General features: G+C 61.0%; 51 protein-coding genes and 2 pseudogenes. 15 read left to right on the top strand and 38 right to left on the bottom strand.

Annotated elements, in window-relative coordinates:
- Positions 1–131: 131 nt before the first annotated feature.
- From ALA01S_RS31850 to ALA01S_RS34790, 16 genes are all read right to left on the bottom strand, one after another.
- On the bottom strand, positions 132–788 hold the full coding sequence (locus tag ALA01S_RS31850) for a class I SAM-dependent methyltransferase (protein WP_084267566.1): 657 nt from the start codon (positions 786–788) through the stop codon (positions 132–134).
- An 87-nt stretch (positions 789–875) separates the two neighbouring features.
- Entirely contained in the window at positions 876–1,769 is an 894-nt protein-coding gene (locus ALA01S_RS31845; protein ID WP_084267565.1) for a glycosyltransferase family 2 protein, read from the bottom strand.
- A 79-nt stretch (positions 1,770–1,848) separates the two neighbouring features.
- Entirely contained in the window at positions 1,849–3,159 is a 1,311-nt protein-coding gene (locus ALA01S_RS31840; RefSeq protein ID WP_084267564.1) for a nucleotide sugar dehydrogenase, read from the bottom strand.
- Between the two features lie 47 nt (positions 3,160–3,206).
- Positions 3,207–4,004, bottom strand: coding sequence for a glycosyltransferase (locus ALA01S_RS31835; RefSeq protein ID WP_157119010.1), 798 nt, complete (start codon positions 4,002–4,004; stop codon positions 3,207–3,209).
- Between the two features lie 57 nt (positions 4,005–4,061).
- Complete coding sequence (locus ALA01S_RS14375) at positions 4,062–5,297, bottom strand: glycosyltransferase family 4 protein (protein ID WP_066337520.1); 1,236 nt, start codon at positions 5,295–5,297, stop codon at positions 4,062–4,064.
- Between the two features lie 30 nt (positions 5,298–5,327).
- Entirely contained in the window at positions 5,328–6,935 is a 1,608-nt protein-coding gene (locus ALA01S_RS33015; RefSeq protein WP_157119009.1) for a hypothetical protein, read from the bottom strand.
- Positions 6,932–8,230 (bottom strand): hypothetical protein, encoded by a 1,299-nt coding sequence (locus ALA01S_RS33010; protein ID WP_157119008.1) that lies wholly within the window; start codon positions 8,228–8,230, stop codon positions 6,932–6,934. Before ALA01S_RS33010 ends, ALA01S_RS33015 begins: the two co-directional genes overlap by 4 nt.
- A 37-nt stretch (positions 8,231–8,267) precedes the next feature.
- A complete protein-coding gene (locus ALA01S_RS31830) occupies positions 8,268–9,212 on the bottom strand; it encodes a glycosyltransferase family 2 protein (RefSeq protein ID WP_084267562.1) in 945 nt (314 codons plus the stop codon).
- Between the two features lie 9 nt (positions 9,213–9,221).
- Positions 9,222–10,196 carry a glycosyltransferase family 2 protein gene (locus tag ALA01S_RS31825; RefSeq protein ID WP_169805925.1) on the bottom strand — a complete coding sequence of 325 codons (975 nt, stop codon included), beginning with the start codon at positions 10,194–10,196 and terminating at the stop codon, positions 9,222–9,224.
- Positions 10,189–11,274 (bottom strand): glycosyltransferase family 2 protein, encoded by a 1,086-nt coding sequence (locus ALA01S_RS31820; protein ID WP_084267560.1) that lies wholly within the window; start codon positions 11,272–11,274, stop codon positions 10,189–10,191. The genes ALA01S_RS31825 and ALA01S_RS31820 overlap by 8 nt, the downstream gene beginning before the upstream one ends.
- A complete protein-coding gene (locus ALA01S_RS31815; RefSeq protein WP_084267559.1) occupies positions 11,256–12,197 on the bottom strand; it encodes a glycosyltransferase family 8 protein in 942 nt (313 codons plus the stop codon). The genes ALA01S_RS31820 and ALA01S_RS31815 overlap by 19 nt, the downstream gene beginning before the upstream one ends.
- A gap of 82 nt (positions 12,198–12,279) precedes the next feature.
- Positions 12,280–13,290 (bottom strand): glycosyltransferase, encoded by a 1,011-nt coding sequence (locus ALA01S_RS31810; RefSeq protein WP_084267558.1) that lies wholly within the window; start codon positions 13,288–13,290, stop codon positions 12,280–12,282.
- Positions 13,287–14,852 carry an O-antigen translocase gene (locus ALA01S_RS31805; RefSeq protein ID WP_157119007.1) on the bottom strand — a complete coding sequence of 522 codons (1,566 nt, stop codon included), beginning with the start codon at positions 14,850–14,852 and terminating at the stop codon, positions 13,287–13,289. The genes ALA01S_RS31810 and ALA01S_RS31805 overlap by 4 nt, the downstream gene beginning before the upstream one ends.
- Positions 14,845–16,038: a DegT/DnrJ/EryC1/StrS family aminotransferase gene (locus ALA01S_RS14370; RefSeq protein WP_066337518.1), complete on the bottom strand. Its 1,194-nt coding sequence runs from the start codon at positions 16,036–16,038 to the stop codon at positions 14,845–14,847. Before ALA01S_RS14370 ends, ALA01S_RS31805 begins: the two co-directional genes overlap by 8 nt.
- Entirely contained in the window at positions 16,035–17,018 is a 984-nt protein-coding gene (locus tag ALA01S_RS14365) for an NAD-dependent epimerase/dehydratase family protein (RefSeq protein WP_238455803.1), read from the bottom strand. The genes ALA01S_RS14370 and ALA01S_RS14365 overlap by 4 nt, the downstream gene beginning before the upstream one ends.
- A gap of 14 nt (positions 17,019–17,032) precedes the next feature.
- Complete coding sequence (locus tag ALA01S_RS34790) at positions 17,033–18,253, bottom strand: sugar transferase (RefSeq protein ID WP_238455802.1); 1,221 nt, start codon at positions 18,251–18,253, stop codon at positions 17,033–17,035.
- A gap of 416 nt (positions 18,254–18,669) precedes the next feature.
- Between ALA01S_RS34790 and ALA01S_RS31800 the strand changes: the two genes are divergently transcribed.
- A complete protein-coding gene (locus ALA01S_RS31800) occupies positions 18,670–20,229 on the top strand; it encodes an XrtA system polysaccharide chain length determinant (protein WP_084267556.1) in 1,560 nt (519 codons plus the stop codon).
- An 18-nt stretch (positions 20,230–20,247) separates the two neighbouring features.
- On the top strand, positions 20,248–21,219 hold the full coding sequence (locus ALA01S_RS31795; RefSeq protein WP_084267555.1) for an XrtA-associated tyrosine autokinase: 972 nt from the start codon (positions 20,248–20,250) through the stop codon (positions 21,217–21,219).
- A gap of 121 nt (positions 21,220–21,340) precedes the next feature.
- Here the strand turns inward: ALA01S_RS31795 and ALA01S_RS14350 are convergent, their stop codons facing one another.
- The gene (locus ALA01S_RS14350; protein WP_066337515.1) at positions 21,341–21,754 is read right to left on the bottom strand and encodes a hypothetical protein; all 414 of its coding nucleotides are present in this window, start codon (positions 21,752–21,754) and stop codon (positions 21,341–21,343) included.
- A 183-nt stretch (positions 21,755–21,937) separates the two neighbouring features.
- On the opposite strand from ALA01S_RS14350, the gene ALA01S_RS14345 reads away from it, so the two are divergent.
- From ALA01S_RS14345 to ALA01S_RS14335, 3 genes are read left to right on the top strand one after another with little or no spacing between them, the layout of a single operon-like run.
- Positions 21,938–23,332 (top strand): AAA family ATPase, encoded by a 1,395-nt coding sequence (locus tag ALA01S_RS14345; RefSeq protein WP_238455801.1) that lies wholly within the window; start codon positions 21,938–21,940, stop codon positions 23,330–23,332.
- A complete protein-coding gene (locus ALA01S_RS14340; protein ID WP_066337512.1) occupies positions 23,325–24,842 on the top strand; it encodes a VWA domain-containing protein in 1,518 nt (505 codons plus the stop codon). Before ALA01S_RS14345 ends, ALA01S_RS14340 begins: the two co-directional genes overlap by 8 nt.
- On the top strand, positions 24,839–25,678 hold the full coding sequence (locus ALA01S_RS14335; protein ID WP_066337511.1) for a DUF364 domain-containing protein: 840 nt from the start codon (positions 24,839–24,841) through the stop codon (positions 25,676–25,678). The genes ALA01S_RS14340 and ALA01S_RS14335 overlap by 4 nt, the downstream gene beginning before the upstream one ends.
- Before the next feature lie 49 nt (positions 25,679–25,727).
- Here ALA01S_RS14335 and ALA01S_RS14330 read toward each other — a convergent pair whose 3' ends face one another.
- Positions 25,728–26,033 carry a hypothetical protein gene (locus tag ALA01S_RS14330; RefSeq protein WP_157119006.1) on the bottom strand — a complete coding sequence of 102 codons (306 nt, stop codon included), beginning with the start codon at positions 26,031–26,033 and terminating at the stop codon, positions 25,728–25,730.
- A gap of 610 nt (positions 26,034–26,643) precedes the next feature.
- Here ALA01S_RS14330 and ALA01S_RS33005 point away from each other — a divergent pair.
- Together ALA01S_RS33005 and argD are read left to right on the top strand one after the other, a co-directional pair.
- The gene (locus tag ALA01S_RS33005) at positions 26,644–27,003 is read left to right on the top strand and encodes a hypothetical protein (protein ID WP_157119005.1); all 360 of its coding nucleotides are present in this window, start codon (positions 26,644–26,646) and stop codon (positions 27,001–27,003) included.
- A gap of 403 nt (positions 27,004–27,406) precedes the next feature.
- A pseudogene (argD, locus tag ALA01S_RS33000) lies at positions 27,407–27,523 on the top strand (acetylornithine transaminase); the annotation flags it as partial.
- 22 nt (positions 27,524–27,545) lie between these two features.
- On the opposite strand, the gene tssH reads toward argD, so the two are convergent.
- The 8 genes from tssH to ALA01S_RS14290 form a co-directional block, all read right to left on the bottom strand.
- Positions 27,546–30,203: a type VI secretion system ATPase TssH gene (gene tssH / locus ALA01S_RS14325; protein WP_066337506.1), complete on the bottom strand. Its 2,658-nt coding sequence runs from the start codon at positions 30,201–30,203 to the stop codon at positions 27,546–27,548.
- A 36-nt stretch (positions 30,204–30,239) separates the two neighbouring features.
- Positions 30,240–31,337 (bottom strand): type VI secretion system baseplate subunit TssG, encoded by a 1,098-nt coding sequence (tssG, locus tag ALA01S_RS14320; protein WP_066337504.1) that lies wholly within the window; start codon positions 31,335–31,337, stop codon positions 30,240–30,242.
- Positions 31,334–33,268: a type VI secretion system baseplate subunit TssF gene (gene tssF / locus ALA01S_RS14315; RefSeq protein WP_066337503.1), complete on the bottom strand. Its 1,935-nt coding sequence runs from the start codon at positions 33,266–33,268 to the stop codon at positions 31,334–31,336. The genes tssG and tssF overlap by 4 nt, the downstream gene beginning before the upstream one ends.
- A 12-nt stretch (positions 33,269–33,280) precedes the next feature.
- Complete coding sequence (gene tssE, locus ALA01S_RS14310; protein ID WP_066337502.1) at positions 33,281–33,766, bottom strand: type VI secretion system baseplate subunit TssE; 486 nt, start codon at positions 33,764–33,766, stop codon at positions 33,281–33,283.
- 130 nt (positions 33,767–33,896) lie between these two features.
- Positions 33,897–34,415 carry an Hcp family type VI secretion system effector gene (locus tag ALA01S_RS14305; protein ID WP_066337501.1) on the bottom strand — a complete coding sequence of 173 codons (519 nt, stop codon included), beginning with the start codon at positions 34,413–34,415 and terminating at the stop codon, positions 33,897–33,899.
- A gap of 24 nt (positions 34,416–34,439) precedes the next feature.
- Complete coding sequence (gene tssC / locus ALA01S_RS14300; protein ID WP_066337499.1) at positions 34,440–35,933, bottom strand: type VI secretion system contractile sheath large subunit; 1,494 nt, start codon at positions 35,931–35,933, stop codon at positions 34,440–34,442.
- A 5-nt stretch (positions 35,934–35,938) separates the two neighbouring features.
- A complete protein-coding gene (tssB, locus tag ALA01S_RS14295; RefSeq protein WP_066337497.1) occupies positions 35,939–36,454 on the bottom strand; it encodes a type VI secretion system contractile sheath small subunit in 516 nt (171 codons plus the stop codon).
- Positions 36,455–36,494: 40 nt separating this feature from the next.
- Positions 36,495–37,418: a tetratricopeptide repeat protein gene (locus ALA01S_RS14290; protein ID WP_169805924.1), complete on the bottom strand. Its 924-nt coding sequence runs from the start codon at positions 37,416–37,418 to the stop codon at positions 36,495–36,497.
- A 141-nt stretch (positions 37,419–37,559) separates the two neighbouring features.
- Between ALA01S_RS14290 and tssJ the strand changes: the two genes are divergently transcribed.
- The 3 genes from tssJ (at position 37,560) to icmH (ending at position 40,598) form a co-directional block, all read left to right on the top strand.
- A complete protein-coding gene (tssJ, locus tag ALA01S_RS31790) occupies positions 37,560–38,315 on the top strand; it encodes a type VI secretion system lipoprotein TssJ (protein WP_169805923.1) in 756 nt (251 codons plus the stop codon).
- A gap of 103 nt (positions 38,316–38,418) precedes the next feature.
- Entirely contained in the window at positions 38,419–39,774 is a 1,356-nt protein-coding gene (tssK, locus tag ALA01S_RS14285) for a type VI secretion system baseplate subunit TssK (protein ID WP_066337530.1), read from the top strand.
- 47 nt (positions 39,775–39,821) lie between these two features.
- Complete coding sequence (gene icmH, locus ALA01S_RS14280) at positions 39,822–40,598, top strand: type IVB secretion system protein IcmH/DotU (protein ID WP_066337494.1); 777 nt, start codon at positions 39,822–39,824, stop codon at positions 40,596–40,598.
- 181 nt (positions 40,599–40,779) lie between these two features.
- Here the strand turns inward: icmH and ALA01S_RS14275 are convergent, their stop codons facing one another.
- From ALA01S_RS14275 to ALA01S_RS35335, 4 genes are all read right to left on the bottom strand, one after another.
- A complete protein-coding gene (locus ALA01S_RS14275; protein WP_066337529.1) occupies positions 40,780–41,433 on the bottom strand; it encodes a NeuD/PglB/VioB family sugar acetyltransferase in 654 nt (217 codons plus the stop codon).
- Positions 41,434–41,448: 15 nt separating this feature from the next.
- Positions 41,449–42,588, bottom strand: a complete 1,140-nt coding sequence (locus ALA01S_RS14270; RefSeq protein ID WP_066337490.1) for a DegT/DnrJ/EryC1/StrS family aminotransferase — start codon at positions 42,586–42,588, stop codon at positions 41,449–41,451.
- A 5-nt stretch (positions 42,589–42,593) separates the two neighbouring features.
- Positions 42,594–43,610 carry a Gfo/Idh/MocA family protein gene (locus ALA01S_RS14265; RefSeq protein ID WP_066337488.1) on the bottom strand — a complete coding sequence of 339 codons (1,017 nt, stop codon included), beginning with the start codon at positions 43,608–43,610 and terminating at the stop codon, positions 42,594–42,596.
- Positions 43,611–43,736: 126 nt separating this feature from the next.
- Positions 43,737–44,222 (bottom strand): acyltransferase, encoded by a 486-nt coding sequence (locus ALA01S_RS35335; protein WP_066337487.1) that lies wholly within the window; start codon positions 44,220–44,222, stop codon positions 43,737–43,739.
- Between the two features lie 562 nt (positions 44,223–44,784).
- Between ALA01S_RS35335 and ALA01S_RS14255 the strand changes: the two genes are divergently transcribed.
- The 3 genes from ALA01S_RS14255 to ALA01S_RS14245 are packed head-to-tail and all read left to right on the top strand — an operon-like array spanning position 44,785 to position 47,838.
- Positions 44,785–45,609, top strand: coding sequence for a (Fe-S)-binding protein (locus ALA01S_RS14255; protein ID WP_066337486.1), 825 nt, complete (start codon positions 44,785–44,787; stop codon positions 45,607–45,609).
- A gap of 19 nt (positions 45,610–45,628) precedes the next feature.
- Positions 45,629–46,348, top strand: coding sequence for a LutC/YkgG family protein (locus tag ALA01S_RS14250; RefSeq protein WP_066337484.1), 720 nt, complete (start codon positions 45,629–45,631; stop codon positions 46,346–46,348).
- Entirely contained in the window at positions 46,345–47,838 is a 1,494-nt protein-coding gene (locus ALA01S_RS14245) for a LutB/LldF family L-lactate oxidation iron-sulfur protein (protein ID WP_157119003.1), read from the top strand. Before ALA01S_RS14250 ends, ALA01S_RS14245 begins: the two co-directional genes overlap by 4 nt.
- 110 nt (positions 47,839–47,948) lie before the next feature.
- Here the strand turns inward: ALA01S_RS14245 and ALA01S_RS14240 are convergent, their stop codons facing one another.
- Positions 47,949–48,266 (bottom strand): HPF/RaiA family ribosome-associated protein, encoded by a 318-nt coding sequence (locus tag ALA01S_RS14240; RefSeq protein ID WP_157119002.1) that lies wholly within the window; start codon positions 48,264–48,266, stop codon positions 47,949–47,951.
- Between the two features lie 114 nt (positions 48,267–48,380).
- Here ALA01S_RS14240 and nhaR point away from each other — a divergent pair, with 114 nt between their 5' ends.
- Complete coding sequence (gene nhaR, locus ALA01S_RS14235) at positions 48,381–49,322, top strand: transcriptional activator NhaR (RefSeq protein ID WP_066337482.1); 942 nt, start codon at positions 48,381–48,383, stop codon at positions 49,320–49,322.
- Positions 49,323–49,357: 35 nt separating this feature from the next.
- Here the strand turns inward: nhaR and ALA01S_RS14230 are convergent, their stop codons facing one another.
- The 7 genes from ALA01S_RS14230 to ALA01S_RS14200 all read right to left on the bottom strand — a co-directional run bounded on the left by ALA01S_RS14230 (position 49,358) and on the right by ALA01S_RS14200 (position 55,897).
- Positions 49,358–49,702 (bottom strand): Na+/H+ antiporter subunit G, encoded by a 345-nt coding sequence (locus ALA01S_RS14230; protein ID WP_066337481.1) that lies wholly within the window; start codon positions 49,700–49,702, stop codon positions 49,358–49,360.
- 5 nt (positions 49,703–49,707) lie between these two features.
- Positions 49,708–49,989 (bottom strand): K+/H+ antiporter subunit F, encoded by a 282-nt coding sequence (locus tag ALA01S_RS14225; protein WP_169805922.1) that lies wholly within the window; start codon positions 49,987–49,989, stop codon positions 49,708–49,710.
- Positions 49,986–50,471, bottom strand: coding sequence for a Na+/H+ antiporter subunit E (locus ALA01S_RS14220; protein WP_066337480.1), 486 nt, complete (start codon positions 50,469–50,471; stop codon positions 49,986–49,988). Before ALA01S_RS14220 ends, ALA01S_RS14225 begins: the two co-directional genes overlap by 4 nt.
- Positions 50,468–52,081 carry a monovalent cation/H+ antiporter subunit D gene (locus tag ALA01S_RS14215; protein ID WP_066337478.1) on the bottom strand — a complete coding sequence of 538 codons (1,614 nt, stop codon included), beginning with the start codon at positions 52,079–52,081 and terminating at the stop codon, positions 50,468–50,470. The genes ALA01S_RS14220 and ALA01S_RS14215 overlap by 4 nt, the downstream gene beginning before the upstream one ends.
- A complete protein-coding gene (locus ALA01S_RS14210) occupies positions 52,078–52,431 on the bottom strand; it encodes a Na+/H+ antiporter subunit C (RefSeq protein WP_218011473.1) in 354 nt (117 codons plus the stop codon). The genes ALA01S_RS14215 and ALA01S_RS14210 overlap by 4 nt, the downstream gene beginning before the upstream one ends.
- A gap of 8 nt (positions 52,432–52,439) precedes the next feature.
- Complete coding sequence (locus ALA01S_RS14205) at positions 52,440–55,247, bottom strand: monovalent cation/H+ antiporter subunit A (RefSeq protein WP_066337475.1); 2,808 nt, start codon at positions 55,245–55,247, stop codon at positions 52,440–52,442.
- Between the two features lie 161 nt (positions 55,248–55,408).
- Positions 55,409–55,897 carry a tellurite resistance TerB family protein gene (locus ALA01S_RS14200; RefSeq protein ID WP_066337473.1) on the bottom strand — a complete coding sequence of 163 codons (489 nt, stop codon included), beginning with the start codon at positions 55,895–55,897 and terminating at the stop codon, positions 55,409–55,411.
- 346 nt (positions 55,898–56,243) lie between these two features.
- Here ALA01S_RS14200 and ALA01S_RS14195 point away from each other — a divergent pair.
- Positions 56,244–56,471 (top strand): annotated as a pseudogene (locus ALA01S_RS14195) (BAX inhibitor (BI)-1/YccA family protein); the annotation flags it as partial.

Raw genomic sequence — 56,471 nt, 5'->3', positions numbered from 1 at the left:
GAAGACCTGCTGCCATAGCGCCTTCTCCTGGGAAGGTCAGCACCGCGACTTCCCAGGATCAAACACCTAAAAGGTGTTCGGAGAACAGGGGAAAACCCAACTTGAGGCCCCTATAGGCCAATCGTTCAGTTTCAGTGGCCGGGCGTGATGTTATGGACCATGAACGATTTGGTGAAGCCGCAGACGCGTTCATTTACCACGATAGCGCCGGGAAAAAGCCGAGCCAGCTCGCCACGCCGAATATTGCGTATGCGCGTGGCCCACTCGACGGCCTGCGCATGATCTGCGGCTTTGGCGTAGGAGCCCACACCGAAGCGCTCAAAACACCAAGCTTGGGCTGGTGCCGGCAGCCAGTGGAAATAAGGAATGCGCGTGCGCCAATCCAGCGGAAATCCATGGTTGGGCGTTTGCAGGAAAAATGACTTACCAACGCGTTGCATTTCTCTGGCCATACGCATTTGATCGCCAAATGCCCCAACGTGGCCAATAACGGAGTTTGAAAACACCAAATCAAACTGCTGATCCCGGTACTTGGAAAGGTCGCGTGCATCACCCGTGACAGATTCGAAAACATCGACAGCCGGCTGTTCAAACATATTCAACAATACGATACGCGACGCAAGCTTATGGGACACGCCAAGTGTCTTCCAATAATCCATCGTACCGCCAATATCTAGGATAGTTGGTGGTGACTTGAACGCTTTTAGAAGAGAAGCAAATACTTGGTACCGCCGTTGCCTGGCGTTGAGTTCCACTTTTCCCCAAAAATCAGCAGCTTGTGCTTGCATTCCATGTACCTTGCATGTTTGAGGACGAAGCGATGTTGCGGGCTAGCGGTTTCCTATAGGCCACCTGCTGCCAGCTATGCCGCACCGTCAAGACAGCACAGAACGAAATGGTCTATTGAGTTTGAAAACTTCTCTGGCACTTTTTCCACCATTTTCGGCCGGTGTTGTGTTCTTGCCTTTATCCACAGAATGAACCAATTTGTACTTGCTGGCAACCAATTCCAGTGCAGGCAGCGGCAGTCCACGCCACTCCATGCACAGCGGTCCATCCGGTGCAGCGAAATGCCCCAATTTGAAGCCAGCCGCAACAGCCACCATGGAGAAATAAACATCCTCCTGCATACGGCTGTGCCAGTCCCAAGGTACATCCAGCGCACCAATGGCCTGCATGCTCAACAAGCACGAACGAGTGACAAAATAGGCACCGCCGAAAACATTGTCACCAGGTCTGTAATTCCGAGCCATCGCTGCATCGAAATAGGGTGCCCATGACGGAACCATACCTGCAAGCCGCCTGGGCCAACTCAGCTCTGTTTTGATGAGTTGCCTGTGCGACTCAAAACTACGAGGGCGGTTAAAATCGACTCGGTAAACCCCAAAAAGTCCGACGTCTCGATGACTCTCCATGAACTGCAAAGCATCGGCAATCAGCCCAGGCTTGATAAGTAAGGCGTCTTGGTCCAAGCGAAGTACTAAATCACAATCCGTTTCGTGCAAGACGGCCTTGAAGCCTGTACAAAGGGTATGAGTAAGGCGGTCGATTCCCTGATTGCACTTGTTTCGTAACACATGCCAATGGGGCTTGCGGGTATCAAGTATGGCCTCGTAAGTGCCATCGGTCGTGCAGTCGTCGACCACATAGACTACATGGCTGCCTTCGCAAAAGGCTTCGACACTGTCCAACGTATCCAGCGCAGTTTGAATGCCCGGCCCAACCGGAACAACTACCGCAACCTTGGGCGATTTTTGATGGCGACTCATAACATCCAGCGCAGTAAATCAAGTTAATTTCTAACACAAAGTATGACCTAGCCCCCCAACGGAAAGGACTGGCCGCCGTTTACCAACAAATACCGTCGTAATTTTCGCCGGCGTGCTTATCCCCTATGCGCACCAAATCCACCAGATTTTGGCCCTGACGCAAGCAATTACCTACATCGCGAAATTCTTCCGCACTATTACCTACGACCAGGGTTTCACCATGGTCCATAATCTCCTGAAGGGTCGACACCATCAGACGACATATGTGAGGAATACGATGAAGAATAAATTCACGATTCGTGCCTGTCAGCGCAGCGAGACTGACATTACGGTCGTAAATACGGAGGTCATACCCTTTACCGATGAGGTGCTCAATGACCTCAACCATGGGCGATTCACGCAAATCATCCGTACCAGCCTTGAATGCAAAACCCAATATTCCAACTCTTCGCTGACCCTTGCGAACGATCATGTCAATAGCCTTGCGGATCTGCCGCTCGTTGGACGGCAGGATGGCATTCAGCATGGGAGCGTCCAAATCCAGACTTCTGGCTTTGTAGGCCAACGCTCTAACGTCTTTGGGTAGACAGGAGCCGCCGAAGGCAAAACCTGGTTTCAGGTAATATGCAGATAAATTGAGCTTAGTATCACGACAGAAGATGTCCATAACCTCCTGTCCATCAATCCCAGTCAACTTGCAAATATTGCCAATTTCATTAGCAAATACAACTTTTATCGCATGCCACGTATTGTCGGCATATTTAACCATCTCCGACGTTTCCACAGAGGTCCGGACAAGAGGTGCTTCAATGCCTGCATAGAGCTTGACGAGCACATCACCGGCGCGCATGTCGGTTTCACCGATAACCGTTTTAGGCGGATGACGATAGTCGTAAACGGCAGTCCCTTCACGCAAAAACTCTGGATTTACGCACACACCAAAATCCTTGCCGGGCATTTTTCCTGACGCTACAGCCAAGGTCGGTAGTACCACACTGCGCGCAGATCCTGGAAGCATTGTTGAACGTAAGGCAACCACATGGTAGGCATCCTTGTCTCGCAACGCCGTACCTATTTCCTCGCATACTTTCCGAACGAACGACAGGTCGAGATTGCCATTCGTCTGTGACGGCGTTCCTACGCAGACCAACGATACGTCAGTATTTTGAATGGCCTCTTGGACATCTGTGGTTGCTCGCAGGCGTGAGAGGCGGACGTTTTCCAACGTCATTTCCGCAATATCTTTCTCAACAATGGGAGCAATACCCTGATTCACAAAATCCACTTTGTCTTGGCTCGAATCAACACCTATCACTTGGTGCCCATCCTGTGCCAGACAAGCTGCGGAAACCGCACCAACGTAGCCAAGGCCAAAAATACTGATCCTCATCTTTCCCTCCGTACAGCCGCGAGGCCAATTTCAAATTTAAATAGTTTTTATGTATTTGCAAAATCACCTGCCACGGGAATAGCCGTGCGCGGATCGTCAATTCTGAGTGCCGGCGTGCCTTGCAGCTTTAATCCTCTTAAAACCGCAGCCTGCAACCGACGCTTGACCATATCGACATCAAAGCGAGATATTTCTATGCAGGAAGTATAAATGGGCAATTGACCTTTCCATTTTCTTTTCACATAGGAATAACACTTATAGAAATCTGTCGGCAACTCAAGCAACTGATTGGTATTGTGAACACAAAAAGCAGGTATCACAAAGTTTTGTAAACCACGTGCTCTCGCGATGAGACACAAATCTGTGCCGTACAGATGAAAGCTTGGCAACGAAGAGTCAAAAGTTAAGCCATTACTGGCCCTTGTGATCAGGACTATTTCATCCAGCGTTTGTACCGGTTCGGGATCCGAAATTGGCTTGCCTTGCAATCCCCATCCGGTTGAATAAACCTGCCCCAGACCCATGCTGCCTTCGCTCTGCCTACGCACGCCATAACAACCCAGAACACCCCACCGTATACCGCGGCAATCCAACTGCGCGATCGCCGCCAACATATTAGCCAACCAGTCTTGTGGCAGATAAACATCCTGGTGAATGAACACTAGAATATCTCCCGTGGCTTCCTTGACCGCTTCGTTATATGCCATTGATGCCGAAGAAAAACCTTCCTTAATCAGAATTTCGTGCTGATGGCCTGCCGCCAGGGCAGGGGAGCGGAGCAAATTGCGCTCAAGCACAAGACGATTATTGACGGCTGCGATGAACGAAATTTTTTCAACGTTCATGGGTTCCTCCTTGCCATGCCCCAACTTCACCGGCCAGATGCTGTTATCGCTTATTCATTACTGCAAATTGCCGGCAGTTCTCTTTCCCGCCTCCAGGCTCAGACCTTGAACATAAGCCTGCACCAAACGAGGGGCGGAATGGTCCCAGGCCAGTGAGCTCATAACACGCATCCGCCCAATTTCACCCATGCGTTCCCTTTCGCCAGGGTTTTCCATCAACCACATCACCTTCTTGGCAAATTCAAGAACGTCGTTGGGTGGTGCATAGATGGCAGCTTCTTGAGCCGAGCGCTTAGTTTCACAAAGATCGAAAGCTACGATGGGTTTGCTCAAAGCCATGTACTCCATCACCTTGTTCATGGTGGACTTGTCATTGAGCGGATTCAGTGGATCCGGTTGCACGCAAACTTGAACAGTGCTCAAGTAGGAAAGCACTTGCTGATCCGTTACTCGCCCGGTAAACCATATATAAGGCTCCAGCGCTAATTCTTTAGCCAATGCACGCAGCTGTGGCATAGCGTCGCCATCACCAATCACTACGGCAAGCACATCTTTACGCTTTAGGGTGAAAACCAACTCGTGCAAAGCACGCAACCAGTAATCGACGCCGTCCTGCGGGCCCATGGTGCCTATATAGCCAACCAAATTAGGCGCCCGCGCCGCCAGCTCGGGATCCGGGCTGCACGGCTTGAAGGCCAAGGGCGGACCGTTGCGCACAACGTAAACCTGATCGGCGCGCTTGCGACCCCGCGACATGGCGACAACCTTGTAGGACTCGTTGGTAGCGATCACTAGGTCAGCCAATGCAAACGTACAGCGCTCAAGCAGACGCAAAGCCCAATAGACCGCGTTGCGCTTGGGCCGCTGGAAGCGGGACAAATAGGTTTCAGGTGCCAGATCATGGTGGTCAAAGACAAACCTCACACCAAAGGGCTTGAACACCGCCGCCACGATGAAAAGCGTATCCGGCGGATTAGCTGCGTGAATAACGTCAAAGCCATGTTTAAAAAAAACCTTCAAAGCTACGACGAGCATGGCAAGCGTGGCATAGAGAAATTCGGCCGCGTAGCTCAACAGTCCTGCTCCTCCTGGTGGCGCCGGAAAGCGATGCACCTTGACGCCATTGATGGTCTCGGTCCATGGCTGGCCTGTTGCGCGGGGGGCAATGACGGCAACGTCATAGCCTGCCTCCTGTAGGGCAGTGGCCTCACGCCGGACACGTACATCGAACGGATAGGCGTTGTTCTCAACCAGCATCAAGATGCGCACAGGTTGCTTCATGGTGGCGTTCATGGTTGTTGAAGATGGAGGCGCAGTTGAGCGTCATGCAGGTAAAAATCTGTCGCGACCTTCAGTCAATAGGCGGCGCACGATCAAAGAGGCAGGTGTGCGGGCCGCTCTTAACGGCTTGACGGGTGTAGTGGCTGTTTCGTGCACAACCTGGATTCGCCTACCTTCGCGACCAACCAGCGACCAGCTCTCGCCGGCACAAACTCGCACACTGCCGCCGGCAAAATTGATTCGGCAACTACCGTCCCTCGCCCATGGAGGGGGTGTTATGACCAAGTGCTGAGCTGTTGCGGGGACTTCAAAATCCACCCGTGGAGCCAGCGGCGTGAGGTAACAAATCTGTCCCTCGTGCCGTTGCGTGAAGCTCATTCGCATCAATGAGGACAGCTTGGTCCAGTTGACGGGGCCTAATCCGTTGACAAACCCGGCCAGCTCGTCAAGCAGCTCAATACCATTTTTCAAATCGTCCTGATGGCCTCTGAGAACAATGGGACGGCCAAGATAGGCACAAATCAGCGCCGCATTGCGCGCCCGGCCGGTAAACGCGGCACGTGGCAGTACCGTGCAGCCTTCGATGTTTTCGGCGGGGAGGAAACCTAGCGTCGATATCCAAGATGCCTGCGGGTTATGCGCCATCAAAGAACCAGCCGAAATGCACGCACCCTCAAACCCGCCTTGGGCCAATGCACCAAGCATATCCGCAGAGCAGCCTCCGTGCGGGGGCACCATGACGCGACAAACTCCCAGCCCCGTGGACTGCTCAAGCTTCACGATGCGCTCCAGCGCCTGCGATACCAGTGCTGTACGGTCTGACGCCAAATGCTGACGTGCCAACTCATTTTTTGAGTGGTTATTGCCATGCACAAGCAACGATATGGCATCGGGATTTTGCTTGAATATCTCTGCGGTAGATCGATGGGTATACCAAGTATCCAAAGGAATCGTCGCAAACGAAACGTGATAATTATTTTTTCGTGAGCGAGTCACTACTTCCCGGTAATCAACGCGGCCATAGGTTGGCCAGTGGAGATTAGGATCGTCAAACATAAAAGCTGCGCGCAGCGGCGGCACGTCGCCAATGGCTGCGGATCCAATCCGTCGCAGCAAATGCAGCAATGGCAGATTTTGAACGAAGAATTGATCTGAAAATGCCAACGAAAAGCTGCCTCCTTCCGCAATGTCCAACAATGGAAAAGCGGAACGGAAAATAGCCATTCCATGACGATTCGCCATGGTCCATATAGGCTGCCCATCACACCTTGCGAGCACAATCTCGTCGGAATCAAGCTTCAATTGGACTGGCAAAACTGAAACTTCGGACTCCAGTTCGCGGCCTCGAAAAGGCCACGGAACTTGATCCAAATCCGAAAACTCAATCTTCAGAGGACCACGCAAAATGTTATCTGAAGCCGTTGATGGCAAAACCAGCGTATCGGTCGACAGCAGCGCGCTATTTTTACAAACTGACCGATCACTTGTCAGTACACCGGACATCCCGGTCGACATTTGACTACTGAACCGGCTAACGACCACACTCAGCGGCAGTAAATCTTTAAGAGCAGCCAAAAGGCGTGGGGCGAAATTGCCTTCCACCAAAAGCTTGATTGGCACAGCTTGATATATTTTTTGATCGGAGTTCATTGTAGACCAATCCTCCCGATGGACTTTTGAAGCTCAATATTGCTGTCGGGCATAGGCAGCGTTTTTGAACACAAACCGACAGCTAGGCCAATCACTAATAGAAATGAAATTATCGACTGGTCAAAAAGCACTATGGAAAGAAAATTGAACGAGTGCGCTACAAGAATTGATCCCAAAGTCCAAGCCAAAAATCTTTCTTTGACATCGACGGATTCATTCTGAATAGCCAACCCCAAACCTCGAAACACACTGACCAGCAAACCTATGAATGCGATCAACAATCCAATCCCGCCATAAACGGCCATGGCAATATAGTGATTAGTAATATCAGTATGCCGATCACTGGCAGGAATTCCTGTAGGCATCCAATGCCGGGTGTAATCTGTGCCATACAACCACCATTCGCTGACTGCCGCCAAAGTTGACTGGATCAATTGAGCACGATGCCAACCCATACTTCCACCTGCGACGTCAATTTTCGCAAGTAAAAAATAAACAGGATCGTTCATCACCAAGTTCAACAAGAACACCAATAGAACTCCTGCCCATTGAAAAATGCGCACCTGCCCACGCAAAGGCCAAATCACCATGCAAGCCAGCCCTATTGCAGTCATCAACATGGGACCGCTTGATCCACTTGCATAAACAACACCAAGGCCAGCTAGCCCACCAAGAACCGCCCAGCTCCTTGCGCTTTTCCAAAAATAGGCCGCCATGGGCACCAATATAGCTCCGGCAGTCCCGGCGAGGATAGGGTGAGGAAAAGGCCCACAGGCACGAATACCGTTAGTGCGATGTGGCGAAACCAACGGCACGCCGCCTAAGGCCCTAAACACGTTGTCATCAGTATGCTGCTCGTACAGCATTGACAGCGCAACTGGAAAAAATGCGATAAAAAGAATCTTAAAAACCAACTCGATATCTTCACGTTTTATCACAAATAATCTAAACAAAAAATAAACCCCCACATAATCCCAAATAATACCAAGTCGATATACTGTTGTGTCCGGCAAGTGAAAAGGTGTTGTGACCAGCAATACAAGCGCCCAAATATATATCCATTTATCGACGTGTGACGGGCCATTGAACAAATGTTCACCGCGTAGCCAGGCCCTGAAAATAGCGGAAACGATGATAATTCTTGTGATACTAATATTGACAAATCCAAGATCCACTAACTGCCCACGGGTCATCCATGTAAATCCCAAAATCAACGGAAGCAGGGCGAACCGACGCGGCAGCACAAATTGCGCCGTCAGAGCAAGAAGCAGAAACGCAATGCCGAGAAACGTCACTTTTGTTCCCGTGGACGGTCCGTGCAAGAAGCAAGCATCAGCGCAGTGACTCGTCTCGGCCGACTAGCGCCTTGTCGCTGGAGATGAAACGGTTAAACGGCCGTTTAGTCCATTCAAATACCCGCTGAATCTGCTCCTTACGCAGGGTTTGAACAACGTCTGAAGGCACCACAGGTGATTTGTGTTTGAGCCCGTACCAGAAATAACCAGACAGCCGGACCAACGGATTAATCAACACTGGCGCCTCACGTGCTCGACGGGCGCACTTGACAAGCTCAAAAGCAGGATGAGAGCCGAAAGAAGCATCACGCATGCCCATGCGAAAAATACCCTTCAGTCGCCCCCCAGCAGATGACGTGGGCCGATAATGGTGTACCGGCAAATGCAAAAGCGAACGAACCTTCCAACCGGCATGCTGTGCATGAACCTGAGCCAACCAATCTTCTCCTCCATACATCAACGCCTGATATCCGCCAATTTCGTCGAAACAGACACGCCTAAACATTTGCACACCTCCCGCAACGGACGTCGGAGAATTTGCAGGCCTGCACTTCCAGATATCACCTGAACGTTCATAGATATAGCCTCCAGCAAGGCCAAGGTCTGCATCTCGCTCAAACTCATCAATAATGGATCGAAAATAATAATTCGATTTCAATTCAATATCAGCATCAAGCATACATACAAATTCAAAAGCTTCCGCCTTTACCAAAGAATATGCCTTATTAATAGCGCGATACTGAGCACCAAAGTTCCGTTCGCCACCATTTCTGCTGGCAATTGTGTGAAGATGAAGAAAATTATGTTGCCGGGCAAAACGACGCACTATGTCAGCGGTTTCATCTGTGGAACCATCGTCCATAATATGCCAAGCCTTTGGCAAAACGCTTTGCCTCAAAACCGACTCAATGGTCACACCTATATATTTGGCTTCATTCTTGGCCGCAGTAAGGAGCACAAACGAATTTGCTAAATTTTGCATGACTTCTCCTTATGCCTTTACCGGATCAAGAATTTGCTGCTTGTTATACGACAAAAGCCATTTGATGCAGGCAAGGCTACAAGCAACTTTATGCCGATGCGATTGTCGTGAACTGCTTTTAATTGCACTCTTGGCAAAGTGACCAACTACCCGAATGCCATGGTGCGCAAAAACAATGGCTTTATACATAAAGACTGCACCAGCTGAGTGATGCTTGATCCAGTACTGTAAATCTGCTTTTTGCATCTCCACGAAAAATCGTTGCGGCGCGTTTGCAGAACTGGCACCGCCATAATGGACGGATGCAGTGAAAGGCACATAGACAATAGGCCAACCAGCACTCCAAAAGCGTTTACACCAGTCCATGTCCTCGCCATAAATAAAGAATGCTTCATCAAGCAAACCAACTGTATCTATGGCACTACGGCGAGCCAACCAAAAGCAACCGCTTAGAATATCAACCTCTGAGCAACGATCGTCCGGGCGATGAGGAAGTTGATATCCTGTTGCCCATTCTGAATTTTGAAAAACAACATCCAAAGCCAATGCGCGGCAGGCCATGTTCCACAGGCTGGGAAAACCGCGACAAGAAAGCTGTTGTTTCCCATCTCCGCCAATGATGCGTGGCCCGGCCATACCAACAGTCGGATTTTTTTCTAAAAAATCAACTAGATATGCAATACAGCCTGCGTCTACATTCACATCAGAATTTATAAGTGCAATATATTCACCCGTGCACTGTTTGATGCCGATGTTGTTTGCCTTTGCAAAACCAAAATTGTCTGAATTGCGAATAAGGTTAACTTTCGGAAATTCTTTACGCACTGCCTCCTGTGATCCATCAGATGAATTATTGTCTACAACTATTATTTCCAAATTTCCCCGGTAAGCACATCCTGCAAGGGATTCCAAGCATTCCAGTAGATATCTTTTGGCATTCCAGTTGACAATGACAACCGAAACTTTAGGAATGAGGTCATGCATGTCGGTGGCTCCGTCCGGCTTCCACCCAAGCATTAGGGCGCAAGCGCTTCAACAAGATGGCGTACAAGGAAGGACCTAGTATTAAAAGCGATAAAGCCTTGCACAAGGTTCGCGCTGAGTGATTAGCAGCCAACGCTCGATGCACTTCCTGTCTCATGGCTTTGACGTTTTTTGAACGAGCCTTCAATATAGCCAGTTCCATATGAACTGCGGCCAATTCATGACTGACAAGATATTTCTCTTGGCTCGTGAGTTCTTTTACTAGCGCAAGCTTTTGGTACGATTTACACATTGTCTGAAAATACTGTAAAGGGTCGCGTGCGCATAAATCGGACAAACCTTCATTTTCGCCTTGCCGCTCCAAAATGACACCTTGAGTACAGCTCACGACAAAAGGACCTTTCAGAGCAATATGTGCCAACAAGTCTGTGTCTTCACATACTTTCAGTTCTGTATCAAATCCACCCGCTTGTAGTAAGACTTCGCGCTTCACAAGCCAAGCGGAAGGGAAAAACAGCGACATCAGCACGTCCCGCAGTGGTCTTTTACGATATGGCTCAGCATGAAAATCATGCAACCGACCACGGACTTCAAACACCGTTTTGTTGAAAAATCCTGGCCGTTGAATTAAGCAATCTACAAAGTGTCCCACGGCTTCTGGATATTCCTGCAATTCCCGAACCTGTATCTCGAGTTTATTGGGCCGCCATTCATCGTCCGAGTCGAGAAAAGCTACCCATGCACCGGATGCCGCGTGAATACCGGTATTTCGAGCAGCACTGGCCCCAGCATTGCGTTGTACAAGATAGCGAACCGACTGGCCATACGTAGCGACTACGGCTGCCGTGTCATCACTGGACCCGTCATCTACGACAATGACTTCATAAGGGCGCAATGTTTGCGCAAAAACTGAATTCAAAGCAGAATGTATACAGAATCCCCGATTATAAGTTGGAATGACAACAGAAATATTAAATGAGTCTTGCACACGGCGCATGGTTTTCGGTCTTTCGGAGGTCTGCGAGGCACCATCATGCCCCTCCCACTCACATGCTTTAGTCACTTGAAAGATGCGCATAAACGCGTAATTGACAGACTATTGCGCAAAATTTTTATCATACGGCAAATATACCCAATAACAACATCCGCAAATATGGCTGAAGGTTTGCGAGCAAATTTGGTGCGTCCTCTATACAAATCATAAAGTTGAGCATATGCACTGGGAAATTGTGGTTTCCACGGCTTTTGCTCCGTCACAAAATGAATGACGTGAGGCTTCAGTAACGTTTGCCATTTTTGAATGTCAGTCGTCCTATGCCCCTGAAAGTTCCAGACATTACTTAATTCCAGCCACGCTCCATCTGCTGCAACGTTAAGTGCGTCCTGATCAGCAAATGGCGTCTGCGGATAATTTGTTAAATAATCAATAGCTCGTTCTGAAATATATTTTTTTCGCCATTGAAATGGTTGTATCAGCAGCATGCCGGCATTAAAATATTTATTGACCATTGGCACACCAGCATTACGCGCACTTGGATCATGAATGCACAAGTCCAACGGATCTTTGACGGCGGCAAAAGGTGCATCATTAAGGAGTACCGAACTTAATTCAGTCAAGCTGCCAAGCACCAAGACGTCGATATCCAAATAAATAATAGTTTCGATGTGTATTGGCAAAACAAACGGCAATACCAATCGAGCAAATGTCATCTTTGAAATTCGCGGCAGTGTTTTAAACGACTGAAATGGTTTTAGGTCAATGTCTATCCATTGAAAAACTGCAGCCCCATCAGGCAACGATGATTCAATCTGCTTACGCGCATCGCAGTCAATTCCATCGTTCAATACGAAAAATTGAAGTGGCCAACTCTGTTCATTGTTGTCCGCGATTGAGCGAAGTGTGGTGGCAAGAGGCATCAAGTAGGCAGCATCTGCGGCAACCGCAACGGGCAGCATCGCGTACGATTTTTTTTCATGTTTTTTATTAGAAACGAGCTGCATATAAATATTCCTAGAATTTTTACTGCACACACCTAAATGCGTGCAACCTTAGATTCTTGACAACACTCAAATAAAAAGATAGTCATATATTTTTCAAGCGATTGTTAAAAAAAGCCCATCGACGCAATACATCCACCAAACCAAATCCAATTATTTTTTTGCATTTAAGCAGCCACCATGCGCGCGTCTTTTTGATAGCCGGGTAAATAAGTTCAGAATATTCACATATTTCATCACAGAGTGCAGTCTTCTTTCCATTGAACGCCATACTCGCGATTCCGATGGCATGTTGCGCCAAGTGACACAACAATTTTTCATACATGACCGGCATATCATTAATTACACACTCGTTTTCCTTCCGAAAAATATCAAAAGCAGCTTTTCGCTGCTTAAAATCAGCCAGAATTTTTTCGTTCAAATACCCTAATGTCATATTACCGTCATGCCGACGGTAGAAAGCTAAGGGATTCTTAATAAAACCAACAGGACCATGAGCCGCGAGCCGAAGCCACATTTCGAAATCTGCACTGTGCGGCAAATCATCGCGGTAAAAACCTAGACGCTTTAAAAAATCAGTTCTGACCACGGCAGTCGGCGTACATACGATGTTGCTGGAGCCGGCCAAAAGGCAGTGACTTAGAAATTCATGCAAATTCATCACAACTTCGGCACCAGGTTCCCCAGGTATGTTAGACGGCACCGGCATCAATTGCCCGTCGTTATGTAATTCAACTGCCTCAGCAAAACAAAGAGACATTTTTGGATGGCGGCTCATGAAATTGATGGTTCGAGAAAATGCACCTGGCATGAGACAGTCATCAGCTGACAAGAGCAACATATACTCAGCTTTGACCCATGCAAGACCTTCGTTATATGTTTTAATATGACCCGCATTCACAGCATGACGCACGTAACTTACTCTTTTGTCGTTTCGTGCCAGCGAAGTTCCAATTTCTGGAGTTTCATCAGGCGAAGCATCGTCAATAATGAGTACTCGAATTTTTTCTACATCCTGGCTCAGCACGCTTTCCACGCATTCACGCAGGTAACGGCCATAGCAATAACAGGGAATTACGACATCGATGGAGCTCATGAAATCACCTTCCCCAATTTAAGCAGGTATCGCAGTGCCCCCGTTTGACGTTGAGGCGACACCAGTTCTAAAAGCGAACGCAGCGAAACAATGCTGCATAACATTGTCACACCGATTGCCACAATATAAGCCCAAATAGGTGGCAAAATCTCTACTGCAAAAAATGCGACGGTAACAGTAGAGGCGCCATAGCATGCCGTGCGAAACGTGGAGCGACTCCACTGAAAATCACTTAATTTCCTGGCTGCGAAGTAAACCAGCAGTGCATGCAATCCGTAAGATGCCGCATAAGCCAAACCGGCACCCATTGTCCCAATCCAATCTACCAACCACCAAGTGAGCAGCACGTTGGCAACACACCAAGCAGCATCCATCAAGAAAAAGAGCACCTGTTTATTACGTGCAACCACAAGATATCCCACCGGGTATATAAATACACGCAAAGCCATGCCAATGCAAATCCAACGCAAAATTTCTACTGAAGCATGAAATGCCTCGCTGTAGAACAGTGTTATTATCAACGGCGCCAGTGATATGGTCGCTACAAGACCTGGTATAGCGAGTAAGAGGCTGATTTGCGCTTGTTCATTTATTGTCCGATTACATTCTTCATTCGAATGAGCCACGCCCACCAGCCGGGGATAAAAATCCGTACCAAGTGCCTGGAGTACTACCCCGGCATACAGCCCGCCTAAGGTCCATGCTGCTTGGTAAAAACCAGCAGCATCGGCACCATCATGCTGCAGTATGACGATGCGCACTACGTAGGCTGCACCTTGCATGAGAAAGCCACTGACTAAGAATGCAAGACCTAGTTTGAACAGCGTGCCGGACTCCTTAAGTATTTCCACCAGCTTCATGGCTGGCCTGTCCAATTCGATACGGCGCGTGTACCACCACGAAGCCAACGCCAGGCAAGCTGCACTGGCCGTCAGGGATGGTGCAATCCCTGTGCTTCCGTAAAAATAAACCAATGGCACACCTACAACCAAACCCATCAAACCACCAATAACCGCCAATTTAGCCATTTCCGGAATACGCCGCATGCCTTGCAGCAGCGCACCCTGTCCGCCTGTAATCAGCCCAAAGAATACTGCCAGTGCAAGCCACCACATGGCCGAGGCATGATCTGCACTGCCAAAGGTCAACGCCGCTATAGGTTTTGCAAAAATGGCCAGACCTGCTGCCCCAATCAGAGCACAAGCTATGGAAACAAATCGGAGCACGTGGACCGTGCGTGCGATGTGCCTTTGATCATTTGAAGCTACTGCGTCGGCGATCTGCCTCACGCCGCTAGAATTAATTCCTAGTTGAGCAACGGTGCGGGCTAAATCAGTTATTTGCCCAAAGGTCCCCATTACCCCATACCCTGCGGGGCCCAGCAGCATCGCCATGGCTTTTGTGCGGATGATACCAATGCCGATGTTGATCGCGGTGGCGCTACCGATCAGCGCAGTCGACTTCAATATATCGCGGTAGCCATGCGCCCGTCTTTGACCAGTGGATGCAGTGCTACTTGAAGTTGAATCATCGATCGGTAGTGACGAAATGCTGTCAGCCACCAAGCAGCTCCCGTGCAGCTTCGCTCACTTGAGATAATTTTAAATATCTATTTTCACAGGCCTGTCGCAAGGCGTCTGTTACATAAGTCTGTTCGCCCAGCGACATGCCGGGGAATAGGGGTAATAAAATGCATTGGTCTTGGGCTAACTCTGAGTGAAGCAGCGAATGACGAATGTCAAAACCAGCGTAGGCAGGCTCCCGGTGGCTGCACATAACACCTCGTCGCGTGCTAATGCCCTTGTCAAGCATCCACTGCATGACTTCACGTTGATCACAGTCGACGGGTAACCGAATGCAGTAACTCTGCCAGTTGCTTTTTGCCCAATCTGGTTCTGATGGAAGACCAAGACCTTCAATGTTTTTCAGTAACTCCCCGTAGCGCAGCGCCAGCGCTCGACGCTGAGCCACAATTCCAGGTAGACGCTTGAGTTGTTCTCGTCCAACAGCAGCCTGTATATCCGTCATTCGATAGTTATAGCCAAGCGTTGGATACGATTCAAAAACTACTTGCGCTGATGAATGCCGCACTGTATCCGACACACTCATGCCATGTTGACGAAGCAACCGAAATTGCTTGTCCCATTCCGCATGGCGCGTTGTGATCATGCCGCCGTCACCCGTACTGATAATTTTCCTGGGATGAAATGAAAAACATGCTACGTCGCCATGTGGTGCGCCTATTTTTTGCCATTCGTTGTTCCAAAAAATTTCACTACCGATGGCACAGGCCGCGTCTTCGATAACGGGAATTTTGTGTCGACGGCCGACATCTATAACTGCACTCAAATCACAAGGCAGGCCAATTTGATGCACACACAAAATAGCTCGTGTGCGTTTGGTAAGTGCAGCCTCCAACAAAGTGGCATTCAGGTTGTAAGACTGCGCATCAATATCTACAAATACCGGAGTGGCGCCGCAGTACCGAATGCTGTTGGCGGTGGCAATGTAAGAATGGCTTACCGTAACGACTTCATCACCAGGTCCGACACCGGCTGCCAATAGCGCCAAATGCAACGCAGTCGTGCAATTGGAAACTGCACACGCATAAGGCGCCTCAACGAATGCCGCAAACTCTTTTTCGAATGCTGCAACCTCAGGACCTTGCGATGTCCAACCGCTTAAGACAGCCCGACTTGCAGCCTGCGCTTCCTCCTCGCCCATCACCGGTTTTGTAATCGGAATCATGCGGCCTCCACACAATGCTTGTTTAACTGCCACCACTTAACCAAGCGTGACAATCCATCTTCAAGGCTCACCTCGGATTGAAAATTCAGCAAGTTTTTGGCTTTCGATACATCGGCCAATCTGCGCGGCACTGGATTTACGCTGCGTTCTGGAGCGTATTCTGGCTTTAAATTTGACCCCATCACGTTTAACAGGGCAGTCACTAAATCATTGAGACTGGTTTCCGTACCACTTGCCACATTGAAAACTTCATCATCGACATCCGATGCCAATGCAAGCACGTTGGAACGAGCAACATCATCGATGTAAACAAAATCCATCGTTTGATTGCCATCGCCCATTATGATCGGTGGCAGCCCGGCATCAATTCGCTGCATCCAACGAATCAACACCTCGGTATATCTTCCATGCAAATCCATCCGTGGCCCATATACATTGAAATAGCGTAGCGCAACGTAATGCAAATCACTCATTGCATGATAAGAGCGCAACAAACCTTCAAGCATTACCTTGGCTGCGCCGTACCATGTTTGATTGTTATAAGGGTGGTGTCTTTCCGATGTAGGAAAGCTATCCGCCAAACCGTAAATTGAAGCCGATGAGGCAGCTACGACTTTTTTGACGCCGGCTTCACGGGCCGCCTCCACTACGTTGAAGCTCCCGTTGCACATAACTTGCATAGCTTCCTGAGTATCTGCAGCACATGCCGTGATACGCAACGCGGCCATATGGATCACTGCATCTACTCTATGTATAGCCTTGCGGACACACCCCATATCCCGGATGTCGCCGTGTATGAAGGTCACCCGAGGATCTTTCAGTATGCCATGGATGTTTGCAATAGATCCGCGCACTAAATTGTCCAAGATAATTATTCGAGTTGGCGAATAATTCTTTAGAAGTTGATCGATGGTGGAGGAGCCTATAAGGCCTGCTCCGCCAGTGACCAGAATTTTTGCGCCTTGGATTTTCATATTCATCCTTCCAGATTCAGTTATTGTGCGCCTTCACCTCGAAGCACGACTTTTATGGTTTTTAGCAAGATTTTTATATCTAGTCCCAGGGAGCAATCGCGAATGTATCGCAAATCCATTCGCACCATTTCGTCAAATGTGACACGACTGCGGCCCTCAACCTGCCATAAACCAGTGATACCTGGCATTGCACTCAAAACTCGACGCAAATGCCATGCTTTGTAATTTTCTGCCTCATAGGGAATGGGGGGACGCGGCCCGACTAGACTCATTTCACCTTTAAGGACATTGAAAAGTTGAGGCAACTCGTCGATGCTTGTTTTTCGAATGATATTTCCTATCCAGGTGATCCTTGGATCAGCTTTTATTTTAAAGAGTGGCACCTCTCCGGACGCATCCTGGGCGTGCGAAGATTCTCCGTTGATCAATGCAGCGACAAACTCTCGGTGAATATTGTCGTCAACATTGGCCACCATAGACCGGAATTTATAGCACCAAAAAGAAATGCCACCTTTGCCGAGGCGCAGTTGCTTGAAAAAAATAGGACCTGGTGATGTGACTGCGATGGCAATAGCCACTAGCAGCATTAGCGGAGAGAAAATTGCTAACGCGCACATAGATCCTAAAATATCGATGCAACGTTTTAATCTGTACCCATTACGTTGTGTTTTAAGATATTCGCCAGTAATGAGACTTTGCATTTCTGACGTTCGCCGGTGCAGCGCAGCGAGCCCCTCGAACAATTCATTTGGATAGGTCGCGATATCTTTTGGAGTCCATGCACCGCCCGTCAGCGCATTTATCTTCCCTACAAATGTCTTCAAACCTTCAGCATCCGTATCCGGGCAAAGCACGGCAATGACCTCGTCGCCGATATATCCAATAATATCGGTTTCGCGTGAGGTGGTGTCCAATGATTCCAATAACTGGACAACACCTAGGCCCTCAATACATTCATTTTCGGGCTGGATCCGATACAGTGCTATGGAAAGGGGAGAGCCTGAGCGTTGCGCTCTTAATTTTTCTAGGCGCAACTTGTTTAGAAAATCGCCATAGTCACCGAAACGGAAGTCGCGGTCTAGGCCGAAGTTTTTCAAAGGTGCCGCTTTTCCATAGTCAGACGTATTGCTGGCATTTGAACTTGCAAGCTCTTCGGCGCTCAAGGGCATGAGCCGCCTTATAGAATTCATTTGTGGAAATTCAAGAATGGTCGTAGAAGGCATTGCCTCTGGATTCTTCATGAGTTCCCCCGGTCCCGAAATAGCTGGCCAATGGTTTGCCTCACGGCAGACAGTACGCCGCGTTGCGTTCCATGTTTCATGTTTGATCCCCCCGGCCGGCGGTCATGCAGTGCGCTTTTCTGAAGCGCCTCACAACCGATCGGTGACTGATGCCTGTGGGCTCAGCGTCTAACTTTTTTTGCTTTATCCACATCAGGGCCTATTAGCAGACCTTGCTTGGACGATTGTGCAAAGGATGTCTTGTTGCGTGTCGATTCGCAACTGCTTCATGCATCGCATACCGCGTTTCGGGGGTGGTCGTCTTGTAGTTACGCGTCTGTGCTGGAGACGTTGGCACACTCACCGTCCGGAGGGGCGTGCCTGAACTGACCAAGAAAGCTGTTTGGGCACATTTGTCATGACCTTATCTGCTTTATATGAAAAATTTTATTGAGACGGTCAGAGAACAAGGCCGCCTGTTGGTGCGCGGCTTGTACGGCAGACGATGGATGGCAATTACTGTTACGGCAGCAGTTTCTATTCTGGCCGGAGTAGCGGTTTCTTTCGCTCCCAATCGCTATGAAGCTAAAGCGCAGATTTACGTAGACACCCAAAAAATGCTGAAACCTCTTATGTCGGGGTTGACTTATCAACCAGACGTAGATCAGCAAGTTCGGATGCTCGCGCGCACGCTAATCTCCCGGCCTAATGTTCAACGCCTGCTCAACAGCCCAGGTCTGCAATTTACGTATGAGGGAGCAACAGACAAAGAAGATTTAGTCAATCGACTGATGACTAGAATCAAAGTAGTACCAGCATCCGGCGATAATTACAATTTCTATGAAATCAGTTATAGAGGCGAATCAGCCGACAATGCAAAAAACCTTGTAAATGCCACCGTTAATTTATTTCTTCAGTCGGGCGCCGATGAAAAGCAGCGCGACTCAGAAGACGCCGAACACTTTATCGAAGAACAAATTCGAGATTACGAGAAAAAACTCACCGATGCGGAAAATCGTGTCAAGGAATTCAAGATAAAGAATTTTGGAGCATCAGGCGTATCCACCCAGGATTATTTCACCCGTGTTTCTGTACTTTCTGAGGAGGTCGCCAAAATCACATCGGAATTAAAAGCGGCTGAAAGAGCAAGAGATACCTATAAAATGTCTTTGAGTGGTGATGGTTCCAATTCCATCATTGATGGGATGGCTTCACCCGCGGTAGCTGAACTGGAAAACAGGCTTGAAGCTCAGCAAAAACGTCTTGATGATTTGTTGCAGCGCTTTACCGAGTCCCATCCGGAGGTTATCAATGCCAGAAGGTTGGTAGCACAATTGGTAGCTGAGCTTAAGAATATTGAGCAGGACGCAGCGTCTGGAAAAAGCTCGACCAGTTATGCACGGCGAACGGCCACCAATCCTGTGTATCAACGACTTAAGCTGCAGTTGGTGGAAACGGAAGCTCAAGTAGCATCTTTGCGCTCGCAGCTGGCTACCAAGCAATCTATATTGGAACAGGCCCGTTCTGTTGGCGACCGTATGCCTCAGGTGGAAGCGGAGTTGGCGCAGTTGAATCGGGATTACGACGTCATCCGGAAGAACTATGACGCCCTCGTTTCCCGTAGAGAAGCCGCATCGCTGGGGATGAAGCTCAGTGAAAATTCACAGCTTGCTGAATTCCGTATTATTGAGCCTGTGAAGGTATCGTCCTCACCAGTATTCCCGTCGCGCTTTCATCTTTCGTTGATTGCTGTTTTTGTTGCTATCCTGGCAGGAATTGGATCAACTATATTGTCTGAATCTCTCCACCCGACAGTACACAGCGCCGATGCACTGCGCCGTCTGTCTGGCAGGCCCGTGCTAGGTGCGATTTCACTTCAAATCAGTCCGCGACATGTGCAAATTCAACGTGCAGAATTGCAGCGCCTTGCCATGGCACTTGCCGCACTGATGGTTATTCAAGCATTTTGGGTTGTGTGGATTGCTGCCTACCAATAACTCACGAGGGAATTGTGGATGAATATCATCGAGCTTGCGTCACAACGCCTGCAGGAGCTTTCCAGAACCGGAGTTCAGGTGCCTGCTCCCCATTCTGACGGCTGTCACGCAGGCGGCAGGATGGGAACGGTGCCTCATGTGCAAGTGCCAGATGGAACTGCTCCAGATTTATCCAATGAGAAAATACAAAATCAAGAATTCGTTGGCTCAAATGGGCGGCTGCAGATGGATTCCGTTTCTCACACAATCAGGTCCCGCCCCAGTGGGCGCCATTCAGAAACGGTGACATTGGATTTCGATCTGCTTGAAGAGGCCGGTGTCCTGGCATCTACAAAGGTCCGATCAACCATCGCGGAGGAATTCCGGCACATCAAACGTCCGCTGTTGGACAATGTGCGCAAGGGCCGCAGTAGTCACAATGGTCGGCCGGCTCTTATCATGGTTACCAGCGCGCTACCCGGCGAAGGAAAGACTTTTTTTGCACTGAATTTGGCAGTCAGTATGGCCATTGAAATCGATACGTCGGTATTGCTCGTGGATGGCGATGTTGTACGCTGCAATTTGATGCGTTCGCTGGGCCTGCAGGCACGAAAAGGTCTGTTGGACGTGCTGACGAATCCGAGCCTGGATGTGGCCGATGTCATGCTCAAGACAAATATTCCCCGCTTGTCGCTGTTGCCGGCCGGAACCAGCAATACGCGATCGACGGAAATTCTGGCCTCGGAGGCCATGTCCAATTTTCTGGATGAACTTGCAAACCGCTACAGGGACCGCGTGGTGATTTTCGATTCCACGCCCTTGTTGCTGACGTCCGAGGCCAAGGTCCTTGCGGCCAAGATGGGACAAGTATTGGTGGTTGTCGAAGAGTCCAGAACTTCTTATTCCGACTTGCAAAAGGCATTTGCAGCGGTGGAAAGCTGTCCGACGGTGATGTCTGTATTGAACAAGGACCGCAGCACCACCTCGAATTACGCCAGCTACTACGCATGACCGACCTGTTGATCGCATCCCCGCTGCGGCGCGGACGTTGAGCGACTGACAGGTTCGAATTCCCCGATCTCTGCCGGGCTGCGAGGGTCAAGCGCCACGCAGCCCGGCGTCGTTTTATGTATCAGCGACGCCCATCGCGACGCTCGGCCCAATTCGGCACGCCGTCGCCGTTCCAGTCGCGGCGCAGATTGTTATAGCGGTCATATCGGTTGGGAATGCCGTCGCCGTCCCGGTCCCAGGCGGGGTTGTAAAGATGGTCGCTGCGGTTAGGGATGCCATCACCATCGACGTCCCAGCGTGTGCGCTCGTGATAGCCGCGAGGCCGGCTCAGCGGCGCGGGCTGCACGTACACGGGAGCGGGAACCACCACGGGGGCCGGCGCGTAGACCGGTGCAGGCTGGCGGTACACCGGTACGCCCACAGGCGTGCCTATGGTCACCGACCACTGCACCTCTTCGCCATGGGCGCGCGCCATGCCGGTGCTCAACGCACCGGCCAGGGCCAATGCCGCGATGACGATGTTCTTGCTGCTCATGAACCGAACTCCTTTTCTTGGCCCGCCGCTCGAAATGCAAGAGGGCGGCACCCGTATGGAAACGGTGTCGGCCACCTGCCGGTTCACCACCGGAGCGTAAAGCGCAGGTAAAGCTGTGTGAAGCGGCTGATTCTTGAACCTGTTTCTTTTTCCGACCGTAACGGCCTAGCGACAATGAACGGCATGAGTCGTTCTCCTTCCCCTGCGCGCCTGTGCGCTTTGCTTGAATCCCTGGAAACCGGACTGCTGGAGCGCCAGACGGCGGTGCGGCTGTGCCTGCTGGCTGCGCTGGCCGGTGAGCACGTGCTGCTCATAGGCCCGCCCGGCACGGCCAAAAGTGAATTGGCGCGGCGGCTGCACCGCGCCTTTGCCGGTGCGCGCTACTTCGAGCGGCTGCTCACACGCTTTTCGACGCCGGAGGAACTCTTCGGTCCGCTGTCGCTCAAGGCGCTGGAGGACGACCGCTACGAGCGGCTCACCGATGGCTTCCTGCCCACGGCCGGCATCGCCTTCCTGGACGAGGTGTTCAAGGCCAACTCGGCCATTCTCAACGCGCTGCTGACGCTACTCAACGAACGCGAGTTCGACAACGGCTGCGGCCGGGTGCGCACGCCGTTGGTGAGCGTGGTGGGCGCCAGCAACGAGATCCCGGGCGACGAGGCCCTGCAAGCCTTCTTTGACCGTTTCATCCTTCGCGTACCCGTGCATCCGGTGAGCGACGACGCCTTCAGTGCGCTGCTCAATCTCCAGTCGGGTACCGTGGACGTGGAGGCACCCATGTCAGCCGCCGAGCGCGCCGGGGTGGCGCAGGCCGCCGCACAAGTACGCTTGGGCGCTCAAGCCCAAGCCGCCTGCCACGCCTTGCGCGCCTGGCTGCAGGCCCAGGAACTCACGCTGTCCGACCGCCGATGGCGCCAGTGGATGCAATTGCTGCGCGTGGCCGCCGCCACCGAAGGCCGCGACGAGATCGACGAGCTGGACCTGTGGACAGCCTCCTACGTGGCCTGCGCCACACCGCAAGACGTGCCCAAGCTCGCCGCCTGGTTCGAGCACGACCTCCTGGATGCCCGCCCGCAGGACGCCCCCTGGCTCACGCGCGCCGTGGAGGCGTTTGAAAAGCAGTTGGAAATCGAGCTGTCCGCGCCGGACGATCCCGATGCCGCCAACGCCGCCGGCAAGCTGGCGCTGGCGCGTTCCATGGCCGGCAGCGAGCAAGGCGAACAATTGCTGCGCATGGTCTCCGGCACGCTGGAGGAGAAACTGCGCCGGCGCTACAGCCCCGTGCACGTCGCGGCCCGCGTGGCCCAGGTGGACGAGGTGCTGGCCCAAGCTCGCGAGCAGCATGAAGCCGCTGCCGCGCGCGAGCAGGCCCTGGCGCAACGGCTGCAAGGCCGCCTGTGGCTGCCGCCGGAACTCGCTGAGCGGCTGCTGCTCGCGCACGCCCGCACCCGCGGCGTGATGGCGGCGCTCATTGGGCGGCTGCTGGCCACGCGCGAGGGCTTTGCCGACTTGCCCGTGAACGAGCAGTTGGAGACGGTGGCTCCCGCGCCGGTGCTGCTGCACGCCGTCAATGCCTGAGCCGCAGATGGAAGACGGCGGCGCGCTCGACCGTCCCTACGACCGCTTGAGTGCGCTGCCGCGCGCGTTGTGGCTGCCCACGCTCATCGCCAGCGCCGGCGAGCGCGCGCAACGCCTGGCCGACGCCCGCATCTGGCTGGACAACCTCGTGGCCGGCACGTTGCCGCCTGTGGGAGCCGACTTCGGCGATGCCGCGGCCGCCGCGCCGCTACGCCGCGCCGTGGGCGAGCTGGGCCTGCCCACGCTTGCGCGCGGCGTGGGCGCGCTGGCCGAGCAGGTGTTGCGCACGCTGCTGTGGTACCTGGACCGCATCGTGGACCACCAGCCACGGCTCACGCGCGCGCAGGCCATCGCCCGCGTCGCCGAAGATTTCAAGGCCGAGTGGCAACTGGAGAGCGCCGGACTGGAAGAGCAGTTGACGCTGCTGCGCAGCTTGGGCGACCTGGGCCACATGCGCTGGGACGAGTTGCACGGGCAACTTCACTCACGCTCCTGGCAGGCCGCACGCAAGGCCAGTGAATGGCTGCAGCAGTTGCCGTCGCTGGTGACGCTGATCCGCCGCTTGGGCCGCGCCGAACGCAGTGCCGCCGCGCCGGCGCCGCAAGCGCAGGAGAGCCCACGCGCCGCGCCGCCCGCGGCCCTGCGCGCCGTGGAAACGCGGCTTCCGGACGCGCCGGGCGAGATCGTGGGCGTGCGCTTCTCTTCGCGGCCGGAACGCATGCTTGCCGGTGAAGCCGTGATGCTCACGCACCCGGTGCTCAAAAAGTTGTGGCGCGCGCGCCATGCCGAGGCGCGGCTGCTGAGCTGGGAGACGCAGGCCGTCCTCACCGACTGGCGCGTGGATCCGCAGGCGCCGCCCCAGCACCACGCCGCGCAGACCGACCCGGTGCCGCTGGAGCGCGGGCCCATCATCCTGTGCCTTGACACCTCGGGCTCCATGCGCGGCGCGCCTGAGAACATCGCCAAGGCCGTGGCCATCGCCGCGCTGCGCGCAGCCAACGAGCAGGGCCGCGCCTGCAAGCTCATCGCCTTTGGCGGCCCCGGCGAGGTACTGGAGCGCGACTTGGGAAGCGGCGCGGCGGGTTTGCAAGCCCTGCTGGAACTCATGGGCCAGAGTTTTGACGGCGGCACCGACATTCAGACGCCCATAGAACGTGCCCTGGAGCGGGTTCACGAGGCGCGCTGGCAGCAGGCCGACGTGCTGCTGGTGAGCGACGGCGAGTTTGGCTGCACGCCGCACACGCTGCAGCGGCTGGAGCAGGCGCAGCAGCGTTTCGGATTGCGCGTGCAGGGCGTGCTGGTGGGCGACCGCGAGACCATGGGTCTGCTGGAGGTCTGCGACGACATTCACTGGGTGCGCGACTGGCGCCGCTACGCCGATGCAGCCGAGGGCGGTGACGGCCGCGGTTTTTCTCCCGTGCACAGCAAGAGCCTCACGGCGCTGTACTTTCCCAATGCCTTGTCGCAGCGCGCCGCGCGGCACGGCACCTCCAACAAGAGCCTTTCATGAGCTGTGCCCACGACGCCCTGGCCCTGGTCGACCAACTCGCCGCCCTGGGTCCGCTGCCGCAAGTCAAAGCGTTGCACCTGCCACCGCCGCCCGCGCCGGGTGCCATGCGCGGCGAGTTCGCGGCGCTGGAGCTGGACGACGGGTCCATAGGCCTGTCCTACGTGCTGTTGGGCGACACCTGGGCGGGCCTGCGCCGCGAGCGTGAGCGCATGGACCTGGCCGGAGCCGATGCGCTGTCGCTGGCACGGCTGTATGCCGGCGGTAACCCCCTGCTGCGCACCCTGGGCTTTGCAGCGCTCAACGCGCTCACGCGGCACCTGTTCGACCGTGCCGGCTTCGTACCGCCGCCCAGTGGCGACTCGCTGGGCGCGCTGGACCCGCAGCCCGGCGAGACGGTGGGCATGATCGGCTACTTCACGCCGCTGGTGCCCCGCATTGTCGAGCGCGGCGCGCGCGTGCTGGTGGTGGAGCTGCGCGCGGACTTGGTGGGCGAGCGCGAGGGCGTGCGCGTCACGCTGGACGCGGCCGAGCTCGCTGGCTGCGCCAAGGTGCTGTCCACCGGCACGCTGCTTCTCAACGACACGCTGGACCACATGCTGACGCACTGCCGCGGCGCGCGTGCGTTGGCCCTGGTTGGGCCCAGCGTCGGCTGCCCGCCGGATCCGCTGTTCGCACGCGGCGTCACACAGTTGGGCGGCAGTTGGATCACCGATGCGGCGGGCTATGTGCGCGCGCTCGTGGACGGCGCCTCCACCGGCGCCATGGCGCGCAAATTCACGCTGGCGCCGGGTGACTATCCGGGCTGGAGCGCGCTGCTGGCGCGGGCCAGATCCTGAGACCCAGCAGTTTGGGCCAAGGCGCCGCCGCTGGCGCTGCGGGCGGCTTTTAGCGGCCGCGCGGGTCGGCCGTGCGGCCTGGCCGCCAATGCCGCAGCGGCCGCGGCGCATGAGACATGAGGCCCGATATCGCGAGAACCAGCCAGAAAAGCAGGGGGGCGGCATCGGGATGCAGTGCCATCCAGACCACAGCCACCAGCTTCAGCAACACCACCAGACCGGCAAGCTCGCCCAAGCGGATGCGCGTATCGGCCAGCTCCGCCACGAACAGCGCAAGGCCGCTGGCCAGCGTCAACAGCGCGCCGGCACGTGGCTGCAGCGGTGCGCCCAACAAGGTGGCACCCAGCAGCACCAAGCCGCCCAGATGCACACAGCGCAGGGCGATGGCCGCCCAGCGGCGCCAGGCGGGAGGTTTCACTTTGGAAGCAGCGGCATGCGTCATGGGCTGCCATTGTCGTGGTGCAGTGCAAGTGGCCTTTCCGTCGGCCGCCACGCTTCATTCCATGAAGGCTGGCGGCAAGGCCATATATTCGCCACCACCGAGGTGATAAGGCTGGAAATTCATGAAACAATTAACACTTGTGCGGTATTCACCACTATGGGAGGTTTGTCCGGAGCACCCGCCGGGGCTTGGTCATGAGCCGGCATCACGTGATGGCGTCGACAAGGCGTGAAGCTTAAGATCCGGAGCAAACACAGACCAAATAGCGTTGTTCATCCCGCCATGCGGTACAGATTTGTGCTGCGACGCAGCATTGCATGGTGCGCTGGAGCAGTTGATTTACCAAGCGGAAACATTTTTCCTACCCTTATTGATAGGATTCTTCTTGGAACTTTCTCTGGAAAAATGCCGTCATAATCCACCGGTGTCCGAAGTCCAAGTGCAGGCGCGATGCGCTTGCGGCGCCGATGAGGTACAGGTTTTTTTACGAATGTCGTTTGGCGCCGTTGCATGACGGTGCGCAATGTCGATCCAACAGCAGCAAGAAAAACACAGCAAGGGGTCTCTCCACCGGCTGGAATCCGAGCAAGGAATCCATAGCTGCGGAGAGTCAGATGTTCATTTGATTTTGATGATGGAAAATATGGCAGCGATTGAGCAATCGGGTTGGGTCAAGCCGCAACGGGCGCCTACGTATGAGGAAATCGTGTCGCGCATCAACGACTTGCGCACGGAACTGAGTGACCTTGAACGGCAGGCCGAAGAAATGCGTGAAACCGCGCGGCTGGATGCGCTGGTGAAAATACGCAACATCATGCGTGCACAGCAACTTACTGTTGACGATATTGCCCCCGACCGCCGCCTGCGCAAGGCGCGTGACTGAAACGACGTTGCGATATGCATGAAGAAACCCGTTCAAGCGGGTTTCTTCATTTGTGAAGCCGGATTTTGAGAAAAGTACCAACCGGCGATGGGCCTCGCGTGGAACGCGGCCAACGGCATATTCCCATGGCCGCTCACAAGCATGTGACCGGCTGCCGGCGCCCGCGCAGGCAGCAGTCTGCGTGGGCCTTGTCACTTGGGCGCAGGCCATCATCGGCCTCAAGGCGCTGTATTCCCTGTATTCCCCCTGTGCGAGCTCTCGACATGCGGCCCTGCAGGTGGCGACATACCGGCCTGCGCCGCTCGCACCAGGATTTCAGAATCATGGCCGCGTGAAATCGTGCACGTCCGTGTCGTAGGAACCCGGCTGTGGAAACGGCCCAATCTTGCCGGCCGACATTCTCAGCGGCTTTGACCGTGTGTTCTTCGCCAGCTCCGGCGCCGAAGCCAACGAGGGCGCCATCAAGCTCGCGCGCAAGTGGGGCCGACTGCACCGGGGAGGCACCTTTGAAATCATCACCTCGACGGGACGCGGCGGGCCGGCTACTGCGCGGTGCAGGTGAAACCGCCCGTGGCCTCGTCGGTGCCCACGTGCAGACGCCGCAGGGGCTGGCCACCGGCCATGTGCTGCAGCACCTGCTCGGCCAGCGTGGGCAGCAGCGTGGCATCGAGGAGATGGTCCACGTTGCGCGCGCCGCCATCCCCTTCGGTGCAGCGGGCCTGGATGGCGGCGATCAAGCCCTCGCCCCATTCCAGGCTGGCCTGGTGGTTGCGGGCCACGCGCGCGGCGATGCGGTCGAGCTTCAGGCCAACGATGTGGCGCAGCGACGCGTCCGACAGCGGGTAGTAGGGCACCACCGCCATGCGGGCCAGCAGCGCGGGCTTGAACACGCGCGCCAGGTGCGGATGCAGCGCCTCGGCCAGGCTGTTGGCATCCGGCCAGGCATGGCCGTCGCCACCCAGGCAGGCTTGGCGTATCAGCCCGGCGCCGGCGTTGCTGGCCAGGATGATCACGCAGTGGCGGAAGTCCACCGCGCGGCCCTCGGCGTCGTCCATCTCGCCCTTGTCGAACACCTGGAAGAACAGCTCCAGCACGTCGGGGTGGGCTTTTTCGGCCTCGTCCAGCAGCAGTACGCTGTAGGGATTGCGCCGCACGGCCTCGGTGAGCACGCCACCCTCGCCGTAGCCCACGTAGCCCGGCGGTGAGCCCTTGAGGCCGCTTACGGCGTGGGCCTCCTGGTATTCGCTCAGGTTGAGGGTGATGAGATTGCGCCGGCCGCTATAGAGCAACTCGGCCAGCGCCAGCGCCGTCTCGGTCTTGCCCACGCCGCTTGGGCCGACGAAGAGCAAGACGGCGCGGGGCTTGTCCGGATCCTGTAGTTGCGCGCGGCCGGTGCGTACGCGCTGCGCGATGCCGGCCAACGCGTGGTCTTGGCCGATGACGTGCCGCGCCAGCAGCGCCTGCAGCCCAAGCACGGTGTCGAGCTCGCCGTGCAGCAGTCGCCCCAGGGGCACGCCGCTCCAGGCCGAGACGACGTCGGCCACCACGGCCGCATCCACCTCCAGCGGCACCAGCGGCTGCTGCGCCTGCAGCGAGGCCAGCGTCGTGCGGCCCGCGGCCAGGCGGCCGGCCACGGTGGGCGAAGCCGGATCGCCCTCGCGCCCGTCCTCCAGGGCCTGCAGCTCCTTGACGAGCTGCAGCTCGGCCGCGTGGCGGGTGCACAGCGCATCGAGCCGCCCGGCGGCCTCGCGGCGCTCGGCCTGCAGCGCCTGCAGCCGTGCGCCGTGCAGGCCGGCCGCGCCGGGGTCGCGGTGCAGCGAGGCGGCCTCGGCATCCAGCCGCTCGATCTGGCGGCGCAACTCCTCCACGGCGGCCGGCTGCGCGCCATGGGCCAGCGCCACGCGCGCGCAGGCGGTGTCCAGCACGCTCACGGCCTTGTCGGGCAATTGCCGCTGCGGCAGGTAGCGCGAGGACAGCCGTACCGCCTCGGTGATGGCCTCGTCGCGTATGCGCACGCGGAAATGCCGCTCCATGAGCGGCGCCATGCCGCGCAGCATGGCCGCGGCCAGCGCGGGTGTGGGCTCCTCCACCTTGACCAGCTCGAAGCGGCGGACCAGCGCGGCGTCCTTTTCGAAGTACTTGCGGTATTCGCTCCAGGTGGTGGCGGCGATGGTACGCAGCTCGCCGCGGGCCAGGGCGGGCTTGAGCAGGTTGGCCGCGTCCAACTGCCCGGCCGCGCCGCCGGCGCCAATGAGGGCGTGGGCCTCGTCGATGAAGAGCACGATGGGATGCGGGCTGCGCCTGACCTCGGCAATGACGTTCTTGAGCCGGCTTTCGAACTCGCCCTTGACCCCGGCGCCGGCCTGCAGCAGCCCAAGGTCCAGCGTGTGCAGCGCCACGCCGCGCAGCGGCTCAGGCACGTCGCCCGCGGCAATGCGCAGCGCCAGCCCCTCCACCACGGCCGTCTTGCCCACGCCGGCCTCGCCGGTGAGCAGCGGGTTGTTCTGGCGGCGGCGCATGAGGATGTCCATGGCCTGGCGGATCTCGGCGTCGCGGCCTATGACGGGGTCCAGCGCGCCGTCACGCGCGCGCTGCGTGAGGTTGAGCGTGAACTGGTCCAGTGCCGGGGTGGGCGAGGCGGCGGGAGCCGGCACGGCGGCCGCCTGGGCCACCGAGGCCGTCGAGGCCGCAACAACCGCCGGGGCCGCGCCGATGGCGGGCGGCCGCTCGCGCGAGCCCTGCGTGAGCTCGTCCAGCTGGTGCCTGAGCAGCTCCACGGGGAAGCGTGCGAAGCAGCGGCTGGCACGGTGGGCGATCTGCGCCAGCGCGGGCTGGGTGAGCAAGGCCAGCAACAGGTGGGCGCTGCGCACGCGGGCATCGCGGGCGTCCAGCGAGGCGATGAGCCCCGCCTGCTCCAGCAGCTTGAGCAGGCTGTCGCCGAACACGGGGGTGCATGCCGGGCCGCGCAGGAGATGGCCGAGCGCGTGCTCCAGGTCGGCCTGCAGCGCGGCGGCGTCCACGTCGAAGCGACAGCACAGCGTGCCCAAGTCCGTAGCCGGGACGTCCAGCAGCGCCAGCAGCAGGTGCTCGACGTCCACCGCGGCGTGGCCGCGCGACAGCGTGAGCGATGCGGCGCGCGTGGCGGCGTCGCGGCAGGTGTCGTTGAGCTTGCCGACCAGCGTGGCGATGGAATGGCTCATGGGTTCTCCTCCTATGCCGTGGGATGGGGCGCCGGCTCAGGCGGCGCAGGTGTGCAGCTCGTAAACCGTTTCCTCGCGCTGCGCCGCGCTGGGCTGCGAGAGCAGGAAGCTGTTGAAACCCAGCCGCGTGGCAGCGTCTTCGCCCGCGCCGCCCAAGCGGGCGCGGGCCACGGCTGTGGGGTGCAGCCGCAGGCGCACTTCCCATTCCAGGCTGGTGCCGCTGGAAAGCGCCAGCAGCTCGCGCAGCGCCGTCGCCCCCGCACCGTTGGGCAGGAAGCCGCCGTGCTGCGCCGCCTCCAGCGGGCCCAGCACCAGGCGCAGCCGCAGCTCGCGCTGCCAGGTGCGCTCGCCCAACACGGCGCCCCCGGCCAGCACGGCCTGGGGACTGCCCAAGCGGCAGCGGCTATCGGCCGGCAGCACGCACCAGCGGCCCGCGAACTGCCGGATGCGCACCGGCACGCCCAAGCAATCGGCCAGCACGCGCTGCAGTTGTGCCGCGCCGGCAGCCGGACGCTGCAGCAACCCGGCGTAGTGGGCCAGCACGGTGGACGGGACGGCGCCATGGAAGCTCGGGTGCGGTCGCGCCGATGCCAGACCGCCCAAGCCGAGCACCAGGGACAGCGTGCGGTCGCCGCCACCGGGGGTTTCAACTTGCAGGGGCAGGCGGTGCTTGCGCCAACTGCCGTGGAAGAGCGACACAGCGCGGTGCTGGAAGACGTCCAGGAAGCCACGCGCGGCCGGATCGCGGTGCTGCGCCTCGTGCGCGGCGAGCTGTTCGCCGTAGGCCGCCGGCAGGGCCCCGGCCGTGCCCAACAGCCCCATGAAGGCCGGCGTGAAGCTCAGCCGCCGCAACGCGGCCGGCGCGCCATCGGCGCCGTCCGGCCCAAGCTCCAGCTCCAGCTCCAGCGCCTGCAGCTCGCTGGCCGGGAAAGCCATCGAGTTGCCGTTGCGAAACCGCAGCGCCGGGCGCTGCGCCGCGCCCTGTCCGTCTAGCCAGTGCGTGGCCAGCCGCACCGCCTGGTGGAACTCGAAGGCTTGCGGCTGGCGCAGCAGCCGCGCCAGCGCCGCGGGCAGCACCGCGCGGGGCGCGGGCGGGTTGGAGAGCAGGGTCGCGGCGTCCGGTGCGGGCTTCATTGCAGCGCCTCATCGCCGCTGCGCGGCGCGCACTCCACCAGCACCGTGCCCGTGCGCGCCGACAGCAGGCGCAGCCGGGTGAAGCTGTTGAGCTGGGCCTGCTGGCCCAGCGTGCGGGCCAGCACCTGCGCAAACAGGTGCAGGCCGCTGCCGATGAAACAGGCCTCGTCCACACGCAGGTCAAGGTCCACGCCACGCACCGTCCCGGAAAAGGGCATGCCGGGCATGGCGGCATGGGCGTCGCGCAGCTCCAGGCCCAGCAGGCCATCCAGCATCTGGCGCGCCGCGGCGCCGCGCGACAGGTCGTGCAGGCGCAGCAGGGCGCGCAGCGCCTGCAGCCCGCCCACGGCCAGGCCCTGGCGCTGCAGGCTCAGCAGCGTGATGAGCCGCCAGGGACCCTCGCGCCGCAGTTCCACGCGGCGCGGCGGCGTGGGCTTGCGCAGCAGCCGGACGTGTTGCCACGCGGGCGCGCCACCTTCGCCACCTTCATCGCCATCCCCACCTTCGCCGCTTTCGCCACCAGGGCCCGCCTCGCCGTGCCGCGCCTGCGCCCCGGCCGCGGCCAGCCACAGGTCGCCGCCGGGATTGCCGATGCTGAGCCGGCAGGGCAGCTCGCGGTGGGTGGCGCGCAGTGCGATGGACAGCGTCTCGGCCTGTTCGGCCGCCGCGTCGCGCAGCGGATCGGCCAGGCCTATGGACGTCTCGTGACCGGGGCAGAGCTCGGCCATGGCGGCGCTGCGCTGTGTCCACCAGTGCGGGCGGGGGCCCGCCCCGCCGTGCAGCAGCGCTTGGGCGGGCAGGCCGTACAGCGGCGTGATGGCTTCAACAGTCTGGCCCTGCGCCGTGCGACGCACGCGGCAGACGCGGTCCACGGCATAGACCTCGTGCTGCGCGGCGGCGCGGGCGTCGGCCAGCACGGTGTAGGTGCTGCGGGTGTGGGTGAGCCGTATGGGCTCGGCCTGGCGGGGAAAGAGGTTGATGACGGGCACGCAGCCCGTGAGGAAGTTGGCCGCACTGGCCAAAGCCAGCAGCCGCGCCGCGTCGCCGTCGGCGCCCACGCCGGCCAGCGCCCAACCCAGCTCCAGCGTGCGGCCGCCGCAGTGCCGCGCCGCCGCGGGCCAGGGGATTTCCAGGATGTTGAATTTCTCGGGGAAGGCGAAGTACTCGGTGAGCAGGCGCGATTCCGGCGGGCAGCGGGGGTCGGCGGGGATGAGCGCCTCGTCCTCCTCCAGCCCCGGCAGGCGCGGGCGCGCCTGGACGTCGGCCATCCACGGCGCCTGCGCGCCGCCGCGCACCAGGGTGGCGACCACGCGGGCACTGAGCGTCTCGCGCAGCAGCGTCACCAGGGAAGGCTCGCCGTCCAGGAACAGGCGCAGCGGTGCGCCGGTGAGCGCGGCCCAATGCGGCACGGCCGCACCCAAGTCTAGGCGCAGGCTCAGCAGCGCACTGGCCCCGGCCGGCAGTGGCCAGACGGCGGGCAGTGCCGAGCCGGCGCTGAAGGAAACGCCAGCCACACGCAGTGGCAGCAGCTGCAGCGGCGCCGTGGTGGCGAAGCGGCAGGCCACGCCGCGGGTGGGCCGTGCGTCCAGCAGCGTGCCGCGGGGCACACCTTGAGGGCGCTCCAGGCGGTCCACGGCGGCTCCCAATTCAAATTGGGCGATGGAGCAGGCCGGGAAGGGGCGCAGCAGCTGCGGATGCAGCAGCTCCAGCAGCGCTTCGACAAAGAGGGGGAGGTCGTCGTCCAGCCGCTTGTGACTGCGCGCGGTCAGCAGTGCAAAGGCCTGCACCAGGCGCTGCGCATGCGGGTCCTGCGGCGCATCCTCAGGGGGCAGGAGACGGGCGGCGATGCGGGGATAGCGGCGGGCCCAGGCACCGGCGTGCTCCTGCAGCAGCGCCAGCTCGCGTTCGTAGTAGGGCAACAGGCTGCGCATGGGGCAGCTGGTTCAGGCGGCAGCGCCGCGTGCGCTGCTGGACACGGCGCAGCGCTGCGAGCCCGGGTGCAGCACGGCGTCGAAGGCCACGGGCTCGACGCAGGGCGACAGCCGCAGTTGGGCGTGTATGGAGAAGCACAGGCCGCTGCCGGGCAGGGTGGCGTCGCGCACGCTGACCTGCACCTCGGTCAGGCGCGGTTCGTGGTTGCGCAGCGCTTGGGCGATGGCATCCACGATGCGGGCGCGGTCCCGGTCGCTGGCCAAACTGGCGACGCTGATGTCGGCCAGCCCAAAACCCAGCAGCGAGCGCGCGGCGCGCGGGTGTGCGGCCAGTGCCGCGCACAGGGGACCACGGCGGGCATTGAGCAGCGTCTCGATGTCGCGCGCGACTGCCGCCTTGACCTGCGCAAGGCTCAGGCCCGGCGCCGTGCCGCTGCCGGCCGGAGCGCCGGCGCTGCCCAACAGCTTGTCCAGCAACGAGGGAACGAATTGGTTCATGGCATGGGGCGCGAGGTGGGCGCAACAAGCGCAATAAACGCGGTGGGCGTGGTGAAAACGCAAGGCAAGCCCGCCCTGCCGGCATATGCCGAGATATTCCGGCATATGCCGGCCCACCGCAGCTCAAATGTCAGACGGCGATATTGCGCGCCAAATCCCAACCAGCGATGCCGGTGGAGGCGGAAGAGCCGTCCATTTTGTGCTGCTTGTATTCCCAGGTGATCTTGCTGCACTTCAATCCGAAGCGCTGCATGGGCAGCTCACCATTGGCAATCTCGGTTCCCACCGACGACACCACCACGTCGTCCAACACGATTTTGTAATAGTCCACCCGGGTTTGCGAGGTGGCGGTGGCATTCTTGCCGCCATAGGCACGATAAAAGGTGATAAATACCTTGGGATACACCGTGCCGGCGGCGCAGGCGCGGTTGAGCTTGGCGGTTGAGCGGTCAATGTCCTTGGTAAAAATCAGCTCGCCGATTTCCGTGCGCTCCGAGGTATGCGCACCCGCCGTGGAGGCGGTGGAGGATTTGGGCTGCGTGATGAGCTGGTGGAAGGAGGTAATTTCTATTTCATGGGGGTGGGCCGTGTCGGTACTGTCGCCCTGCAGTTCGGAGGCACCGACGAATTTCAAGTAAATGTCTTTCATGGCAGCATACTCTCCCTGGCTAGGTTATCCCTTTTGGGACGGAGGCAGCTCGGCGACCAGCCGCAACGACACTGACAGTTCATCGAGCTGAAAATGGGGACGTATGAACGAGACGGCCCTGTACACGCCGGGCCGTCCTGGAATTTCAGAAACCTGGACGTTGGCCTCGCGCAACGGATAGGTGGCCTTGGTTTCCTGGGTGGCGTTGTCGTCTTCCACCACATATTGCCGCAGCCAGCGGTTGAGAAATTCCTCCACGTTGCGCGCCGATGCAAAACTGCCGATCTTGTCGCGCATCATGGCCTTTAAATAATGTGCAATTCGGCAGATGCTGAAAATATACTGCAATTGTGCCGACAATATCGCGTTGGCATTGGCGGCATCGCTGCCGTATTTTCTTGGCTTTTGTGCGGACTGGGTACCGAAAAAGGCGGCGTAATCGGTATTCTTGCAGTGGACCAAGGGCATGAAACCCAAGTCGCTCAATTCCTTTTCGCGCCGGTCGGTGACGGCGACTTCGGTGGGGCATTTGAGGGCGACTTCGCCGTCGTCGGTCTTGAAGGTATGGGCGGGCAAGTCCTCGACCAGCCCGCCGCCTTCCACGCCGCGTATGGCGGCGCACCAGCCGTGCTTCTCGAAGGCGGCGGTCAGGCGCGCGCCCAGGGCGTAGGCGGCGTTGATCCACAGGTACTTGCCGTGGTCGCTGCCGTCCACGTCCTCGACAAAATTGAAACCTTCGACCGTGCTGCCGTCGCGGGGATCGAACGGCAGCCGTCCCAGAAAACGCGGCAGTGCCAGGCCCACGTAGCGCGCGTCCTCGGATTCCCGGAACGAGCGCCAACGCGCGTAATCCACCGTGTCGAATATCTTGGATAAATCCCTGGGCTTGCCCAGATCGGTGAACGAGTCCAGGCCCAGCAGCTCCGGCGAGGCGGCACAAATGAAGGGCGCATGCGCCGCCGCGGCCACGTGGGACATCTGCTCGACGAAATACATATCCTCGGCCTGGCGCGTGCATTCGAAGTCGCCAATGAGAGCGCCATAGGGTGCGCCGCCAAAGGTACCGAATTCCTCCTCATACACCTTCTTGAACAGCGTGCTCTGGTCGAAATCTATGGCGGATTTGAAATCCTTGATCAATTCCTTCTTGGTCGCGTGCAGCACCTGGATTTTCATGCCCTTGCCGGTGCAAGTCTGGCGGCAAAGGTAGCTCAGGCCGCTCCAACTGGATTCGAGCTTTTGAAATTTGGGGTGATGCATCACCTCGCTGAGCTGCTCGGAAATCAGCGCATCCAATTCTGCAATGCGTGCGTCCAGCGTGGCGCCGAGGTTTTCGGACATGACCATCGTGCCCTGCATGACTTCGCGGACCAATTCGGCAATCAAGTCGCAGGCGCGGTGACGCTCCATTTCAGAGCGGGCCATGCGGCTTTGCTCGATGATCTGGTGGAGTAAACCGGTGTCCTCGACCGGCACCGCCAGCGCGGCGAGTGTGGGGGCTGTTGCAAGCTCGGCCATGGGGTTCACTCCTGGTTGGAAGAAGTTTCCGCGCCCAAGCGCAGGAGCTTTTCGGTATTGGAGAGCACGTCGGACAAAATATCGTCCAACTTGTGGTTGCTTGCCAATTTATTGCGCAGATCCGAAAGACGGGTGCGCGCTTCCAGCAGGCGGCGCAGCGGCTCCACCTGCTGGACCACGGATTCCGGTCTGAAATCCTCCATGGCGCGAAACTGCAAATTGACCGCGAATTCACCGCCCTCCGGTGAAAGCCGGTTTTGAACGCGGAAGGAGGCCTGTGGATTCATGCCGGCCATGACGTCGTCCAGCGTATCCAGATCGACGTTGACGAATTTCCTGTCCTTCAGCCGTGAGGGCGGCGCCTGCGGGTCCGGCGTGCCCGCGAAATCTCCCAGCACGCCAACGACGAAGGGCAATTCCTTTTGCTCGGTGGCGTCGCCCACCTGTACGTCGTAAGTGAGTTGCACGCGCGGCGGCCGGGTGCTCAGCAGCCGTTTTTGCACGCTGTCTTTTCTGGACATGGGGTTCCTCCCTGGCGATGGTTGAGGTGCGTGGCGCCGCTTACTTCAGCTTGTCGAAGGGGCTTGCGGCGGGAGCCTTGGCGGGCGCTTGAGGGGCGGCAGGCGTGGACACGGTGGGTACGACGCCGGGCACCGCGATCGTGCCGGTGGCTTGGGCGGGGCTGCGTTGGGCGCCGCGCGCGGCCGACGTGGCAGGGATGGCCGTGGCAGCCACCGATGCGGGCGTGACGGCTGTGGTGGTGGCCGCGCCGGGCGCAGCCGTGGGCTTGCGCGGACGCGGGGCGTTGGCGGGCGGGGCGGGCGGCAGCAGCGAGGCGGCTCCCAAGGTGTCGCGCAGGGCGCGGGCCACAGAGATGGCCTCATCGCGCGAGCCCACGGGCAGGTTGCCGTCCTGGCGCAGGGCCACCAATGAGCCGGCCGTCAGCCGCAATCCGCTCACGACCAGCACGCTGTGGGCGAAGTGGTCCTGCATGTCGCGCTGCAGCACCTCCTGCGCGGCGATGACGGCATTGCCGTAATCCTGTGCATTGAAATAATCCTCGGCTAATTTCAGCCAGGGCAGTTTTTCGCCGGGATAGTCTTGTGCGGCGGCACGGTAGGCGGCTCGGCCTTTCTCGGGATTTCCCTCCGTGGCGGCCAGCCGGGCGCGGGCCATCCATTCCTCCATGGACACCATTTGAGGCGCGGGCTCGGGCGGCTTGCTCGCGACATTCTGGTTGGAGGCGCACGCCGTGAGCATCAAGGCCAATCCGGCACCGGCCAGGGCACGCCAATATTTGGAAGCCGGCAATGCATGGATGCGGCTCGAATTGTTTCCCTGGGGCGAGCGAAGCAGACAAAAGAGTTCCATGCCGAGTTTTCCTCCGCGGTAATGGTTGTGAAACTTCGACGGCTTTCGAAAAAGCGGCCCATGAATCGCCGCCACTGCACGCCACCGCGCCATATTGCGGTGGGTGAGTCGCATTGCAGACCAAAAATCGGTTGCATGTACATGGGGAAAGTTCCATCCGCTTACAAAAGGGGGGTCCGGGGGGTGTTCGGTTGGCCTGCTGCGTGTGCTCATGCACGATCGGCGCGGCCAGGAAGAGAAGAACGGACGGAACCTATGCTTACGTTGAAGCGCCGTACCAAGCACTCGTTTGCGGACGTCGGGGCTGACCGGTTGGCCCAGGCGGGCAGTGCCAAGCCCAAGCCGGGGCGACTGCGTCAAGACCTGTGGAGCCTGCTGTTGGCATTGGGCAGTGCGGCACTGCAAGGCTGTGCCACGAGCACGCACCAAGGAAACGGGCTGCTGGACCAGGCTTTGGGCATGGTGAGCCTACAGCGGGCGTCAATGGCGGCAACAACGGATGACGCGTCTCGTGCGCAGCCCACACCGCCTCAAAAAGCTACCAACCGTGTAACGCTGCGTGTGCATGCAGCGCAGGTGCTCAACCTCAGTGCTGCGGGTGCCTCGCTGCCGGTGGTGCTCAGGCTCTACAAGCTCAAGGACCGCTCGATATTTGAGCAAATGCCCTACACGGCATTTTCCAGGACCCAGGTTGCCGATTTTGGAAGCTTTGCTGCCGATATCGCCGAAACCCGGGAGATGGTTTTTCTGCCGGGCCAGCGTTATGAGGTGGTGGAGACCCTGGAGCCCAATGTCCGGTTTATTGCGGTAGTGGCTCTGTTTCGGTCACCGTCGCCGCAGCGCTGGCGTGCAATTTTTGATGTTCCACCTGCCACGGCCGTTTCCCCTATTCCTTCCATTACCCTGGGTTTGCACGGATGTGCCATCAGCGTGGCCACGGGCCAAGCTTTAGGCATGCCCCCGGAACTCACGCGCGTGGCCGGTGTGCGCTGCGACGGAGGTCCGGAATAAATAACGGCTGATGGTTCAGCATCATTAATTTCCCGGTTTCCTCTACCGTGGCGTGAACCGCGACCGCATCTTTTCTTTTCACCACTTCAATTTCCAGACCGCCATGATTTCATCGGCCAAGATTCTGTGGGGTGAAGGTTTATTCCTGCGGCCCCAGCATTTCCAACGCCAGGACGCTTACCACGAGGGCAGGCTGGCGGAAGTGGCGCGGGCGCTGCATCCGTACAGCTGGGGGCTGCGCCAGCTCCAGGTGGACACGCAGGCGCTGTCGGCCGGGATGCTGCGCATCACGGCGCTGCAGGCCATCTTTCCCGACGGCGACCTGTATTCGGCGCCGCGCGACGACGAGCTGCCCGCGCCGCTGTCGCTGGCCGGCTTGCCGCCCGGGGTGTCACAGGCCGAGGTCCACCTCACGCTGGCGCCCATGCGTGCGGCCAGCGGCAATTTCAGCCGCGACGCGTTGGGCGAGGACGGCGGTGCGCGCTTCGTGCAGCACGAGGCGCCGGCGGCCGACTGGTTCACCGAGGCCGTGGAGGCGCCGCTGGCCACGCTGCGCCGCCGGGCTCGCGTGGTGCTGGAAGGCGAGCCGCGCCACCACCTGGCCAGCCTGCCGCTGCTGCGGCTGCGTCGCCAGGGCACGGGCGGCTTCGAGCTGGACGAGGGCTTCGTGCCGCCCAGCCTGTCGCTGCAGGCTGCACCGGCGCTGCAGGCTCTGCTCAGGCGGCTGCTGGAGGTCCTGCAGGCCAAGGTGCAGGCGCTGTACGGGCTGCACCGGGAGCCCTCGCGCCACGTCATCGAATTCCGCTCCGGCGACATCGCCTCGTTCTGGCTGCTGCACACCTGCAACGCGGCGTTCGCGGCGCTGTCGCACCTGCACCAGCATCCGCTGCTGCATCCGGAGCGGCTGTTCGAGCGGCTGCTGGAGCTTGCCGGCGCGCTCATGACCTTCTCGCGCACGCACCACTTGGGCGAGCTGCCGGCCTACCGGCACGAGGCGCCGCAGCAGCCGTTCGAGATGCTGGACGGCATCGTGTCCAAGCTGCTGGAGACGGTGATCTCCACGCGCTGCTTCGCCATCGCGCTGCAGGAGCTGCGCAGCTCCTACCACCAGGCGCGGCTGGAGTCGCAAAAGATAGACGCCAACACTCGGCTGTTCCTGGGCGTGCGCGCGGCGCTGCCGGCCACGGAGCTGGTGCAGCTCGTCCCGCAGCTGATGAAACTGGGGGCGGCGGACGACGTGGAGAAGCTCGTCCTGTCGGCCCTGCAGGGCGTGCGACTGGAGCACGCGCCGCAAGTGCCGCCGGCCATTCCGGTGCGGCCTGGAGCGCTGTACTTCGCGCTGGAGCCGCGCGGGCCGCTGTACGAACGCATGCTGCAGTCACGCACGCTGATGCTGTACGCGCCGGCCGGGCTGGCACAACTGGAATTGGAGCTGTTCGCGCTCAACGACGGACAGTGAGCCGGCATGGCGGCGTTCCCGGCATTTACCGTGACTGGAGACTGGACATGAACGATGCGCACGCCCCTTCGCTCGTGACCCCGAGACGGCGCCCGCCCGCGGCCAGTGCGCCCGCCGAGGAGGCGCGCAGCCTGGCGCACTTGCTGCACCCGGGCTTCTACATGGTGTTTTTGCTGCGCAACGGGCATGAACCGGCCGACGGCGCGGCCTTTCGCGAGCAGGTACGGCAGTTCCTGGCGGGCGTGGAGCGCGGGGCGCAGCGGCTGTCCATCACGGCGGCCGACGTGGCGCAGGCGCGCTTTGCCTTTTGCGCGCTGCTGGACGAGGTGGTGCTGGAGTCCGCGCTGCCATTGCGCGGCGAATGGGAATGCCGCCCGCTGCAGTTGGAGCTGTTCGGCGAGCACATGGCCGGCGAACGCTTCTTCGAACGGCTGGAGAGCCTACGCCGCGAGGGAGCAGCACGGCTGGAAGTGCTGGAAGCCTTCCACATGTGCCTGCTGCTGGGCTTCAAGGGGCGCTACGTGCTGGAGGGTGCGGAGAAGCTGGACTACCTGACGGCGCGCTTAGGCGACGAGATCGTGCACCTGCAGGGGCGGCGCACGCCGTTCGCGCCGCATTGGGCCGCGCCGGACCATGTGGTGCACAAGCTGCGCAGCGAGCTGCCGCTGTGGGCCATGGGGGTGGTGTTCGCCGTGCTGGCGCTGGGGGCCTTTGCCGGGTTGCGGCTGCACCTGGACTACGCCACGGAGCAGGACCTGGCGCGCTACGCCGACGTCGTGCAGCTCGCGCCGCAGTCGGCGCACGTGACCATCACGCTGCCCTGACAGCAGAGTGCGGCCGCGGGGCACACCGCCGGGGCCGCCAAGCCGTCCGACCCGGCGGTGCAGGACCAAAAAAGGCCCGCCGGGCAGACGGCGCCGGCGGGCTCAAGAGAGGAACTTTGCGCTGCAGCGCGCGCCGGCGACTGTCGATGCCGGGTTCCCCGTGGGTGGAAAGCTCAAGCGTTCAGGCGTGCAGGCTCCTGGCCGGGTTACCGGCCACGCAGGTGCCGGCGGCGACGCTGCGTATGACGTTGCTGCCCAGCCCCAGCAGGCTGCCCGCGCCGACGTCCAGGCCGTTCATGATGCTGGTGCCGCTGCCGACGTAGCAGTTCTCGCCCAAGGTGACGCTGCCGGCGATGGTGACGTTGGAGCCTATGAGGCACCAGTCACCGATGCGCGCGTCGTGGTGGATGACGGTGTTGGGCAGCACCACCACGTGGTCGCCGATGACGGCGTTGCTGGTGATCACGACGCCGGCCATGATGAGCACGTTGCGCCCAATCGTGGCCAGCGGCGAGACGCGCGCGCTGGGGTGTATGACGGTGGCCAGCCGCTGCGGCGGCACGTCCAGCGCCTGCACCACCTGGCGGCGGGCCCGATAGGAGGCCGGGCCGCCGGGCACCGCCAGCACGCGGGCGTCGGGGAAACGCTGCAAGGCGTCGCGCCCCGTGACCAGACAGCCGTGGCGGTCATGCCCCTGCTTCTCAGGCGTGTCGTCCACGAAGGCCACGAGCCGCCAGGCATCGCCCAGGCAATCCAGCGCTTCGAGACCATTGCCGTTGTACGGGAAGATCAGCAGCGGCTGCGCCGAGGGCTCCGCGGTGGACTCGGTGGCCATCGTGATCACTCCTTTTCAGGCCACGGTGGCTGCGGGCGCATCGGCCGGCGCGTCCGCCGACGAGGCCAGGGCCAGCACCGCCTGCGCCACCTGCTCGCCTTGGGCTGCCGTCAGCTCGGGGAACATGGGCAGCGACAGCACCTCGCGCGCGGCGGCTTCCGCATGCGGGAACTGCCCGGCTTCGTAGCCCAGATCCGCGAAGGCAGGCAGCAGGTGCACCGGCGTGGGGTAGTGGATGCCCGTTTGAATGCCCTGGGCCAGCAGCGTGTCCTGCCAGGCCTGGCGGTGCTGCGTGCGGATGGCATAGAGGTGGTAGACGTGGCGCGCATCCGGGCGCACGTAAGGCGTGGGCACGTTGCTGTCGGCAAACCACTGGTCGTAGCGGGCGGCGGCGGCGCGACGGGCTTCCGTCCAGGCCTCCAGATATTTGAGCTTCACGCGCAGCACCGCACCCTGTATGCCTTCGAGGCGGAAGTTGTAGCCCTTGAGCACATGCTGGTACTTCTTCTCGGCGCCCCAGTCGCGCAGCATGCGGATGGTGCGGGTGAAGTCGGGGCTGTTGGTCACCACCATGCCGCCTTCGCCGTAGGCACCCAGGTTCTTGCCGGGATAGAAGCTGAAGCAGCCCATGTGGCCCATGCTGCCGGCGCGGCGTCCCTTGTACTCGGCGCCATGGGCTTGGCAGGCGTCCTCGATCACGACCAGGCCGCGCTTGCGGGCGATTTCCAGGATGGGGTCCATGTCGGCCGTCTGGCCGTACAGGTGCACCGGGATGATGGCCTTGGTCTTGTCGGTGATGGCCGCCTCGATGGCGTTGACGTCCATCGTGAAGGTCTTGGGATCGATGTCCACGAACACCGGCTTGGCGCCCGTGTAGTCGATGGCTGAGACCGTGGCCACGAAGGTGAAGGGCACGGTGATGACTTCATCGCCCGGGCCCACGCCGGCGGCGAGCAAGGCCAGGTGCAGCGCACTCGTGCCCGTGTTCACGCCTATGCCATGTTCGACCTGGCAATAGGCCGCGAATTCCTTTTCGAAGGCGGCGACCTCGCTGCCCAGCGTGAATTCGCAGCGCTCGATGACGCCCAGGATGGCTGCGTTGACTTCGTCCTTGATGGAACGGTATTGCGCCTTGAGATCGACAAAAGGAACCATGGTGTTCAGCCTCGCTTCGGGATGGTGACGGTGTCGCCGCGGCAACGCATGGAGCGGTTGGCGGCCTCGATCAGTTCAACGACGCGCACGCCCAAGCGTCCATCCGTCATGGGCGCGCGCTTGTTGTTGATGCAGTCAACGAAATGCTCGCTTTCGACCCGCAAGGCCTCGGACACCGCGAGCTTGGGTGCCCACATGTCACCGGTGCGGTAGCCGATGCGCATTTCGCGGATCTGGTGGGGGTCGTCGGTGAAACTCACACCCTTGTCATAGACCTTGATCTTTTCGCTGGGCTCCAGATCGTCGTAGGTGATCATCTTGTTGCTGCCGCCGATCAGGATTTGCCTGACCTTCACTGGCGCCAGCCAGCTCACGTTGGCGTGGGCAATGATTCCGGAGTCGTAGAACAGCGTGACGTAGGCCAGGTTTTCCGGCGTGCCGGGGAAGTGGTTCATGCCGCTGGCCGTCACGGCCACGGGATGCTCGCCAAGCAGGTAGTCCAAGATGGAAAAGTCGTGCACGGCGAGATCGGAAATCACGCTCACGTCGCGCTGGAAAAGTCCCAGATTCACGCGCACCGAGTCGTAGTAATAAATCTTGCCCAGCTCGCCAGCGCGAATGATTTCGCCCATCTTGCGCACCGCACCGGTGTAGATGAACGTGTGGTCGACGATCAGCGTGAGATTTCGCTTGTCCGCTTCCTCCACCAGGCGGCGCGCCTGTTCGGAAGTCTCCGTCATCGGCTTTTCCAGCCAAACGTGCTTGCCGGCCTTGAGTGCCGCCATGGCAAGGTCGTAATGCGTATTGACCGGCGTGGCGATGGCGATGGCATCAATGGACGTATCGTCCAACAGGTCTCTGAAATTGGTTGTCGTATTGCAGGCGTGGCGCTTGCGAACAATTTCCAGCTTGGCTTGGTCCAGGTCGGACACCGATGCGACATTGAGCCCTGGCGTTTCCGCAAAATTGCGGACCAGGTTGGGCCCCCAATACCCATACCCAATGACACCAATATTGATCATGTTGATTTCCCCGTCAGTGTGAACGATGACCCCAGATTGGACAGCGCATGCATGAGAACGCCATTCAGTTTGCCCAAGGGTTTGCAGTTGAAGCGGTTGACAACGAAATACTTGGTTTCGCCGTATTTATTTTTTCTTGACTTCGCGCGTGTCGCCGACGACGCGGGCCGGAACGCCCGCCACGATGGCATAGGGGCGTACGTCCTTGGTCACCACGGCTCCGGCCCCCACCAAGGCCCCTTCTCCAATGGTGATGCCCGCGACAATGGTGGCATTGCTGCCTATGGAGGCACCGCGCTTGATATAGGTGGGCTCGACTTTCCAGTCGGCTTCGGTCTGCAAACCGCCGTCAGGATTGGTGGCGCGGGGATATATGTCATTGGTAAACATGACCCCGTGGCCTATGAACACTTCTTCCTCGATATCCACGCCTTCGCAAACAAAGGTGTGGGAGGAAATTTTGCAGCGTGCGCCCACAGTGACATTCTTTTGTATTTCGACGAAGGCGCCTATTTTTGTTTCGTCGCCAATGCTACAGCCGTATAGATTTACCAGCGTTGGCTGGAATATTTGCACCTTTTGGCCAAGCTTGACGTTTTCGCTGATGGGCATGGACGTTTGCCTTTTGTTTGAGCACGTGCAAGCAGCAGCCGCACTGCAAAAGGCGGGCTGTTGAATGAAAATGCCAACGAATAATCACACAAGCCGAAACTTCAGTATCGTTTGGTTACGGCAGGTGTGCCCCTCAAATCCGGTATTGCTGGATCCCTCTCTGGAGCCTGCACGGGATGTGCAATAGCTCAGGACGCTCTGTTTTTCTCCCCGAGGTTTTGAACTGACAACCTCTGTGTGTGTGAATTTTTGTCCCGAAATCACATGCTGTGCGAACCCGCAAACAGGGGTTCCTGCAACAAGCTAGCGCCATCGTTTCAAAATAGATACGCAGCGAATAATGTTGCGACTTGTATCTACCGCCGAAATTTTGTCCAAACCCTTGGGACAGCGAGACGGTGGGCCATTGGCGGTATGGCAGCTCGCCGCTTCTACACTGGCGCCGGCTACCGCATTCCGGGGGGTGCAGTGCGCCAGGTCGCGGTCTTTGGGCAGCGGCCATGGGTTGTAAGCCGCAAGCGCGCCGAGAAACAGGCCGTTACGGCAATGAAGAGGGATTTCGATGTACAGCAGCACGCCGCCAGGGCAATCTCGACCGCAGCGGGTCTACTTCTTTTCCACTTGCCTGGTCGATGTGATGGCGCCACAGGCCGGGATGGATGCCATCGCGCTGCTGCGCGGCGCCGGCGTGGAAGTGGATTTCTCCCAGGCCCAGAGCTGCTGCGGGCAGCCGGCCTACACCAGCGGCTACACCGACGAGGCCCGCCGCGTGGCGCTGGCGCAGTTGGAGTTGTTCCCCGAGCCCTGGCCCATCGTCGTCCCGTCCGGCTCGTGCGCGGGAATGATGGTCCACCACTGGCCGCGCCTGTTTGCCGACGATGCGGCGCTGGCCGCGCGCGCCCAAGCCGTCGCGCAGCGGGTGGTGGAGTTCAGCGCCTTTGCGCGCGACGTGCTGGGCCTGGCCGAGGTGGCGCCCGCTGATGTTGCCGCCACCGCGCCTTTGAGCTTGAAAGTGGCGCTGCACACCTCCTGCTCGGCTCGACGCGAGATGGGCACGCATGAGCCCAGCCAGGCACTGCTGCGCGCGCTGCCGGGCGTGGAAATCGTCGAGCAGGCGCGCGTGGCCGAGTGCTGCGGCTTTGGCGGCACCTTCTCGGCGCGCCATCCCGCCATCTCCGGCGCCATGGTCCACGACAAGCTCAACAGCATCCGCGACTGCGGCGCCGACGTGCTGGTGAGCGCCGATTGCGGTTGCCTGCTCAACATGCACCACGCCGCCGAAAAACGCCGCGCCACGGGCGAGCGACTGCCGCGCTGCGTGCACCTGGCCAGCTTCGTACGCGAACGCCTGGGTGCTGACGATGCGGCCCAACAAGTCACGGATTGACGCGGCGGAGCAGCTGGCAATGAATTTTCCTGATACCCACGGCGCACGTGCCGCGATCCTGGGCGCGTTGCGCGCATCGGCGCCGGCCACGGCGCAGCCGGCGCCGGATTTGTCGCCTTACTTGGATGGCCCCTACGGGCGCGGCAGCCGCGGCCCTCGCGTGGACCCGGCCACGCTCATCGCACCTTTTGAAGCCGCCGCCAAGGGCTGGCGTGCCGAAGTGCTGCATGCCAATGAAACCGGCTGGCCGCGCGTCGTGAACCAGGCACTGGCGCAGCGCGGCTGCACGCGCGTGGCCGTGGGTGCGGCCAGCCCGCTGCAGCCGGGGCTGGACACCGCGTTGGACGGGCTGCACGTGCGCCGCTTCGACGCCCCGCTGCAGCAGTGGAAGGCCGAGCTGTTCGATGCCGTGGACGCCGGCATCACCGCCGCTGAAGCCGGCATTGCCGACACGGGCACGCTCATCCTGCGGCCCAACTCGGCCGAGCCGCGCACGCTGTCGCTGGTGCCGCCGCTGCACGTGGCGGTGCTGCACGCCAGCCGCCTCTACCCGGGCCTGCCGGCGGCCATGGCGGCCGTCACGTTGCAGCAAAGCGACATGCCCACCAACTTGCTGCTGGTCACCGGCCCATCCAAGACGGCCGACATACAGCAGGTGCTGGCCTTTGGCGCCCACGGGCCCAAGGAGTTGGTCATTGTCCTCGTCAACGATTTGCACGTCGCCAAGGAGCCGCAATGAGCGCCAGCCGCATGCCCGCCGACGCGCCCACCGCTGCTGCCGAAGCCCCCATGCACTTCGTGGACCCGCGTGCATTCAAAACCCGCACGCGCGAGGCCGTGGACGACGCCCACTTGCGCCGCAGTTTCAGAAGCGCGATGGACTTCCTGCAGGCCAAGCGCGCGTCCCATTTCGGTGACCACGCAAGCTTCGACGCGCTGCGCCACGTCGGCGAAGCCATTCGCCGCTACAGCCTGTCGAAGTTGCCGGACCTGCTGGAGCGGCTGGAGCAGCGCCTGACCGAGCGCGGCGTGAAGGTGCATTGGGCATCCACGCCGGACGAGGCCAACGCCATCTTCCTGGCGCTGGCGCGCGCACATGGCGCGGACCGGATGATCAAGGGCAAGTCCATGGTCAGCGAGGAGATCGAGCTGAACCACCGCATGGCCGAGCAGGGCGTGAGCTGCCTGGAGTCGGACATGGGCGAGTACATCGTCCAGCTCGCCGGCGAGCGGCCCAGCCACATCATCATGCCGGCCATTCACAAGACCAAGGAGCAGATCGCCGCGCTGTTCAGCGAGCGCATCCCCGAGACGCCTTACACCGAGGACGTGGACGAGCTCATCGCCATTGGCCGCCGTGTGCTGCGCAACGAGTTTCGCGACGCGAAGATCGGTGTTTCCGGCGTGAACTTCATGGTGGCCGACACCGGCACGCTGGTGCTGGTGGAAAACGAGGGCAACGGCCGCATGTGCACCACGGTGCCGGACGTGCACATCGCCATCACCGGCATAGAGAAGGTGGTGGAGCGCTGGGAGCACGTGCTGCCCCTCTTCAGCCTGCTCACGCGCTCGGCCACGGGGCAGGCGGTGACGACCTACTTCAATGCCATCAGCGGCCCGCGCCGCGAGGGAGAGCTGGACGGCCCGCGCGAGCAGCACCTGATCCTGCTGGACAACGGCCGCAGCCAGGCCTACCGCGATGCCGACTTCCGCCCGACGCTGCAGTGCATCCGCTGCGGCGCCTGCATGAACCACTGCCCGGTCTATGCGCGCATCGGCGGTCTGGCCTACGGCACCACCTATCCGGGCCCCATCGGCTCCATCATCTCGCCGCATCTGCTGGGCCTGGAGCCGACGCAGGACCTGCCCACCGCCAGCAGCCTGTGCGGTGCCTGCGCCGAGGTGTGCCCGGTGGGCATCCCGATTCCGGAGTTGCTCATGCAACTGCGCCACGCCGCCAAGCACGAGCCGCACGCCGGCCACGCGCCGCTGGCCGGCCAGGCCAGCGCCAAGGACTGGAAGGAAGCGCTCGCCTGGAAAACCTGGGCCTGGCTCAACGAGCACCCGCTCGTCTACGGCAGCGCAGTGCGCGCCAGTGGGCGGCTGCGTGCCCTGGTGCCGGGTTGGCAAGGCGGCTGGACGGCGCACCGCACGCCCATGCGTCCGGCGGCCCAAAGCCTGCGCGAGCGGCTGGCACAGGAAAAGCGGGGAAAGAAGTCCGGCGGTTGAGCCTGGACAGTCACTGCCGCGGTGGCGCCGCTTGGCAAGCGCCGCGCCGTCAACTCAAGATGAGCGGCCAAGCGTCTTGCGCGCCCAACTTGATGTCCAATTCAAAGCGCTCAAGCCGCCAGCGCCGCTGGCCTAGCACCAGCCAAGCGCTCCATCGCCATGCGGGCAGCTCGGTCCACGGCGCGGTCAATGGCTTCGTACAGGTCTTTGCCGATGTCCACCACGGTGGTGACGCCGGCATGCGCCAGTTTCAGCTGGATCTTGCAGTAGCCGTCTTGCTGGCCGCGGCGGCTGCGCGTGTCGCCCACGCGCACGTCGATGCTCTCCACTTGGTGCTCGCGCGCGCGCAGCACGTACTGGATGCGACGGCGGGCGTGGTCCGCCAGCGCGGCGGCGCGGGCACAGGCGGCATGCACTCGGATTTCCATTCAGCAGGCTCAACAGGGAAGTCAATGGTGATGGAGAGACTCTACAGAGCGGAAAAGTTCACGTAAATCCGATTAAACCGGGCTTGCATGTAGGAAAAGTCTGATGATGGATTCATGAACTACAAGCACCTCCACTACTTCCTGCAGGTGGCCGAGGCGGGCAGCGTGGCCCGCGCCAGCGAGCTGCTGCACCTGACGCCGCAGACGGTCAGCGGCCAGATCCAGCTTCTGGAAGACCGCTTGGGCAGTCCGCTGTTCGCGCGCAGCGGGCGCCGGCTCGTGCTCACCGACACCGGGCGCATGGTGCTGGACTACGCCAAGGACATCTTCGCCATGGGCGCGGAGCTGGAAGCCGCGGTGCGCGAGCGCACCACGCGCGGGCGGGCGCTGGAATTCCGCGTGGGCGTGGCCGACGCCGTGCCCAAGGCCATCGCCTACCACCTGGTGGAGCCGGCCTTCGCGGTGGAGGATGTGCGCATCGTCTGCCGGGAGTGGAAGCTGGAGCAGTTGCTGGCGGAGCTCGCGCTGCACAAGCTGGACCTCGTCATCGCCGACGCCCCCATTCCTTCGTCGGTGAGCGTGCGCGCCTTCAGCCACCGCTTGGGCAGCTCAGGCCTGCAGTTCTTCGCCTCGGCGGCGCTGCGCTTGAAACACGCGGGCGACTTTCCGGGCTGCCTGGACGGCGCCCCGGTGCTCATGCCGGGCGAAGACTCCGCCGTGGGCCAGCGGCTGCGGGCGTGGTTCCAGAGCCAGGGTGTGCGCCCGCGCGTGGTGGGCGAGTTCGATGACAGCGCGCTCATCCAGGAGTTCGGCCGCCGCAGCATTGGTTTTTTTGCCGCGCCGGGAGTGATCGCCGACGAGGTGGAAGCCCAGTTCGGTGTGCAGCGCGTGGGGGTGGCCGAAGGCGTGGAAGAGGATTTCTTTGCCATCTCCGTCGAGCGCCGCATCACCCATCCCTGCGTGGTGGCCATCACCCAGACCGCGCGCAACGAGTTTTTCCAGGCTGCCGACCAGGCCGACGCCATGGCGCCGGCGCGCCGGCGCCAGGCGGCTTGAACGGCAGGCGGCCGGCCCGCTCTGGGGCTGCGCGTTCAGTCCCTGTCCAGCGGCTGCGGCAGAACGGCCTTTGACGCCACTTGCAGGTGCAGCGCCGCCAGCGCCATGAGCTGGGCCGACACCGGCGCGGTGATGAAAAGGAACAGGGCAATGAGCAGCTCGTGCAGCGCCGGCTGCCCCCGCGCCCAACCGAGCACCATGCTGGCCAGCAACACGCCGCCCACGCCCAAGGTCGTGGCCTTGGTAGGCGCGTGCAGCCGCATGAAGAAGTCGCCAAAGCGCAGCAGGCCCAGCGCGCCCACCAAGGTAAAACCGCCGCCCAGCACCAGCAGCGCGGCAGCCAGCCATTGAGCCCACAAGGGCAGATCCAGCGTCGCCATCGCCATCACTCCATCACGTCGCCGCGGGTGACGAAGCGCGCCAGCGCCACCGTCGAAACGAAGCCCAGCAGCGCCACGATGAGCGCGGCCTCGAAGGCCAGCGCCGAGCCCGCCTGGAGGCCGTAGAGCACGGCCAGCGCCACCGCGTTGATGGTGAGCGTGTCCAGCGCCAGGATGCGGTCCGGCAGCGTCGGCCCGCGCAACAGGCGCCAGCCGCAGGCCAGCATGGCCAGCGCCACGGCGGCGAGGGCGATGTTCAGCGCCCAGTCCAGCACGTTCAGACTCATTCGAAGATCTCCCGCAGCGGCGCCTCGTAGCGCGCCTGGATGTCTGCAGCCAACGCCGGCGCGTCCAAGCAGTCCAGCGCGTGCACCAGCAATTCGCCCCGCGCCTCGTCCACCACGCAGGACACCGTGCCCGGCGTCATGGTCACCATGCCGGCCAGCAGCGACAGCCCGCCCGGATGGCGCAGCCGCAGCGGCACGCGCACCCAGGCCGGCTTGGGCCGCGCGCGAGGCGACAGCGCCAGCCGCGCCACCGTCACGTTGGCCACCACGATGTCCCACAGCAGCACCGCGGCCAGGCGCAGCGCCACGGTCCAGCGCCGCAGGCGCAGCGGCTCGCCCAGGAAGCCGTGCAGCAGCCGCGGGACGAGCAGCGCCAGCGCCGCGGCCGTGAGCAGTTGCGGCAACGCCAGGCTTTGCTGCAACAGCAGCCACACGGCCGCCAGCAGCGCGGAGAGCACGGGGTGCGGCAGCCAGCGCTTCATGGTTGGGCTCCTTCCACCCGCCCGGTGTAGGGCCGCGTGCTGTGCGGCTGCGCGCCGCCGGCTTGCGGCAGCACGGCCTGTGCGTAGCCGGCCACGTCCACCAGTTGCTCGGCCGCCGCGCGCGCGTAGCGCTGCACCGGTGCCGCCGCCACGCTCAAGGCCACGCCCGCCGCGGCCAGCAGCAGCACGGCCGCCAGCGCCGCGCCCGGCAACGGGAACGGCGGTGACGGCCGGGCAGGCGCGGGCGGCTCCTGCGCCTGCCAGAACAGCACGCTGCCGGCGCGGGCCAGCGCGATCAGCGCCCCTGAGCCCATGAGCAGCAGCACGGCCCACACCGCCGCGGCGGCCGGGTGGCCGGCAGCGGCCTGCAGCAGGAGCACCTTGCCCAGGAAGCCCGGCAGCGGCGGCAAGCCGGCAATGGACACCGCACCCAACAGGAACAGCCCGCCGAGCCAGGCCGGCTGCCGCACGGCGGGCACAGGCTCCAGCGCGTCGCCCGCCTCGCCGCGGCGCTGTCCCACCACGTCGGCCAGCAGGAACAGCAGCGCCACCACCAGCGTGCTGCCCGGCAGGTAGAACAGCGCCGCGCCCCAGGCCGCGGCACCGTGGAGGCCCAGCCCGGCCAGGACGGTCCCCACCGACGCCACGTTGAGCCACGCCACCAGCCGCGCCAGCGTGCGCGCCGCCATCGCGCCCGCCACGCCCAGCAGGCAGCTCAGCAGCGCCAGGGGCAGCAGCAGCGGCTGCGCCAGGGCATGGGCACCACTCGCGCCGCTTGCGCCGTCCGCACCGGCGCCGAAGGCCACGCCGTGCACACGCCAGATCGCGTACACGCCCACCTTGGTCATGAGCGCGAACAGCGCCGCCACCGGCGCGCCGGCGGCCGAGTAGGTGGCCGGCAGCCACAGCGACAGTGGCACCAGCGCCGCCTTGAACGCGAACACCACCAGCAGCAGCAGCGCGCCCGCCTGCAGCAGCCGCGCGTCGGTGCCCGCCACCTGCGGCGCGCGCAGCGCCAGGTCGGCCAGGTTGAGCGTGCCCGCGGCGGCATAGACCAGCGCCAGGCCCAGCAGGAACAGGGCCGAAGCCGCCAGGTTGAGCACCACGTAGTGCAGCCCGGCGCGCAGCCGCTCGCGCCCAAGGCCGTGCAGCATGAGCACGTAGCTGGCGATGAGCAGCACCTCGAAGAACACGAAGAGGTTGAACAGGTCGCCCGTGACGAAGGCGCCGTTGAGCCCCATGAGCTGGAACTGGAACAGGGCGTGGAAGTGGCGCCCGCGCGCGTCCCAGGCCGGCGCACCCGCCGTGGCGGCGTAAAGCACAACGGGCAGCGCCACGGCGGAGGTGAGCAGCACCATCAGCGCCGAGAGCCGGTCCGCCACCAGCGCGATGCCGAAGGGCGCGGGCCAGTCGCCCAAGCGGTACACCAGCAGCGCGCCGCCGTCGGCCTGCCGCAGCAGCGCCAGCGCCAGCAGCAGCCCAAGCGCGGTGGACGACAGCGAGAGTGAGCGCGAGGCACGCCGTCGCGCATCGCCCAGCGCCAGCAGCGCGACGGCGGTGGCCGCGGGCAGCAGCACGGGCAGGATGGGCAGGTGGGCCGTCCAGCTCATGGCCGCTCCTTGCGCTCGGCGCCGACGCCGGGCTCCCGCCCGTCCACATGGTCGCTGCCGTTGTCGTGGCGGCTGCGCAGCGCCAGCTCGATCACGAACCCCGTGGTGGCAAAGCCGATGACGATGGCCGTGAGCACCAGCGCCTGCGGCAGCGGGTCGGCAACGGAGCCGGCGCCTTGCAGGATGGGCGCCGCGTCGCGCCACAGCCGCCCGCTCGCAAAGATGAAAAGGTTCACCGCGTAGCCCAGCAGCGTCAGGCCCAGCACCACCGTGAAACTGCGCCCGCGCAGCAGCAGCCACAGGCCGCAGCAGGTGATCCAGCCTATGCCGCTGGCCAGCAGGAATTCCATGGAGACGTTCATGGCGTGCGCTCCCGGCTGGCCGCACCCAGCACGGACAGGGTCAGCAGCGTCGCGCCGACCACGGTGACGTAGACGCCCAGGTCGAAGAGCGAAGCAGTGGCCAGGGGCAGCTCGCCCAGCAGCGGCACGTGCGGATGGCCGTGGGCGCTGGTGAGGAAGGGCGCTCCCAAAACCAAGGCGCCCGCGCCCGTGAGCCCGGCGATGGCCAGGCCCAGGGCGATCCATCGCACGTAGCGCGCACCGCCCGCGGCCCCCAACAGCGCTTCGGCACGCGCCTGGCCACGCGCCATGTACTGCAGCACCAGCGCCACCGCCGTCACCAGTCCCGCAACAAAGCCGCCGCCGGGCAGGTTGTGGCCACGCCAGAAGAGATACACGCTCACCACCAAGGCCAGCGGCAGCACCAGCCGCGCGGCGCTGCGCAGCAGCAGCGGGGGGTGACTGAAACTCCAGGCGCGGCCTGCGGCGTCCTTGGGCGGGCGTTGAACATGGAAACCCTGGAGCAGCGCCAGCACGCCCACGGCGGCCACGGCCAGCACGGTGATCTCACCCCAGGTGTCGTAGCCGCGGAAGTCCACCAGGATGACGTTCACCGCATTGGTGCCGCCGCCGCCAGGCACGGCCTGGGCCAGGAAATACCAGGCGATGGAGGCGTGGTCGCGCGTGAGCATCAGCCAGGCCAGCAGGCCCACGCCCAAACCCCCGGTGCCGGCCAGCACGGCGTCGCGCAGCTGCCGCGCCCGGCCGGACTCGCGCGGCGACCAGCGCGGCAGCAGCGCCAGCCCCATGAGCAGCAGCACGGTGGAAACGAGCTCCACGGCGAGTTGCGTCAGCGCGAGGTCCGGCGCCGACAGGGCGAGAAAGGCCAGCGCCGTCACCAGGCCGATCACGCCCACCAGCACCACGGCCAGCAGCCGGTCGCGGTGGCCACGCAGCAGGGCGGCGCCCGCGGCGATGAGCAGCAGCCACGCCACGAGGGCCGGCAGCGGCGCGTCCAGGCGAGGGCGCGAGCCGGCTGAGACGCCTTCAGCCGCCAGGAAAGGCAACGCCGCCAGGACGATGGCCGAGCCCATCAGCCAGGCCACGTAGCGCTGCAGCGAGCCGTTTTCGAGCCGAGCGATCAGCCAGGCGCAGGCGGCGAAAAGCCGCTCCATCACGCGCGTGAACACCAGCCGCCCGGTCCAGCCGCGCGGGTGGTTCAGGTGCAGGTCGAACCGGCGCAGCAGCAGGAAATACAGGAGCACGCCGCCGGCCAGCGCGATGCCGCTCATGAGCAGCGGCAGATTGAAGCCGTGCCAGAGGGTCAGGTGGAATTCGGGGGGCGGCGCGCCCAGCACCGCGGCGGCCGCGACCTGCACCAGCGGTGCCAGCAGTCCCGGCCACACGCCCACCAGCACGCACACCGCCACCAGCAGCGCCACGGGCAGCTTCATGAACAGCGGCGGCTCGTGCGGGTGCGGATTCGGCAGCTCCTTGGGCGGGCCGTTGAAGAACACGTCGTGGACGAAGCGCAGCGAATAGGCCACCGAGCAGACGCCACCCAGGGTGGCCGCCAGCGGCACCAGCAGCCCCCAGCCGGGCAGGGCGGCCAGGTCGGCGGCCTCGGCAAAGAACATCTCCTTGGAAATGAAGCCGTTGGCCAGCGGCACGCCGGCCATGGCGGCGGCAGCGACCATGGCCAGCGTGGCGGTCCAGGGCAGCAGCGGCAGCAGGCCGCCCAAGCGGCGCATGTCGCGGGTGCCGGTCTCGTGGTCGATGATCCCGGCGGTCATGAAGAGCGATGCCTTGAACGTGGCGTGGTTGAGCACGTGGAACACGGCCGCCACGGCGGAGAGCGGGCTGCTCAGGCCGATGAGAAAGGTGATCAGCCCCAGGTGGCTGATGGTGGAGTAGGCCAGCAGCCCCTTGAGGTCGTGCCGGAACACGGCGACGTAGGCGGCAAACACCATGGTCAGCAGCCCAATGGCCGCCACGGTGGCCTCGAACAGCAGCGTGCCGCCCAACGCCGGGTACAACCGCATGAGCAGGAAGATGCCGGCCTTGACCATGGTGGCCGAGTGCAGATAGGCCGACACGGGCGTGGGCGCCGCCATGGCCTCGGGGAGCCAGAAGTGAAACGGCCACTGCGCGCTCTTGGTGAAGCAGCCCAGCAGGATGAGCGCCAGCGCCAGCGGGTAGCGCGCGTCGCCCACGATCACGTCGCGCCGCGCCGCCAGCTCCGAAATTTCATACGTGCCCGCCATCTGGCCCAGCAGGACGACGCCGGCCAGCAGCGCCAGCCCACCCGCGCCGGTGACGGTGAGCGCCATGCGCGCCCCGGCACGAGCCTCGGCGCGCTGCCGCCAGTAGCCCACCAGCAAGAAGGACGACAGGCTGGTCAACTCCCAGAACACCACCAGCAGCAGCAGGTTGTCCGCCAGCACCACGCCCAACATGGCCGCCATGAAGAACATGAGCAGCGCGTAGAGCTTGCCCGGCGGGTCCTGCGCCGAGAGGTAGTAGGCCGCGTAGAGGATGACCAGCAGCCCCATGCCCGTGATGAGCGCGCCGAACATCAGCGCCAGACCATCCAGGCGCAGGCTGAGGTTCAGGCCCAGCGCCGGCACCCAGGGCCATTGCCAGCGTGGCGCAGCGCCGCCGAACACGGCGCCGGCCTGGGACAGCAGCAGCGCCAGCGCGGCGGCGGTGAGCGTCGCCGCCAGCCAAGCCGCGCGCCCCTTGCCCGCGGCGGAAGTGGGGCCGGCCCAAGCGCACAAGGGCCCCAGCAGCAGGGGCAGGACGATGGCCAGGGGCAGGGCATGCATGGCTGGTTTTTGTGGTTATGGACGGCTGCGTAGGCCGGACGGCCCGCATGCCGCGGGCCAGTTTCGTCTGCCGGGCGCCGTTGGGCGCGAAAAAGTCCGGCGGGTGAGTGCGCTTGCGCCCGCAAGCCGCGGGCGCAAGCGCAGCGGGAAGGCCGGCGCCGTCAGGCCGGCGCAGCGGCCGCGCGGCGCGGCAGCACCTGGAAGTCCAGGCCGTAGAGCAGGGGCTCCACGTCGGACTGCGCCTGCTGGGGCAGCTCCCACTGCGCCAGCATGCCGCGCAGGACGAAGGACTCGCCGGCATCGACGTGGCCGTCGGCGTCAATCACGGCGGCGGCCAGGCGCATGACACGCTGCTGCAACGCCGGGTCGTCGATGTCGCAGAGCCAGCGCCGCAGCGTGTGGGCGTCCACCAGGCAGTTGCCGGCCTCGTTGGTGCAGGCCAGCAGCTCCTGGCAGAGCTCGCGCAGCACCCCGTGCCAGTCCTGTTCGGCCAGGCCCAGCTCCTCGCGGGCGTGCAGCTCGTGCAGCGCGCTCCACTCCTGCGGCTTGATCTCGCCGTTGGCGATCAGCGCCAGCGCCACCAGGCGGGCGGCGGCCTGCGGGCTGTTGGACGCGGGAGCGCGGGTCGCGTTGATGTCGTCGTGCGGCATTGTGCTGTCCCTTTCATGGTTGCTTGAGGCGCTTGAGGCGCTTGGACCGCGGCACGGTTGCCGCGGCCCAAGCAATGTAGGCAACCGCTGCCTTCAGGTAAATTCGAATGTTTTATACTGAAAACTCGAAAAAACCTGATCAATCGGGTCAGCTGCCCCGTTTTGTGCGCAGCTTGGAGGACCACCGGTGCGCCCAGGGCAGGCAGTTTGGTGATACACAGGTTTTTTCGATCAAATCCATCGCAACCTTCTGATTGTTTCGATGGATGAGCGTCCTTAGATTACGTATGGCCGCCACGGTCCGCAGCCCTCGCTGCGGGGCGGCCAGCGAGTCTTGGGAGCTTCTATGAACCTTCAGCACATCGACATCAACGCCCGCGCCGCCTCGTCGTCGGCCGTGGCTGCGCAGCAGCAGCGCGTGCTGCGCAACACGTACTGGTTGCTCGCGCTGTCCATGGTGCCGACGGTGGCCGGCGCGTGGCTGGGCATCGCCACGGGCTTGTCCAGCGCGATGTCGCCCATGGTGGGGCTGGTGGTGTTCCTGGCGGGCGCCTTCGGCTTCATGTTCGCCATC

The organism is Azohydromonas lata NBRC 102462, assembly GCF_001571085.1.
Classification (GTDB): domain Bacteria; phylum Pseudomonadota; class Gammaproteobacteria; order Burkholderiales; family Burkholderiaceae_C; genus Azohydromonas; species Azohydromonas lata.
The sequence above is the reverse complement of the archived record's forward strand: the minus strand, read 5'-3'. Positions and strand labels throughout refer to the sequence as shown.

Excerpts from the sequence above, each read along its gene's own strand:
- ALA01S_RS31830 (WP_084267562.1), bottom strand. The coding sequence starts at position 9,212 with ATGCAAAATTTAGCAAATTCGTTTGTGCTCCTTACTGCGGCCAAGAAT.
- ALA01S_RS31835 (WP_157119010.1), bottom strand. The coding sequence starts at position 4,004 with ATGAACGTTGAAAAAATTTCGTTCATCGCAGCCGTCAATAATCGTCTT.
- ALA01S_RS33005 (WP_157119005.1), top strand. The coding sequence starts at position 26,644 with ATGTCGATCCAACAGCAGCAAGAAAAACACAGCAAGGGGTCTCTCCAC.
- ALA01S_RS14350 (WP_066337515.1), bottom strand. The coding sequence starts at position 21,754 with ATGAGCAGCAAGAACATCGTCATCGCGGCATTGGCCCTGGCCGGTGCG.
- ALA01S_RS14275 (WP_066337529.1), bottom strand. The coding sequence starts at position 41,433 with ATGGCCACCGAGTCCACCGCGGAGCCCTCGGCGCAGCCGCTGCTGATC.
- ALA01S_RS34790 (WP_238455802.1), bottom strand. The coding sequence starts at position 18,253 with ATGAAGAATCCAGAGGCAATGCCTTCTACGACCATTCTTGAATTTCCA.
- tssG (WP_066337504.1), bottom strand. The coding sequence starts at position 31,337 with ATGAAGCCCGCACCGGACGCCGCGACCCTGCTCTCCAACCCGCCCGCG.
- tssJ (WP_169805923.1), top strand. The coding sequence starts at position 37,560 with ATGCTTACGTTGAAGCGCCGTACCAAGCACTCGTTTGCGGACGTCGGG.
- ALA01S_RS14250 (WP_066337484.1), top strand. The coding sequence starts at position 45,629 with ATGAATTTTCCTGATACCCACGGCGCACGTGCCGCGATCCTGGGCGCG.
- ALA01S_RS14340 (WP_066337512.1), top strand. The coding sequence starts at position 23,325 with ATGCCTGAGCCGCAGATGGAAGACGGCGGCGCGCTCGACCGTCCCTAC.
- ALA01S_RS31815 (WP_084267559.1), bottom strand. The coding sequence starts at position 12,197 with ATGCAGCTCGTTTCTAATAAAAAACATGAAAAAAAATCGTACGCGATG.
- tssC (WP_066337499.1), bottom strand. The coding sequence starts at position 35,933 with ATGGCCGAGCTTGCAACAGCCCCCACACTCGCCGCGCTGGCGGTGCCG.
- nhaR (WP_066337482.1), top strand. The coding sequence starts at position 48,381 with ATGAACTACAAGCACCTCCACTACTTCCTGCAGGTGGCCGAGGCGGGC.
- ALA01S_RS14215 (WP_066337478.1), bottom strand. The coding sequence starts at position 52,081 with ATGAGCTGGACGGCCCACCTGCCCATCCTGCCCGTGCTGCTGCCCGCG.
- ALA01S_RS14335 (WP_066337511.1), top strand. The coding sequence starts at position 24,839 with ATGAGCTGTGCCCACGACGCCCTGGCCCTGGTCGACCAACTCGCCGCC.
- ALA01S_RS14205 (WP_066337475.1), bottom strand. The coding sequence starts at position 55,247 with ATGCATGCCCTGCCCCTGGCCATCGTCCTGCCCCTGCTGCTGGGGCCC.
- ALA01S_RS14305 (WP_066337501.1), bottom strand. The coding sequence starts at position 34,415 with ATGAAAGACATTTACTTGAAATTCGTCGGTGCCTCCGAACTGCAGGGC.
- ALA01S_RS14245 (WP_157119003.1), top strand. The coding sequence starts at position 46,345 with ATGAGCGCCAGCCGCATGCCCGCCGACGCGCCCACCGCTGCTGCCGAA.
- ALA01S_RS14225 (WP_169805922.1), bottom strand. The coding sequence starts at position 49,989 with ATGAGTCTGAACGTGCTGGACTGGGCGCTGAACATCGCCCTCGCCGCC.
- ALA01S_RS31795 (WP_084267555.1), top strand. The coding sequence starts at position 20,248 with ATGAATATCATCGAGCTTGCGTCACAACGCCTGCAGGAGCTTTCCAGA.
- ALA01S_RS14290 (WP_169805924.1), bottom strand. The coding sequence starts at position 37,418 with ATGCGACTCACCCACCGCAATATGGCGCGGTGGCGTGCAGTGGCGGCG.
- ALA01S_RS33015 (WP_157119009.1), bottom strand. The coding sequence starts at position 6,935 with ATGAACTCCGATCAAAAAATATATCAAGCTGTGCCAATCAAGCTTTTG.
- icmH (WP_066337494.1), top strand. The coding sequence starts at position 39,822 with ATGAACGATGCGCACGCCCCTTCGCTCGTGACCCCGAGACGGCGCCCG.
- ALA01S_RS14210 (WP_218011473.1), bottom strand. The coding sequence starts at position 52,431 with ATGGAATTCCTGCTGGCCAGCGGCATAGGCTGGATCACCTGCTGCGGC.
- ALA01S_RS14200 (WP_066337473.1), bottom strand. The coding sequence starts at position 55,897 with ATGCCGCACGACGACATCAACGCGACCCGCGCTCCCGCGTCCAACAGC.
- ALA01S_RS14270 (WP_066337490.1), bottom strand. The coding sequence starts at position 42,588 with ATGGTTCCTTTTGTCGATCTCAAGGCGCAATACCGTTCCATCAAGGAC.
- tssB (WP_066337497.1), bottom strand. The coding sequence starts at position 36,454 with ATGTCCAGAAAAGACAGCGTGCAAAAACGGCTGCTGAGCACCCGGCCG.
- ALA01S_RS35335 (WP_066337487.1), bottom strand. The coding sequence starts at position 44,222 with ATGCCCATCAGCGAAAACGTCAAGCTTGGCCAAAAGGTGCAAATATTC.
- ALA01S_RS14220 (WP_066337480.1), bottom strand. The coding sequence starts at position 50,471 with ATGAAGCGCTGGCTGCCGCACCCCGTGCTCTCCGCGCTGCTGGCGGCC.
- tssK (WP_066337530.1), top strand. The coding sequence starts at position 38,419 with ATGATTTCATCGGCCAAGATTCTGTGGGGTGAAGGTTTATTCCTGCGG.
- ALA01S_RS14375 (WP_066337520.1), bottom strand. The coding sequence starts at position 5,297 with ATGAACGCCACCATGAAGCAACCTGTGCGCATCTTGATGCTGGTTGAG.
- ALA01S_RS31800 (WP_084267556.1), top strand. The coding sequence starts at position 18,670 with ATGAAAAATTTTATTGAGACGGTCAGAGAACAAGGCCGCCTGTTGGTG.
- ALA01S_RS31845 (WP_084267565.1), bottom strand. The coding sequence starts at position 1,769 with ATGAGTCGCCATCAAAAATCGCCCAAGGTTGCGGTAGTTGTTCCGGTT.
- ALA01S_RS14240 (WP_157119002.1), bottom strand. The coding sequence starts at position 48,266 with ATGGAAATCCGAGTGCATGCCGCCTGTGCCCGCGCCGCCGCGCTGGCG.
- ALA01S_RS14365 (WP_238455803.1), bottom strand. The coding sequence starts at position 17,018 with ATGAATATGAAAATCCAAGGCGCAAAAATTCTGGTCACTGGCGGAGCA.
- ALA01S_RS14265 (WP_066337488.1), bottom strand. The coding sequence starts at position 43,610 with ATGATCAATATTGGTGTCATTGGGTATGGGTATTGGGGGCCCAACCTG.
- tssF (WP_066337503.1), bottom strand. The coding sequence starts at position 33,268 with ATGCGCAGCCTGTTGCCCTACTACGAACGCGAGCTGGCGCTGCTGCAG.
- ALA01S_RS14230 (WP_066337481.1), bottom strand. The coding sequence starts at position 49,702 with ATGGCGACGCTGGATCTGCCCTTGTGGGCTCAATGGCTGGCTGCCGCG.
- ALA01S_RS31840 (WP_084267564.1), bottom strand. The coding sequence starts at position 3,159 with ATGAGGATCAGTATTTTTGGCCTTGGCTACGTTGGTGCGGTTTCCGCA.
- ALA01S_RS14255 (WP_066337486.1), top strand. The coding sequence starts at position 44,785 with ATGTACAGCAGCACGCCGCCAGGGCAATCTCGACCGCAGCGGGTCTAC.
- tssH (WP_066337506.1), bottom strand. The coding sequence starts at position 30,203 with ATGAGCCATTCCATCGCCACGCTGGTCGGCAAGCTCAACGACACCTGC.
- ALA01S_RS14345 (WP_238455801.1), top strand. The coding sequence starts at position 21,938 with ATGAGTCGTTCTCCTTCCCCTGCGCGCCTGTGCGCTTTGCTTGAATCC.
- tssE (WP_066337502.1), bottom strand. The coding sequence starts at position 33,766 with ATGAACCAATTCGTTCCCTCGTTGCTGGACAAGCTGTTGGGCAGCGCC.
- ALA01S_RS14370 (WP_066337518.1), bottom strand. The coding sequence starts at position 16,038 with ATGATTCCGATTACAAAACCGGTGATGGGCGAGGAGGAAGCGCAGGCT.
- ALA01S_RS31850 (WP_084267566.1), bottom strand. The coding sequence starts at position 788 with ATGCAAGCACAAGCTGCTGATTTTTGGGGAAAAGTGGAACTCAACGCC.
- ALA01S_RS31825 (WP_169805925.1), bottom strand. The coding sequence starts at position 10,196 with ATGCATGACCTCATTCCTAAAGTTTCGGTTGTCATTGTCAACTGGAAT.
- ALA01S_RS31810 (WP_084267558.1), bottom strand. The coding sequence starts at position 13,290 with ATGAGCTCCATCGATGTCGTAATTCCCTGTTATTGCTATGGCCGTTAC.
- ALA01S_RS31820 (WP_084267560.1), bottom strand. The coding sequence starts at position 11,274 with ATGCGCATCTTTCAAGTGACTAAAGCATGTGAGTGGGAGGGGCATGAT.